Consider the following 57,671-nt stretch of genomic DNA (forward strand, 5'->3'; position numbering starts at 1 on the left):
TAAGTTAACCGAAAATTTATAATTTCTTCATATTTGCGGGTGTAGTTTAGTGGTAAAACAAGAGCCTTCCAAGCTCTGGTCGAGGGTTCGATTCCCTTCACCCGCTCCAAATCTCATTTTATATTCTCATAATAATTTGTTATCAACGCAGTGTTTCGTTTCTTAGATAAACGAAGCATTGCGTTTTTTAATGTTTGTAAATGAGTATTATATGCGAGAATAGAAATAAGGAATACTATTAGAGGATGTTCAAAAAGTCCGGTAAAGATAGCAGTCGCATTTCTTCGTTACGTCGCCACTTCGGTACTCATGTAGTTCCATCTATGCTTCGTATCCTCGTGGCTTCCGTGCCTCGAACTGCTAGGCTCTCTTTAGCCTCCTTTTTGAACACGTACTACTACCAAGTGAATTGCTAACCATCAGTAGGTGACTACTTGTTAGATGAGGTATATGTATTCATCGTAGAAGGAGGCAAAGCATGGATTTTGAACAATTAAAACAAGATATAATTGCATATAGTAAAACGATTGGAATAGATAAAATAGGTTTTGCGAGTGCTTCCCCATTTGAAGAATTAAAACAACGCTTAATTCAGCAACAGCAATTAAATTATCAATCCGGTTTTGAAGAATCGGATATTGAGAAAAGAACAAATCCGCAGCTATTATTGCCAGGTGCAAAATCTATTATTGCGATTGCATTAGCGTACCCGTCAAAGTTAAAAAATGCACCGCTCAGTAAGCGCGGAGAACGCCGTGGTATTTTTTGCCGTGCTTCTTGGGGACAAGATTACCATCTTGTTTTACGGGATCGGTTACAAAAATTAGAAGATTATTTAATCGAAAAATTACCTGATATAGAAGTGAAATCAATGGTTGATACGGGAGAATTAAGTGATCGAGCTGTTTCAGAACGAGCTGGTATTGGGTGGAGTGCAAAGAACTGTGCTATTATTACGCCGGAATTTGGTTCTTACGTGTATTTAGGTGAAATGATTACCAATGTTCCCTTTCCGCCGGATCAGCCAATTGAAGACCAATGTGGCAGCTGTACAAAATGCATTGATATTTGTCCGACAGGTGCACTTATACAAGGAGGACAATTAGACTCAAAAAAATGTATTGCCTTTTTAACACAAACAAAAGGTTTTCTTCCAGAAGAATATCGAGAGAAAATTGGAAATCGGATTTATGGTTGTGATACGTGCCAAACGGTTTGTCCGAAGAATAAAGGAAAAGATTTTCATAACCATCCAGAGATGGAACCGGATCCAGAGCTTGTTAAACCACTTTTAACACCACTTTTAACGATTAGTAATCGTGATTTTAAAGAGAAATACGGAATTATGTCTGGGTCATGGCGAGGAAAAAAGCCCCTCCAACGAAATGCGATTTTGGCTCTTGCTCATTTCAAGGAGACAGCAGCGATTCCAGATTTAGTTGGTGTTATGAAAGATGATCCTCGTCCTGTAATTCGTGGAACAGCAGCATGGGCGTTAGGGAAAATCGGCGGCGAAGGTGTTCAAGAAGCAATTGAAAAAGCGATGGTACGTGAGAAGGATGAAGAGGTCCTTCATGAAATGCACCGAGGAATCGAATTGTTAGCCGAGAAAAAATAGCAGATTATGTCTCTTTTCTTCATATTGTAATAGGGGAGGGAGACGCTATGTTTGTAAAACAAAAGCTTAAAGAACAGATGCAACAATTTTTATCGTATATAACAGGTAAACGTATCAATGAGAATGAGGTTCCCGCGGATTTATTGCAAGTACTCCAGCGGAAAAAGAACTTGTTTCAAAATCGTGAAGCTGAAATTGTAAAGGCAACTGCAGATGTCTCTTTTATTAGACAGCTGAACAGTAAGCAATATCAAGAAGTCGATTATCAAGTTCATTTAAAATATTTAATTCGTCACCATGAATTATTTTATGTTGAAGAAGAGAAATTGGAAAGACGCATTCGCATGAAAGATGGGCGTATTGTAGAAGATAAAGCAATTAAACATCAGGTAGAAGAAGTGCAAAGTGAAACACTGGAGCGAGAGGTAACGAAAGGACAATATGCCTCGTATCATTATAATCGCTTAGAAGCAGTCAAATATGCAGAACGCTGGTGGGATGAGCGTAATCCGGCGTATCGCAATTTCCCTGATAATTGTACAAATTTTGTTTCACAGTGTCTTCATGAGGGTGAAACGCCAATGACTGGATATCCTAACATTCGAAAAGGATGGTGGCAAAGGCAGAATCAGTGGAGCTGGAGCTGGGCAGTTGCCCACTCATTTTATTGGTATTTATCAGGAGCTACAACAGGACTACGCGCTAAACAGGTAGAAAAACCAGAGGATCTTATACTTGGCGATGTGATTGCTTATGATTTTGAGGATGATGGGCGATGGAATCATACGACGATTGTTGTGGCAAAAGATGCGAATGATATGCCACTTGTGAATGCACATTCAGCTGACAGTCGCCGGCGCTATTGGAACTATGAAGATTCCAGTAAATATACGCCGCAAATGAAATACAAATTTTTTCATATTATTAATGGGTAGAGATTTTTCACTCAAATGGTATAATACGTAGTAGAGAAAAGATTGAGGTGAATATCGTGGGAGTACATGTTGTTTTATATCAACCAGAAATTCCAGCAAATACAGGAAATATTGCACGTACTTGTGCAGCAACTGGAACAGAGTTACATTTAATTCGACCGCTTGGATTTTCAACCGATGATAAAATGCTAAAACGTGCGGGTCTAGACTATTGGGAACACGTGAAAATTACGTATTATGATTCGATTGAAGAGTTTTATGAAAAAAATAAAGACGGTGAATTCTTCTATTTAACAAAGTATGGTGAAAAAGCACATACAGCGTTTAATTATAGTAATGCTGAGAAAGATTATTATTTTGTATTTGGAAGAGAAACAAACGGATTGCCTGCAAACGTAATTGAAGAGAACTTTGATCATTGCTTACGTATCCCAATGACAGATAAAGTGCGTTCTTTAAATTTATCAAATACTGCAGCGATTTTAATCTATGAAGCATTCCGTCAACAAAATTACCCAGGTTTAGATTTACAAATTGTGTACTAAAAGCCGTCATTTGACGGCTTTTTTTATAAAAATCAATAATTTTTGAATAGATATAATCATACATTTCTCCGTATCTGATATAGAAAGAATTTATTTTGCCCTACGCTAACGGACAGCATGGGAGAGTGGAGGTGCACCAATCAGACTTTTACTGGTAAGTTTATTCTCCACCTATTCTTTACTGACTGTCTAACTTTGAGGTGGGGTATTACTGCCCGCCAATAGCGGGATAAAAAACAAAAAAAGTGATGGGCATATGCTCATCACTTTTTGTTTGTACCTGGTTTATCGTTATATCCTGATGTGAAAATTGCAGTGAGAAATGTGAGTGAGACACCCAAAATTAATAATAATTTCATACCAATCCCCCCTTTTTAAATTCAAGCTTAGTTAGCCGGACGGTTGAATCTTATGTAGATTCTGCAGAGGTAAATAAGAGATCAAATCAGTAGAGTGGATAAGAATTTATCCATCATTTACATTATACCGAATTTTCTTTTAATTTTGGAATAAAATTTATAGCGTTTGTGAGTGATTTCATTTTGATTCACAAGAATGTTTAAGGACATCCTCGCATACCTTTTATAATAATCCGATTGAACAAGGAGATGGGGGAGGAGCTATAATGGATATTTTAAAGAAGATTGAGCAGCATCGAGAAGCAGAAGAACGTTTACAATGGGAAGGTACGTTTGCTGAGTATTTGGAGCTTGTAAAAGAAAGACCATGGGTGGCACAAACAGCACACTCTCGTATTTATAATATGATCAAAGATGCTGGAATTGAAGAAGTAGAAGGTAGAAGAAAATATAACTTTTTTAGCAATCAATTATTTGGACTAGAAGATGCATTAGAGCGCCTTGTTGAAGAATATTTTCATCCGTCTGCCAAACGTTTAGATGTTAGAAAGCGGATTTTATTATTAATGGGTCCAGTTAGCGGTGGGAAATCGACGTTAGTTACTATATTAAAACGAGGTCTAGAGACGTATTCGCGTACAGATCGCGGAGCCATTTTTGCTATAAAAGGGTGCCCGATGCATGAAGATCCTCTTCATTTAATACCACATCATTTACGGAATGATTTTTATGATGAATACAATGTAAGAATTGAAGGGAACTTGTCACCATTAAATGTGATGCGTTTAGAAAAAGAATATGGTGGAAGAATTGAAGATGTTATTGTAGAGCGTATCTTCTTCTCAGAAGATCGTCGGACGGGAATTGGTACATTTAGTCCGTCTGATCCGAAGTCACAAGATATTGCTGATTTAACAGGTAGTATTGATTTTTCAACGATTGCAGAATATGGTTCAGAATCTGATCCACGTGCGTATCGTTTTGATGGAGAATTAAATAAAGCAAATCGTGGCATGATGGAATTTCAAGAGATGTTAAAGTGTGATGAGAAGTTTTTATGGCATTTATTATCTCTTACGCAGGAAGGAAATTTTAAAGCAGGGCGATTTGCACTTATTTCAGCAGATGAGTTGATTGTGGCTCATACAAATGAAACAGAATATCGTTCTTTTATTTCGAATAAGAAAAATGAAGCTTTGCATTCGCGAATTATCGTGATGCCAGTGCCATATAATTTACGTGCTAGTGAAGAAGAGCATATTTATGAAAAGATGATTCAAGAAAGTGATGTTTCCAATGTGCATATTGCACCGCATACACTTCGCGTTGCAGCAATGTTTACGATTTTAACACGTTTAAAAGATTCAAAACGTCCAGACATCGATTTACTTAAGAAGATGCGTTTGTATGATGGAGAGATGGTAGAAGGCTATAATACGATTGACGTAGAAGAACTGCAGCGTGAATATCAAGATGAAGGTATGCATGGTATTGATCCGCGTTACGTAATCAATCGTATTTCTTCAACTATTATTCGAAAAGAAGTGCCATCTATTAACGCGCTTGATGTATTACGCTCTTTAAAGGATGGTTTAGATCAACATGCATCTATTAGTAATGAAGATCGAGAGCGTTATATGAATTTCATTTCACTCGCACGGAAAGAATACGATGAAATTGCGAAAAAAGAAGTACAAAAAGCGTTCGTGTATTCATATGAAGAATCGGCTAAGACGCTTATGGATAATTATTTAGATAACGTTGAAGCGTATTGTAATAAATCGAAATTACGCGATCTGTTAACAGGAGAAGAAATGAGTCCAGATGAAAAACTCATGCGCTCCATTGAAGAACAAATTGGTATTTCAGAAAATGCAAAGAAGGCTTTCCGTGAAGAAATCTTAATCCGTATTTCTGCGTATGCTCGTAAAGGAAAACGTTTTGACTATAACTCACACGAACGTCTTCGTGAAGCGATTCAGAAAAAACTATTTGCTGATTTAAAAGACATTGTGAAGATTACAACATCAACAAAAACACCAGATGAAAATCAACTGAAGAAAATTAATGAAGTGGTGGCGTGCTTAATCAATGATCATGGCTATAATTCTACATCAGCAAACGAATTGCTACGTTATGTAGGGAGCTTACTGAATCGATAGTTTGATAATAAAACGCTGTCTCTTTTTAAAACGAGGCAGCGTTTTTGTATCTATATAAATACAAATTAAAAAAACGAGATAAAACCCTTCTTTTTAGGTGGGAGAGCATTCGGCCATGCATAGAAGCGGTCAGATCCTTTTCCTGCCCAGACATAGTGAAAACAAAGAGAGAAAACGAGTGCAGGTCACCTTTTGTTATCCATAGCCGTGGCTTATACGTCGAAAAATCAAAATGGATTTATATAGCATGATGTACATTGCTCGAAACTTTACTTTATCCTGCTGAACGAGTAGTAATATTCTCGCTGATCAGTATATAGGCTTGTCCAAACATAATAAATTAAGATGCAATTCCATGAATTTATTGTCAATTATTTTTCTAATGTGCATATGATAGAGTAACCAACCATTCATACAGAAAAAAGTCAACACAATACAATATGTTGCAGAACGAAAAAGTGTGCAACAATGCATTGTGTTTCTTTCGTATCAGCTGAAGAATTTTGATTTCCATATCTTCGCTGAGAGTATTCTGAGTGACAGGTAAAACTGTTATTCGTACACTTATGATTCAATGAAACAAGTAAGTTCTAATGAACAGTTATTTTTCATCTATTTTTGTTGTATGATCATAACCTCAAAGTCGGATAGTATTGTCTGTTAAAACGGAATAAAGAAAAATACAGTAAGGAGGGAAAGGGATGGGCGAAGAAAACCAAAATAATTATACAGTGTCACAGGAAAACTGGTCCCTCCATCGCAAAGGACATGACGATCAACAACGCCATCAAGAAAAGGTACAAGAAGCGATTAAAAGCAATTTACCAGACCTTGTGACAGAAGAAAGTATTGTTATGTCTAATGGTAAGGATGTTGTAAAAATACCAATTCGTTCTTTAGATGAGTATAAAATTAGGTATAACTATGATAAGAACAAACATGTTGGTCAAGGAACTGGAGATAGTAAAGTGGGCGATGTAGTCGCAAGAGATGGATCAGGTGGCCAAAAGCAGAAGGGACCAGGAAAAGGGCAAGGGGCAGGAGATGCAGCTGGGGAAGATTATTATGAAGCAGAAGTGTCTATTTTAGAATTGGAGCAAGCATTTTTCAAAGAGTTAAAGCTTCCTAACTTAAAGCAGAAAGAGATGGATGAAAATCGCATTGAACATATTGAATTTAACGACATTAGAAAAACGGGTCTATGGGGAAATATTGATAAAAAACGGACGATGATATCAGCCTATAAACGAAATGCGATGAGTGGAAAGCCATCTTTCCATCCGATTCATCGGGAAGATTTGAAATTCCGAACATGGAATGAAGTGTTAAAACCAGAATCGAAAGCGGTTGTATTAGCAATGATGGATACGAGTGGATCGATGGGAATTTGGGAGAAATATATGGCACGCAGCTTCTTCTTTTGGATGACGCGCTTTTTGCGCACAAAGTATGAAACGGTAGATATTGAATTCATTGCTCATCATACCGAAGCGAAGGTTGTTACGGAAGAAGAGTTCTTCTCAAAAGGAGAGAGTGGCGGCACGATATGTTCTTCCGTTTATAGAAAAGCACTTGAGCTCATTAATGGAAAGTATTCGCCGGAACGTTATAATATCTATCCATTCCACTTTTCAGATGGAGATAATTTAACATCGGATAACGCTCGTTGTGTGAAGCTTGTGCAAGAATTAATGAAAGTATCCAGTATGTTTGGATATGGAGAAGTGAACCAGTACAATCGTTCACCATCTACCCTTTTTTCTGTTTATAAAAACATTGAGGATGAGAAGTTTAGATATTATATATTGAAGAATAAGAAGGATGTTTTTAACTGTTTAAAAGTTTTTTTCTTAAAAGTAAATTAAATAGAGGAAAGATTTAATCTTTCTTCTATTTAAGAATTTTATAACGCTCCCAAAACAAATAATTTGTACATTTTCACATGAAGATGTCAATTTTCTCGTTTTGGGGTACTTGCTTTTATTAGCTTGATAGCGATGGGGTAGCACCACATACCAAAGAATAAACCGAAAAGAGCTAAAATAAAAAGACGTGATTGCTCACGTCCTTAGTATGTCATGATAAAATTAGATTGATACTAATGTATATCTTGTTGTCAAAATCAACTATGTGCTTAGGTGAGGTTCGGTGAACCGTACCATACCCCGGCCCCCCTCTACCCTCAAAAACAGCATCAATTCGCATTTAGATCCTCTCTTAATTTGCCAAGCCACAATTTCATTGATATATAAATCTAAAACCGGTAACAAATCGATTTTCATCTGTTTGGAAATTTTACAGACTTTTACTACTACTTCTTCTGCTAAGGCATGTTTCAAAAATAACTTTAATAATGAGATTAGAATTTTCCTCTTTTAATGCAACAAATGCAGTCATTTCCTGTTCGGTGCTTTCAAAATCACTATTCTTTACATCGGCTGCCTACCTTTTGTGGGAGCTTTGTCCGCGCAGACTAATGATTTAAACGTCAATCATGAAATGCCACACGGATAAACTTCGCTTTTTGACAGGGATTACCATTATTATCAATTACCCAGAGCATGTAATAACCCGGAGGTGCCACATTGCCGTGAGGTGGGGCTGTCACTTGTATCTTGTTTCCACCTTTTTTGTTAATTAGGACCCCAACGTATCGCTGATCATTGTTCGTGGAGTGAGTAACCGAACCGTTGCGGATAAGAGCCACACGCTGGATGTTGGTCGCTGGTTGATCGAGAGCGATTTCGAATGGTTCGTTGTAGTGTACGACTCTAGGAACTTGAGTAATCTGGACTCGGTTAGACACGCTTATGTAATCCGGCTCGTAAAGTTCAATTTTCTTGACGCCGACCTTGTCGGGATTTCCAGTATCAGCGTCTTTGTTGCCGCCAGCTACCCAAACCTTACCGTTTGGCAGCAGTAGAGCGGTTGAGTGATAATTGCGCGTATACTTTGCTTCTTGCTCTAATTCCACCGACCATGAATCGGATCCAGTGTAAGTGCCGGCGTTCCAGTTGATGCCCGGATTATATATTTCGGTTCTAAGTACACCTTGTTCAGGTTTTACTATGTTCACGCCACCCACGAGGCACACTTCGCCATTGGGGAGAATCACAGCGTTACTGTATACGCGTGTAAGCGTGCTGACCCCGGCAGGACGTGTTGAGGTAGGTTCCCATTGCGGCGTCGCAACATTAAGGCCAAGATCGATTTTAATAGATGTGGTGTCACCACAGAAGAGTACTCGCGGGCGGTAGTCCTCCTCCGGAAGCAAGGGAAGCAGTACAGCTGGCCTGCTCCAGTCCAGATATCCAGCAAAACTGGGTTCAGGGATCTTGTGACCCTCATAATTACCGGTATCAGGGTTGTAGCGTGTACTGTAATACGTCCCTTCTCCTTCTCCCACGTGGGACTCAAAGTCTCTTGGCATAGGAGTGGCGAAGAAAATCATTCCGTCAGGTAAAAGAAATGCACGAGGATAAAACAGGTGTCGCACATTATTTTCACCGGATTCTAAGATGGGATTCGCCATCCGTTTAGGCAGGTTGGTCCACATATTGCTTTCTAGATTGTAGCGCTCAGGCAATGTGTTGCGGTGGCGGAAGTCCTTTTGCTCGGGGTGTCCAAAAAAAGCGATGATATCACCATTTCCAAGGGTTACAAGACCGGGATACCAACGGCCGCCACTAGATTCTTCGTTAGGCTGGTCAGGATTTTTGTTCATCCGGTCCGCTTCAACCCATTTGCGGTTCCGTGCGTTATACAGCCAGCATCGACGATGACCTGGAAAGTCATGCTCGTGATGGTGATGGTCATCTGGATCTGGCCATTTGGAAGTGCCACCGGCAATCAGGAGACTACCGTCAGACGCGAAAGCATGATGGCAACAGAATACATCTGAGTCAGGTGAATCTACATTTATTGAAAGAATCGAGTGTGTCTTCACATCATAGATTCGGGTTTTCTTAAACTTATCCCCGCCAGCAGACTCCTGCTGTTCAATCCAATGCTCGTCACCGCCAAGCAGTAGCACTTCTCCATCTTCGCCAGTAGGCAATAGCGCAGCATGCACTGCAAGGATTTGAGAATCAACGATGTTTTTGTTCCAAGGCATATTATGCTCCCCCTTACTTGCATTAATATTTGGGGTGTGTGGCTGGTAGTTACAGCTCGCACGAGTCTGGCTCATCCCCTATCTTAAGTATTGTTTTGCAGTTAGGATAATATACCAATTTAAGGTGAGTATATCTATTGTGCTCAATATGTTGTACCACCCCTAAACAAAGGCAGCATCAGAAAAACGCACTTTTAACACATATTAGAATACAAACCATTGCGGAAACCGGCCACTCCAGCAATGTTCTCTTAGGCTTATTCCTAAATTTTGGTTCCATTATTCCAGCGGACAATTTTACTATCGGGAAAATCTAGTGTTTTAGGAAAATCTTTTGTTGGTACTTTAGAAGATTACCACCGACAATGTCGGTTTCAATTTTACCGTAATCTAAATTGGCCGCTGGTACTATTACTCCCTAAACCCTTCCCTAAATTCCTAACGCATTATTCTGTTAAAAAGGGTATATTCTTACCTTTTAATGGAAAACATTATATTGCATTAGTAATAATTTAAAGGAGGTTAAAGATATGGCTAAAATGAAAATTGAGGTTTCTTTAGAGGTTGTAGTTGATGAAACGGTCAGTAAGGAGGATATTTCCAATACCTTGGAGAAAGCGCTTGAACCTTTAAAGTGTAAGGTAGATAGTTTTTCAGACGTGGTAGTGCGAACTGTGTCTCATGCTGATGGTGGTCCAATAGGTACCGGTTATGCAAGTAGATTGTGGTCGAAGGCTACTTGCCAGTAGGATAATTTAAAAAAAATTTAATAGGATAAACTATATGTAATTAAGCTTAAGAAAGTAAGTTAGTCTGGAAAACATAACAAGTCAAAAAAATTAAATGTATATGAAGAATTGTAGGTGAGGATAAAAAATGAATAACAATTCGGTTTTGTCTATGGCTAGTCATCGTCTTCTTTCTCTCGAGGGAGATGATGTGGCAATACTAGCTGATCGAAGTACTGGTTGGTGCATTGTAAATACAATGGAATACGACACTATTAGTAAGTATCTAAGTGAAAGTAAACAGACTCTTGAAGGAACAGACATAAAAAGCCAGAAAATTATAAAATCATTATGGGAAGCGGGTGTCCTTTATGCGGATGGGAAACCCCATCCTGATACAGTACTTGTTCAGAACCCGTATCCTAATGCACTTTTATTAAAATTAACAGGTGCATGCAATTTTGAATGTTCTTATTGCTATGACTATGACGCAAAGAGATTTAAAGCACGTTTAAATTTCGAGCGAATTAAAGAGATTATTTCTTTTCTTTTATCAAAACAGTCTAGTTTATCTATTGCTTTTCATGGGGGGGAACCGTTATTACGTTTTGATTTAATAAAGGAAGTTGTTAATTTTGCAATTCGAGAAGCTGGTTCTGTTTCACGGATAGGTTTTTCAATACAGACCAATGGTTCCCTTTTTAATGAAGAAGTTGTTTCATTTCTAGATAAGTATAATTTCTCTGTTGGGATATCCCTTGATGGTGCTAATGAAGAAAGTAATGCGCTTCGAGTTGTAAACAGAGGTCGGACCCCATGGAAATCAGTACAAGAATTATTGAAACGGTACCCAACTTTTGTTAAAGAACGCTGTGGCTTTTTAGCAGTAGCTTCCCGTACTTCTGCTAGACATATACCCGATTTTGCTCTTTGGTTACAGGATAAGGGAGTAGGTGGGTTATCTATCAGTTTTCTAGATCTTGTAGGGAGAGGTGAAACTCTCTATGATGAGATGCTCACCCCGAATGAAGCAGTTGATCTTTACAAAGAATTATTTCGCATGATTCGTCAGCGGCAAATTGAGAAGCTAGCAATTAAGAGTATAATTGGACGTATGAACAATCTTTTTACTTTCCAACCGCGTGATTTTTGTTACAAAGGTGCATGTGGAGCATCCGGTGATTTCTTAGTGGTTGATGCGGAGGGTTCTCTTCGCTCATGTGACTGTATTTACGATTCTTTTTTTGTATTAGGTAGTAGTAAATCACAAGTACCAGAAAACTCAAAACATCCAGCACGATTAGCTGTATCGAAACGAAACGAATGGCTTCGTGAAAATAGCTCTAATTGCTCAACTTGTGCTGTATTTGGCTTATGTGGAGGAACCTGTGTCGCAAAAGCTATTTCAAATCACAAAACTCCACAATCCGTAGATCCAGTGGAATGTGCTTTATCTCTTTACCTTTATCCCGAATTATTACAAGAATTTGCCACAGGAAACAATATGCCTCTATTTGATTATTATAATATTCATAGACATAGTACAAAGGAATGGAGAGCTAGCTAATGACCTTCACTGATGAAGAAATTTTAGTTGCTTCTTTATCTTCCAAATTGAAAAATCCAATAGCTGTTAGGGAAGAATGTACACAATTTGTTGAGCGGTATGAGACTATAGCTAAAAAAGCAAACTGGGCATATCAACACTTTCTCCGGCGAACAGGAAGTCGTTCTGCTTTTCTCAATTATTTCCAAACTGATTTTCTTCAAGCATGGTGTGATTTCTTTAAATATGCTGCTATGGCTAACTTGAATCAAAAGATTGAAATACCGATTACGGATTATCGACAGAAGCTTATACTTACTTGGCACTTTCCAGAATATCCGCTGTTAGTACCGGGAGTTTGTACCAACAACACTTTACTAGTTACTGCTCAAAAACCTAATTGGATGGTGTCAGCAGCAGGTCTTGAGAATCTTTATTTATTTCGCTCTGGCTCAACAGGAATCAGTCTAATACGTGCTTTTAAAGAACGACGTCCGATTGCAGCAATGCTTGATTATTGTTATGATGAAAGTTCACACATTACAGCCAATTTTTTATCTTACCCGGCTCGAACTCCCGTAGGCTTGTTTACTTTAGCAGAGAAATTCAATTACCAAATCGAACTGTTATCATTTCGTGATACTGAATGTATGGTTATTGACTCTTTTTGGGCTAATCAAGGAACGATTTTGGATAACGTAATTCGTGTTAATCAAGTAATTGAAAAAGAAATTCTTACCGATCCAGCAAGATGGTTGTTATGGCCTTCAGTTGATCGACGTTGGATCGGAACAGATTATGAATCATAAGGGGTATATCCGGGATTCGGCCGAAATACTTGTAAAAATGGGTCACAGTATGGATATAAATTCCATTTTGTGACCCTGTCTAATTTATACCGGGATCTCTCCCTTTATCGGCTGAGGCACATTTATTTTGACAGCATAACCCTTGTTAATCGCAATTTTGGGTTGAAAATGGATTTTTCACCTGGATTCCTAAACGAAAACCGCTAATTTAATACACAAAGCAAATTTCCACCTAAAAAAGGAATTCCTATAGCTAATGATTAACTTTTCTATTCTTCTTAGAAATTGAAGTTTAACATTCCTAAAAACACTCTAATTCGATATCCAACCCTCTTAAAGTTACACAGAGTCAATGATTTTGCGTAGATAACTTATAAAAACGATGCATTTGAAAGTGATTACTTTAAGTTATTATTGGGAATAGTATCAATTAGTACCATTTTTGGAAAGTTAATCTTCCTTTTTTACTCCTCCATAGGCCTTAGGAGTTATCAGTTATATAAATTAGAGTATATCAGTGGGAAGCAGAAATAGGAAAAATGTATGTATTAAAAATTCAAATTGATTAGAAGGTGTAATCCATGCAGGAAAAAGAATCTCATTCTGAAAAATCATCATTACTAGAAATCGGCCCACATGAAGCTTCTAAAATCGTTAAGAAGTATGCGGAGAACCAAAAGATCCAGATAAAACTTACCGAAGAACAAATGAAAGTAATCATTGATCAGTGGAAGGACGCAGATCCGCTAATGCCTGCTGAAATCAGCTTTTACGTAGGGGCTCGTCCTATGGCTAATCTCAAGGTAGCTGCTTATTACTACGCTGGGGATACATGTTGCAGTATTGAATGATAAAAATTGTAGGTGTAGAATATGGAAAATAAATATACGAATCCAATTTGTATTCGTCGATCTCGTTGTTTGATTGCATTTTGGGAGGGCAGTTCCCTTGTAGTGGAGAACTACTTGACCAACAAGCAGACTACCATCGCACCACTGATTGTACAACTACTCCAAGAAATTGATGACTACCACCCTAAAACTTCTGTATTGGAGCGATTTGGAGAAATCCCTGTTGCCAATGAGATTATCGAAGAATTGCTTAAACAGGACGTGCTTATCATTCAAGGATCAGCGTTGGATACAAAAGAGCGTTTGATTGAAGAAAAGTGGAAGTGGAATCAGGACGTACGATATTTCCATTACTCAACCCAGCATGTGGTGTATGAGGATAACTTTGAAATTCAGCGTACAAGTTTGGCTCGCCTTGCACGCGAGATACCTCCGCCAGATGCATTCAAAGACTACGGTCGCTCCGATGTCAAGCTTTTAGGATCCTTTGATGAACCCTCAGGAGAGTTCTGGAATGTGCTTCGTTCACGTCGGACCAAAAGATCATTCGCTCAACAAGAGATATCATTATCCGATCTTTCCAACATACTCTTATGGACGTGGGGGCGAACACATTTAATCACAGATCATGAAGTCGGCCCCTATATTCTTAGGACTAGTCCTTCAGGAGGGGCTCGCCACCCTATAGAGGTGTATCCTATAATCCTGCGCGTCAATGGTGTTACGCCGGGAATATACCATTACTCCGTAAAAAGACATGAATTAGAATGTCTAAGAACGGGCATGTTTACGGATCTTGCTGTTCGTCTATGCTCCAACCAGGAATGGGTACGTGACGCAGCGGTAGTCTTTTTTATGACAGCTGTTGTTAATAGAACCATGTGGAAATACAAACAGACTAATGCCTATCGTGTTATTCAATTAGACGCTGGACATTTAGGTCAGACATTTCATCTAGTTTGCACTAGCCTAGGTCTAGCACCCTTCACCACAGCCGCTACCCAAGATATTGCGATTGAACAAGAGCTTGGTATTGACGGAGTGTCTGAGATTCCTATTTACACGGCGGTAACAGGTGTACCTGCCAATGGACTCTCAAGAAGTAGCAAAGAAGACTGAACGATGCGGTCATACTATCATTTCTTACGCCGTTCTCCTAGGAAAACTCCTTCGGGCAGCGGTTATGAGAAACATTATATAATCCCGTTCAGAGCAGAATTTTATAAAGCACACTTCATATTTTCCTGTTGCTCTTTTTCACAAATTGGTTGAACATCTTTCTCCTGTTTTTTATCAATAGTTTATAGCGTTTGATTGCTTGTTCACCTAAATAAACAGTTATTTATAGAGATTATGATCACATTTATTAAGAGTTATGTTCTTTAACAAATAACGATTTACTTACACACTTAGATATTATTTTGTAATCTATCTTCTTTGTATAAATCGGAATAAAAAGGCAACCATAATAAATGGAAACTATTATAATAACCATAAAAGAGGTGTTTAAAGTGTCTGAGGAAAAAATAGAAAATTGTGAGCGATCTAATATAGAAGAACGATTCTTCAAAAGACGTGATGAACTGATCGAAAAATTAGGAACACTCGATAAAAATGTTGTAGCTAATTTTTGTATGTCAACTATCAATAAAATTGATGACACGGGACGATTTTCTGACTCTTGGCATAACAGTTGGAACAAAGACGGTGACTTTACCGATACTTGGGGAAAAGGTACGCTACCTATATAAATATGTTGTAGCTAATTTCTCTATGTCAATTGTCGATAAAAATGGCTTGGAATTATTTAGTACTCTTTGCATAACAGTTGGGGAAAGTGCTCTGACTTTACCGATGTTTGGGGAAAACCAATACCACGGATAAAGTTAGGGCATACCAAAATTCCCCTAAATGAATCCGTATATACCCTTAATATCAAGAAATTAACTTGATATTATAGTATGAAAGGAAATTAACATGACTATTAAATTAATTGTTCTCCAACCCACTTCCTTATGTAACCTGAATTGTCAATATTGTTACGTACCTGGCAGAAAGGATTCAACAAGAATGAGTGAGCAAACATTAGAAAATGTCATTGCTAAGGTGCTGAGAAGTTCAATAGTTGATGAAAATGTCGAGTTTCTTTGGCACGCTGGAGAACCTTTGACTGTAGGCATAGACTTCTATAAAAAAGTTATGACCTATATCCAAAAACATAATAACCAGGATCGCCGAATTCGTAATAGATTGCAAACCAATGGTACACTTCTAACACCAGATTGGTGTGAATTTTTGTTAGAAAATGATTTTCAGATTGGGATTAGTATTGACGGCCCAGCAATGTTACATAACCGGAATCGTATTGATTGGTCTGGAAAAGGAAGTCACCACTTGGTTATGAGAGGGTTAAAACTCTTAAAAGAATATGGGCTATCTTTTGGAGGTCTCTGTGTTCTTACTCGAGAAAGCCTTAATTACCCTAGAGAAATTTTTAACTTTTTTTACTCCAATGGTTTTCAATCGGTTGGGTTTAACGTAGAAGAGATAGAAAATGCTAATAAATCTTCTTCATTAAAGGATTATGAGGAACATAGTATAATTGTTGAGAAATATCGTTCCTTTATGTCAGAGCTCTTCGACTTATGGAAAACCCATAAAAATGAAATTGAATTCCGCGAATTCAGAAACATGCTAACAAGAATAGAAAAAAAACTATCAAATAAAAATTATTATTCCGTTCCTGACGAAATTAAAAGCCTAGGGATCATAACAATACAAAAGAATGGTGATATTACGACAAACTCTCCAGAGTTTGCAGGAGGTTTGAATACAGAATTTAATAACTTTGTTGTTGGTAATATTAATGCGCAATATGAGTTAGATACAGTAGTGAATAGTAATATATATAATCGTATGCAGCATGAGATTAATTTGGGAGTTAAGAACTGTGCTAGTTCATGCTTATATTTTGACCTATGTGGGGGGGGATCGCCGTCAAATAAATATTTTGAGAATGGTTCTCTATCTAGTACCGAGACTATCAGATGCATACTCCATCACCAAACGCTTACTTCAATCGTGATTGAAAAACTCTTAAACGCATAACATATTTAAATTTTGTAAAACAAACGAATAATATTTGTCGGAACATAAAAATAAGAAAGCTTTGGTTCTGTTGCAAAGTTTTTTTACACATAGAGACATGGGAAGATTGTGGTCAAATTTTATGAAACCGTTAATAAATTCTGTAATTCGTTATACGCCGAAAAGACGGAGTCTGATTGAAGACTTCGTCTTTGTTTGTATATGGCATGAAGCGTTTCTATCCCTTTTATCGTACGTGAGGCATGACGAAGACTTTGAAATCCTAAGGAACGAGCGAAACGGCGCTTCACGTGTCGATGATCTTGCTCAATGAGATTATTGAGATATTTTGTTGTACGATGAAAGGTATTTTTGTAAAAGTCTATCCTCTGTAATTTTTTAAATGCGCAAATTAAAGAAGGAGCCTTATCTGTAGTCAGAACCGTTGGTTCTCCATAAGTTCGAACCAGTCTTTTCATAAAAGCATATGCCGCTTGTGTATCTCTCTTTTTACGCAGTTGAATATCAAGCGTTTGCCCCTCTTTGTCAATGGCACGATATAAATAACACCATTTTCCTTTGACTTTAATATAGGTTTCATCCAAACGCCAAGATAACTGTACCGTTTTGTTTTTCTTTTTCCAAATTTGATACATCAGATTGCCATATTCATGTACCCAGCGCATAATCGTTGTGGGATGAACTGAAATACCACGTTCCTTCAGAATTTCAGACACATCACGATAGCTAAGAGAAAAACGACAATAGTAGCCAACGGCTACTAAAATGATATCTTTCTTAAACTGTTTTCCTTTAAAATATCTCATATTGTCGTGCTCCTACTCATTTTTTCTAAAATGTAACGTGGTTTAGAGAACTTTGCAACAGAACCGTATTGGGCACAAAAAATAGTTATAGGCGTCTAAAAATGCTACGCACAAATATTTTTTAATATATGGATATAAAGAACTATAAAAAGGTTACCTAATAACGTTATTTATTTGTCTGTTCTAGGTGAATTTCATAATTTCCTATTATGAATAATATTTTGTGGTAAGCTTCTCAAATCAAGAAGAAATGAATATCTCTTAAAGGAAGTTTAAAAAAATCAAAATAATATACGAATGACTTATAGAGAAAATATATCGAATTATATTCTAGTGTATAATTTTATTAAAAATTCATCTTTTCTTTTCCACTCTATTTTTCGTAAATAAGTCACTTTTTCAATCACTGATTTGAGAAGGCGATTTTTCTTTTCTGTATCATTTGTTGCGTAATAAGCCTCTAAAACATTTTTGATTTTCGGAACAAATTCATGTATATGTTTTTCTTTTTCTAATATATTTTCAATTTCACGCCTAAGCTCCTTAATTTCTTCTTGTGTTGTTTTCAAGCGCACCGCAATAGATTTCTGCCGTTCTAAGAAAGTGCCAACATCGTATATCCCTTTCTCTAGAAGGTCATGGAGATTGCTTTTTTGTTTTTGCAAATCATTAATTTGCTGTTTTTTCTTTTCTAAAGCTTTTTGCTGGAGCTGAATATTATTTTTTGTTTTCTTTTTCTGTACCATGTTCTCTTGTATCTCAAAGCTTTCGATAATTTGTTTTAAGCCATCAAGTATGCGCTGTTCAACAAGTGTCAAGGATGCCCCTTTTTGAATTCCTTTACAGGATGGTTGTACGCAACGAACTTGAGGATTTGGACGATCTTTCCGTGGTTGATAAAGCATGGAGTGACCGCATAGTTCACATAATAAGATGCCTGCCAATGGATTAGAAAGTTTTTTTGTTTTGATTGTTGGTGGTCTCCAGCGTTTACTATGTGCCATGTTGGCTTTTTGAAATAGTTCTTCCGATACAAGTGGAGGATGAGCATGATTGTGTCGTTGCCATCTTTCTTTTGGTACCTTTTTACGAATGTATTTTCCATTTTGTTTTGTATAACGTATTTTCCCCCAAATAATGTGACCAAGATATACTTCATTTTTGATAATAGATGAGATAGTTGAAGGATTCCAATACTCACCTTCAGGTGGAGAAATTCCTAGTCTATCTAGTTCTTGTGCAATTGCCTGTCTTCCCATTCCATCAGCCATAGATTCAAAAATTTTAGGTATCACCCAGCTTTTTTCAGGATTAGGATAAAGTTTTAAATTATCATCTCGTAAGTACCCATAAGGTGGAACACGAGAGATAGATTTTCCTTCTTTTGCTGAAGCCCTTCTACCACGTTGCATACGTTTCACAATTGTTTTTAATTCTTCTCGAGCAATTAAAGATTTTATACTGAAGGTTAACTCTTGATTTTCATCATTTGGGTTAATGACTTCTGTTGGTGTAATAATGAATGTTTCTGAATAGCGGAATACACGATAAATCGTTCCTTGATCTACCATATCGCCGCGGCCAAGGCGGTCTAAATCCATCACCAATACTGCATCAGCAATGCCAGTTTCCACTTCACGAAGAAGTTTTTGCATCATAGGTCTTTCAGAGATATATTCACCCGAAACCACTTCTTCAAAAATATCAATTATATTATGATGCTCTTTATGAGCGAGTTCTAATAACTGAGTGCGATGACGTTCAAGCGTATCGTAATGTTGCCCGTGCTCCAGCGCCTTTTTTTCTTCTTCAAGATCTTTTCGACTTTTACGTAAATAGATGAAGACATCGAGTTCTTGTGGACGGTACATTTGTTTCACCTACCAGCTTGTCTAGTATTATTGTTATGAATATGTAAGGATAGCTTGTCTTATGAAAATGATAGTTCGTCTTTTTACCTGCATTGCATATATATAGTGCAAGGAGGGATATGATGAAGGAATTTCAGTTTGGTAATACAAAAGTCATTATCCATTCGCCACTTGCATCGATGGAAAAAGAGGAACAAAAAAAATGGTTTCAACAAGAATGGGAAAAGAGAAATCCAGTGTTAAAGTCTATAGTTGAAGCCGCAGTAAGTTGTCAAGAAGATGAAAAGTAAAAAGAGCATTCTCTTTTCTTAAGAGATATGCTCTTCTTTTTTTATTAAATTATTCACTGACATAAATAATTATTTTTCATTGTGAATAGCTTCTTTAGTTCTGTAAATAATAATCTTGATCATTGTTATGTGAAGTAGGTGATGCTTGAGATAAATTAATTCCTCTTTCTAAAGTTTCTAATAAGTAATACCCGAGTGCGTCATCTTGCTGGATCAAGTTATGTAGTAAAGTGCTTGCACGGGTGATTCTATATTTGGTTTCATCTTGTATTAATGAGAAGTTATCCATTGTAATGAGTTGAAGTTCATCTTGCAGCTTTTGTAGTAAGGAAAGCTGAATGGTATCTGTTTTTCCGGTTTCAAGATTACTTAAATAAGCTGGTGATACACCAAGTTGTTTTGCAAAGGTGTTTAGTCCAATGCCTTTTTGAGTACGAAGTGTACGAATGTGTTTACCAAGTTCATGTATCATAAATTTAACCTCCAAGGATTTATTGAAAGGAATAATTAGAATGAAGAAGCAAAAGAAAATTACAATTACATCAGTAAGTTACGTTCACGATCCAACATCAGCTCAAAAATGGTTTGAAGCGTATATTGAGATTGTTGAAAAAGAATTAGCCAAAGCAATTAAAAAGGACTAGCTACTAATTTTGATACATACAGTGTAAATAGAACATCACGAGAGGAGGTCCTGAATTGAAGACAGTTGCATATTATAGAAGTTCCATTGATTCACAAGAAAACTCAATCGAAATGCAACAAAATTCAGTTCTTACTCGCTCCATTGATATGGCATTGATTATCGATGAAGAATATATTGATGAAGCGGTATCAGCCCGAAAAGTCAGTTTAAAAAAGCGTCCAGCCCTACAAAAATTACTACAAGATATCAACAATAACGATGTCGGAACCTTATTCTTATTTAAGCGAGATCGACTAGCTCGAAATGTGATGGAGTATTATGAAATTTATCAAATACTAAGAAACAAGAAAATAAATGTTATTTTAACTGCACCGAATGAGCCGCCAGTGTACTACACACCAATTGGTGAATATCTTGAATTAATTTTGGCGGGTATGGCCCAACGTGAAGGCGAACAAATTATTGAACGTTTAAAGCAAACATTAAAGTCAAATTTCCAAAGTGGTAAAAACCCAGGACGTCTTCCGTATGGTTTCAAATGGAATAAAGAAACGAAAGAAATTGAATTGGTTGATGAACAAGTACAAATTGTTAAAAGGATTTATCAAGAACTTGTATCGGGAAAATATGAATCCTTGAAAGAACTTTGTAGTGTATTAGGCTTGAAGGAAAACGGTAAGTCTTGGACTTCGGCTGATATAAGAAAAATTGCATTAAACCCGACATATATTGGATTGCGTACTATGAATATTTTTGGTGAAGATGTTACTAGTAAATATGAAAGACTTTCCATTATTGATAAGAATACATGGGAAAAAGTATGTAGTATTGTCACCGTTTTATCTCCCCAAAAGACTCATCAAGATTATGTATTCGAACAAGTGTTATTTCCATTGCAAGACTTACTAATTTGTTCGAAATGTAATGAATCATTACAAAAAATAAAGGCTAGAAGAAAAGAAAATTTAAAATATAAATGTTTAAATCATTCTTCAGTTTACGTTTTTAAGAGTACAATCGAACCATTAGTCTTTGAACGCTGCAAAGAATATTTTCATAGCCTACTCACTTTTCATTTTCATGAATTATTTGATCGATATGAACAGAATGCTAAGAAGCAAGTAAAACAGAAAATACAAACCATTGAAGAGAAAATGCAGCTTATGAATGAAAAGTTAATTACAAAAGTAGATACGTGGTATCACGAAACTGATGCACCTTATAAGGAACAGAAAGAAATCGAAATTATGGCGCTGTATGATGAGCTGGCAAAATATAAAAAACAAAAAGAACAGGTAATACAGGAATTAAGTGATGTAAAGCAATTACGTGAAAAGATAAGTAATTATCAATCCTCTATTTCGTTGTCCTATGACGAGATAAAGGAGAATCGACAGTTAGGTTCCTTTTTTCAAGATTTAATACAACAAGTTAAAACCGACGGAAAGAACTGCGAAATTGTTTTTAAACACCCATTCTTACGTACTCAAGAGGTGTTAACATCATGAAGCTTTCTCATATATTACAACCAAATATGAAGGCTGCTTTTTATGGCCGTCATTCTACGGATAAACAAGATATGGATATGCAATTGAATTCCGTTATGGAAGTGATTCGCAAATATGATTGCATTCATACTCATTCTTTTCTTGATAAGGCTGTTTCCGCTCGTAAAAATAAAATTACAAGTAGGAAAGAACTTGAAAATATGTTCGAAGCGGCAAAAAGAAAAGAATTTGATTTTGTCATTGTTTATAAAAGTGATCGTTTGGCCAGAGATCCTCTTGAGCATCAAACGATACGTATTGTCATGAAGACACTAGATATTCCCATCATTATTAGTTCAACCGAAAGTGTGTACAATACTGATACTGACTTGATTGTGCAACTTATGGAAGATGGTTTTACTAAATATGAAGTTGACACCATTATCGCCAGAACACGATCAGGTCTAGAAAACAAAGCAAAACAAGGGAAATGGCTTGGTGGTAAGCCGCCATTTGGTTACACATATGATAAGAATAGTGAGCAATTTATTGAACACACCGAAGAGCTTTGCTATGTAAAAGAAATCTTCAATTTATATGTAAATGGTCATGGGTTTCAGTATATTGCTAATACACTCCCTAACGGTTCCCGCCGCGGAAAAGATTGGGGAAAAGAGAATGTAAAGACGATTGTGCTTAATCCTTTTTATTGTGGTTTATTATCATGGCGCCGACAAACAGATGGAAAGCAAAATGCAAGGGATATTTGGATTGAAGCACCAAACCACTATGTGAAGCCAATCATTTCACGAACGACATGGGAATCATGTTGGCGTATTTATTCAGAAAAACGTAATGGCAACATGGTTCCTAAACATTACAAAACAAGTTTTTTGCTACAAGGGTTGCTTTCTTGTGAAAAGTGCCAGGAACTAATGAAAACAAAGAATCAACAGACAGTAAGTTCTACAAATAAACAGTATGGAGGGAAAATTTATTTTTGCACTAACTGCAAATTAAGAATAGATGCAGACCTCCTTCATGATAAAGTAGTGAATCAAACACTTACTGATGTGAAAATAAGTGGATTTCACAATGTATATCATGCGATAGAACAAAAAATTCAGTATGAGATACAAGAATTGAATAACAATATTCAAAAGCATCAGCGTCTCTTCGAAAACTACACCATCAAACTTCACAATATTACAGAAGAGCTCAAACAGCGTATGAAAAATAACGATGATAAACGTTTTTTGAAGTCCTTAGCGATTTATCGCTTGGATGTACAGCGAAAGCTAGATGGAGTCACACAACAAATCAATGACTTTAAACAGCAAATCACCCTCAAAGAAAAAGTCGAGAAAAGCAAAGAAACATGGTTACATACTTTGAATGAAGTATTTCAAGATGATGTCAAGATTCAAGAAATAAGCGATATGGATAAAAGACGATTTTTATTACCTCTCATTCAATCTGTATCCATTAAAGAAAATAAAAAGCGTAACGAATATGATATTTCATTACAGTTACGAACCGATTTTTCAAAGCGTGATGTAAAAAATCAAATTAGCTTGATTTTGTAAAACAGTTATCACATTGGTGGCTGTTTTTTTGTTATTGATGTATCGGTATTTGGGTTGAACTGTAGATGAAAATTCTTTTGCTACTCGGTGATTAGGAAGGAGTGGTATACCACTCCTTCCTAATCACCGAGTTTGATGCTCTTGAGATAGAGCTTATCACTTAAGGATAAAGGGTTTGTCTTTGTTTATTATTATGGACAGTGATTTGGAGAAATAAACATGCTCGGTGATTAGGGGATTTTTGCAAAAAGAATGATATAAAATCTCGGTTTTTAAGGGGCAGTAATATAACGAATGTTTTAAAGTTAAGCAGATGGACGCAGATATCATATCAACGGAAAGTAACTTGAAATTTGGTGTACTTAAAGAAATATTATTTAGTTGTTAAGTGACAAAAAAGTTGTTTAATTTACAAAAAAGTTGTTAAAAAATGCGGGTCATTCTATTCCACAATCGGGCCAGATTGTTGAACAGCACCTGTATTGAAAATTGGATATTTGTGTTTGAAATACAGAAGAGATTGTGAAGGTTTGCACTTAAACTAACGGGCAGGTTAGCTGTACAAGTTATAAATTTAATGGTTTAAAGTTATAGAGCATTTCTTTGAATGAGGAATGCTTTTTATTTTTGCTTAAAACAAAAACTTACAATAAAAATGTTATTCAAATTAATAAAAAATTATTGTGAAACGATAAAATATATATTAAAATCAAAATCAGAATAAATAAGTGAGGTGCTTTTTATGGAAAAAGTAACAACGTTGTTTTTAAAAATAGCTGTTATTCTTTTAGGAGTCCCAGTTCTTGCTCTGTGCATCTTTTTGGTGCCAGAGATGGCGAATCTTGCAGCAAAATTGCTTCCACAGTTTGCTTTTATAAAATATCTCGTTTTCATCGCTTTTGATGCATCGGCTATACCTTTTTACTTTGCTTTGTATCAGGCTTTCAAACTCTTATGCTATATTGACAAAAATAAAGCTTTCTCCGATTTATCTGTAAAAGCTTTAAAGAAAATCAAATACTGTGCCATCACAATCAGTATTTTGCATGTGCTAGTTTGGCCGCTCTTCTATATCTTTGCGGAAGTAGACGACGCACCAGGAGTTATCTTTGTCGGATTGGTTGTTCCTTTTGCTTCGATGGTTATCGCAGTCTTTGCGGCTGTTCTCCAAAAACTTTTACAAGATGCAATTAATATCAAATCAGAAAATGATTTAACGGTCTGAGGTGAATAACAATGGCAATTATAATTAATATTGATGTGATGTTAGCAAAAAGGAAAATGAGCGTAACAGAACTTTCGGAGAAGGTTGGAATAACAATGGCGAACCTTTCTATATTGAAAAATGGAAAGGCAAAAGCGATTCGATTATCCACTTTAGAGGCAATTTGTAAGGCTTTAGAATGTCAGCCTGGAGATATTTTAGAATACCAAAGTGACGAAGACAGTTAAACATTGTGGAGGAAACTTAATATAACAATTATTAGGGGAGGTATAACTATGGACATTAACAATTTGATTATTGAAAATATTGTTAACCCTCATGAGCTGGAGAGAATGTATAGAAAAGACTCGAAAGCTTTTAAAAAGTCATTCTCACACGCATGGGAACAAAATCCTGATTCTCAGGTTCTTGGTGTTTGGTATGAAAGATTGCATTTCAAGGAGACGGCAAATACAGAAAAAACTTCCTTGCTTCAAAAAGGTTTCTTATTCATGGGCATTTTAGCCATTCTGGCCGGGATAAGCACCAGGATCATTTTCCATTTTGTCGAACAGGAAGCAATTGCTCCAATTAACCTGGCTTTTGGTATAATTCCCTTTATTGCTGCCTATTTTGTTTACAATAATACTCCGAAAAAAAGTGTTATTTATTCCCTTGCAGCGTTGTTCCTAATTTCCGGGTTTTATCTTAATATGCTGCCATTAAATTATAAAGACAGTATTATCCTTGCTTATTTACACCTTCCCATATTCTTATGGGTATTGGTAGGGCTTGCATTTACAGGAAATGAATATTCAAAAGGCAGTACAAGATTAGCCTATATTAAATTTAATTTGGAATATTGTATTCTCTACGCCAGCATGGCAGTTAGCGGAATGGTACTAGCAGCATTAACCATGCAGTTATTTAGCTTTGTTGACTTGGATATAGAAGACTTCTATTTTAGTAATGTCGTTTTATTTGGTGCTGCCGCTCTCGCTATTGTGGCTGCATACCTGGTATCAATGAATCTTAAACTTGCTAAGAATATTACACCATATATAGCTAAAATTTTTAGTCCTCTTGTCCTGGTCACATTGTTGATCTATCTTATAACGGTTATATGGGTCGGAAAAAATCCATTCTTGGACCGCAATTTCCTGATAGCCTTTAACGGAATACTCCTTGGTGTATTGGCCGTTACCATATTTTCCATTATCGAGAGCGACTCAGACGAGAAAAAGAACATTTCAGATTATATAAATTTTGCCTTAATTGTTCTTGCGCTTATCATTGACAGTGTGGCTTTGTCAGCCATCGTGTTCAGACTTTCTTCTTATGGGATTACGCCTAATAGACTTGCTGTTTTAGGAGTAAACATACTTATCTGGGCAAATCTAATTTGGATTATGCTCTCCTATATGCGTTTTCTACAAAACAAATCCGGACCTTCAACTATCCAAGATGCCGTTACTAATTATTTGCCGGTCTACGGACTTTGGGCAGCTTTCGTTACATTTACTTTTCCTATAATTTTTAATTAGAAAGGCTCTGTTAATGTAACGAAAAGTTAATCTTCTATAACGTATAAAATCCTTAGAGTCGATATTATGCAGCTTTTTATACAGAGTTGCATAGTTTTGGCTTATTTTCATTACTAAAGTTAAAAAGAGGGTATTCAAACTAGAAGACATAATATATTGTTGCAACTGGATTCTTTAAAATATGTCCAGTTTCATGTGCCCAACGAAAAAGGACTACATGAAACATATTTGATAAGCTAAACTTGCAGGTTTTAAGTTTGAGTTTGATTTAGATTAAATGTGAAAAGATGTACTTACACTAAAGGGGGCGTTAGTTGAAGAAGAATTAAGTAATATTCTTAGTTATTCAATTAAAGGGCGCTATTGTTGAATAAAACTTAGATTTTCAAACGACTTTATTGTTATATTTTTTAGTGTAGTGAAGTATCTTACATCAGGATTAAATAACTATATTTTTAACCCCGTCCTAAATTTAGAACGGGGTTATGCTTGTTTGAACTTTTAAAATTAAATAACTTTATTGTCATTTTACATTAGTTTAGGTCTCGAAGTGGAAAAGTTTGAATTGAAAAAGCAGTTGTGGAGTGACAATAAAGTTATTACATTTACAATAAAGTCATTTGAAAAATAATAAAGTTGTTTAAAAAGATGGTGTAAAATTGGAGTTTCACACCATCTTTGTGCTTTCTCGGTATAATAAAAGAAAGAATATATAAATACTCTCTTTCATTTTAATAGGGAGTATTTATATATATTTCAAAGGAGATGTGTTTATGAAAGTAGTAAAATTTTATAGTGCAACAGATTTAGCTGCTGGTCATTATTTATCAAAAGCAGAAGATTTAATATTAGACTTTAAAGAAGATCAAGAACATACGATTAATAATATTTTAGAACTGTATAATTGTACACTTTACATTGAAAATAAAATATTTTTTACTCAATGGTCAGATGAACATAAAGAAAAGTTAAAAGGAATTTGTAAAGGTATAAAAGGCTATATCGCCCGTTATTTTTCAAGTATTGATAAAGTAAATATTGAGTTATTAGTTGAAATGTTACATTGGCAATATAAAGAGGACTTTTTAAAACTTTTTGCACAGTATCATTTGAAAGATCGAATAGATGAAAATACTTTTGCTACTCTACTGTCAAAAAAATTATTTTCAATCACTCAAGTATGTCAACAGCCTCAACTTGTTGAGAATTACGGAACGGTGGTAAAACACTGTTTATTAGGAAGCCCATCTAATGTAGAGTTATTATTTGATAAATATGTTGTCGATTCTAAAACAAATAAAAAACAGTTGGATTTACCTAAATCGTTAACAAAAGATGAAGTGAATGTGTTGATAAGTAATTATATTGATTCTCCAGAAGCGAATACTAACTATTTACAACTAATTATTAATAATCATAATTCAAAAGCGTTTTCTGTAACAGATGAACATAGATGGAAGGCTAAAAAAAGAAAGGAAGGTATTGAGGACGAACTGTTTAAAAATAGTGTAGGTGTATCTTTTACGTATAAGTTTGTGTTGCAAAAAGATGCACCTAAGTTAGTAGAACATAAATTAGACGGTACAGAACTCGAGAAAGTGTATGATCAAACCTATTTAGAACAGGAGTTAGATTTTGAAACGATTTTAAATAATTTTATTTGGTTATTTGAGTTTATTGATAGCAATGGAAGAATTAATTTTGTAAGTAATACATCTAATAGAACATCATTTCTAGATCTTATTCAATTAAAATCTAAGAGAGACTACTCTGTTAATGAAGATTTCAAACATAGTGAAACATTAACGGATATTTCAATGGCATTATATTATCCATTGTTAGAAAAGCAAAATGTTAGATTAGAAGAGATACTCGAATGGTTTTTTAAAGTGTATCTTAAAGAAGATTTTTCCGTGTCAGAATACGTTTTTACTGCTCCTTCTGAGGGGTCATCCTATAAGGAAAAATGTAGAGATATTTTGCCGGAAATAGAATATGTATTACAACAATTTAAAAGCTATGTTGATTATGAGTTGATTAATCACGAAATGTTATCATTATCATCTAGTGGGATAACATTTAGCCAAGTGCCTAGCTTAATAAAAAATAAATATATATATGCGAAGGATATTTTAAATCCCGTTTTTCATCTTTTATTTTCAGACCAAACGCTTCTTGGATATTTAGAAAATCCAGAGAAAGATAGTAAAACATTTTTTGATTTGTTGGTAAAGCATAAAGTGAATATAGATGAATTTAAAGACTACCAAAGAACAGAACTGCAATATCTTATAGATAATGATTATATATCTATTATTGATGGATTTTTAAGATGGAAAAATCCTTTAAGAATAAAAATTCTTTATGAACTTTACCATTATAATGTAATTAGCATGTATAGATTGCAGGATGTACTACAAGCAGAGGTAAAGTTAATGTATCAAGAAAATAAAGTTGAATTCGAATCAACTTTATTTTCGAAGTCAGAACAAGATATGTTTGATTACTATTTGAACAACAGTAGGTTTCAAAATGGTCCTCAATTACGAAATAAATATGCACACGGTAGATTAGGAAATGCGATTAATAGTAATGAAGATATAAACTATAAAAATTACTTACTGATTTTGAAATTGTTGATTGCGATTGTAATAAAGATAAATGAAGATTTTTGTCTTTATGAAATTGTTAATAAAAAAGAAGAATTAAATGAATAAAAAAGGGGACGATGTTATATTATTCGTTCTCCGAAATTTAAACAACTTTAATATTCTTAAAAAAATCGTAAAGTGAAAGAAAAGCTAACATAACTTGAAATTTTAAACATCTTTAGTAACCATCTATTAGCGTAACAGATAAATGGTTACTGTATTTCTAAGAGTATAATTAAACGACTTTATTAACTCTAAACAGCAGTTTATTGATCGACAGCTTTTAAAAACGAGAAATGAGATAGCTCATGGAGAGTATAAAAATTTAGTTGATAAAGGTAATGATGATGAGGCAAAAAAGGATTTTGAAGAATTATACCATACAATTTTAGAACTTATGGATGAATTTAAAGAACAGATAATTGATGCTGGGTTGAAGAAGACTTATTTGAAGGTTAGCTCATAGCCTTACTTTATCATGGGTACATCCTCGCTAACTAAACCAGTACAATCGTCACAGTACGCTAATGTCAGCCTACAAGAATATTAAAGATGAGAATTTCCGCTATTATATATTAAAACAAAAGGCCGATGTATTTCATGCGATGAAGAGCTTTTTTAGAGAAGAATCGGATGAGAAAATGGCATAATCCCTTTTAAAGAGGTTTTTGTTATGATAATGGAAGAAGGAAATTCATCATATTGTTTTTTGTAGGGATAAGTAGAATGAAATAGTAGATACAATACTTCATGATTTCTCTGATCTATATAAATCCGTTTTGATTTTTCGACATATAAGCCGCGGCTATGGATAACAAAAGGTGACCTGCACTCGTTTTCTCTCTTTGTTTTCAATGTGTCTGGGCAGGAAAAGGATTTGACCGCTTCTATGCATGGCCGGATGCTCTTTCCCACCTAAAAAGAGGGGTTTTATGTCGGTTTTTTAATTTGTATTTATATAGGATGGAAAGATTCTTTTGTAATAGCGTATAAAGATGAGAAAAATCTTGTTTACATTACTATGTAATAGAATAATTGTAAAAGAAAGCAGGTATCGAGTAAAAGAAATGCTCGATACCTGCTCTCTTGTTTGTAGAAATATTTATCCCGCTATTTGCGGACAGTAATACCCACTAATTAAAGTTTCACTTTATAGTTTTAAAGAATTGATTTTACTGATATTGTTGTCAAATAACTTTCTTTACTTTTTGCGGAACTGACTTTGTTTGAGCGGCAACATCTTCTTGGCGCAATTCTTTAAAGAGTGAAGTTACCATTAAGACAACAACAATAGAGAATGGCAAGGCTGCAATAATCGCTGCAATTTGCAAGGCGTTTAAACCACCTGCTTGTAATAAAATTGCTGCAATGGCTGCGATTATTAATCCCCAAATGAGCTTTAAGCTGTTTTTAGGAGATAAGTTACCGTTACTTGTCTGCATAGCAACAACAAATGTTGCAGAGTCGGCAGAGGTAACAAAGAATGTTGCTACTAAAATTAAACCAATAACTGTTAAGAATGTTGAGAATGGTAAATGTGAAATGACAGCGAATAGACCAATCTCTGTACCATTTTTCGCAATTTCATCAGCAATTCCGAGTGATTGGAACATTTCCATATGAATGGCTGTACCGCCAAACACTGCAAACCAAAATGTACAGATCAATGTTGGAATTAATACCGCCCCGAAAATAAATTCCCGAATCGTACGTCCACGGGAAATACGAGCAATAAATGTGCCAACGAATGGTGACCAAGAGATCCACCATCCCCAATAGAAAATCGTCCAATTTTCAATCCATGAAGAGGATTCTTTACTAAAGGCACCTAAGTTTAATCCCATGCTCGGCAGTGCTTCGATGTAAGAGCCTAATGTAGATATGAAATATTTCATAATAAAAACAGTTGGTCCAAAAATTAAAAAGGAGATGAGTAAAATTCCAGCGAGGGAGAAATTTAAGTTACTCAAATATTTAATCCCACGATCCAATCCCGTTTGAGCACTTGTTAAATACAGTACGGTAAAAATAGCAATAAGTACGAGCTGTGTACCAATTGTGTTACTGACGGAAGGGAATAGATAACTTAATCCGCCAGCGATTTGCTGAGCACCAATTCCTACGGATGGTACAATACCAAATACGGTTGCTAAAACAGCTAAAATATCAACTGTTTTTCCGATAGAGGAGTTTTTCGATCGATTAAATAAGGGAGTAACAGTAGCACCAATTGTACTACCTTTTTGTTTTCGAAACGTGAAATAGGCGATAGTTAAAGCAACCATTGCATAAAGTGACCAAGGGAACAATCCCCAGTGGAAGAATGAATATTGCATGGCAAGTTTTGCACTTTGCTCTGTTCCAGGTTCCCCTGTGAGAGGTGAATTAAAATGTGATATTGGTTCAGCAATACCATAAAAGAGAAGCCCAATTCCCATTCCAGCTCCAAATAACATTGCGAGCCATGAGAGGTAACTATATTTGGGTTTTTCGTCATCTTTTCCGAGACGAATCGATCCATACTTTGAAAATGCTAAATAAGTAGCTAAAACAACCATGGTGGTCATAAGTAGAGAGTAGAACCAACCAAACTTATTGAGGATAAATGAGTTTATGGATGAGGTAACACTTTGTAAATCATAGCCTTGTATCCACTTTGCTGGGATTACGCCCCATATAATGAACAGGGTTGTCAGCAAAATAGAGATATAAAATACACTGTTCTTTTTTTTGATCATCAAATTCCACCTTTTATTTAATAAAGTTAAAAGTTATATTAACCATAACAATTATCTGTTTAAATGTCAAAAAATTCATTTTTATATGAGGGAGATATCTCTATTATAAATGAACATCAAATTGGGATGGCGTGGGTGCTTCATCATGAATCAGATATGCAAAATTACGTTGCGTATGGACAAACTGATGGAAACATGATTAAAGGTAAATATATAGCGAAACCAGGGAAGTATTATTTATATGTATATAAAGTAAAACTTTAATCAGTGGGAGTTTTCTTCATCTCCCACTGATTATTAGTTGAACCAATCGGGCTTTTACGGGCAGTTTATCCCCCACCTATCTTCTTTGGTTTCCTTAGAATCTTGAGGTGGGGGTATTACTGCCCGTTAATGCGGGATAAATTTGATAATGGAAATAGAGCATATTCGATACGAGTAAAATAATTACATTTCCAATGTATATATAACTTTACTTTTTATGTAAAAAAGTATATTATATAGATATACAATATAACGGTTATTTTTTAGGAGGAGCCTGTCACCATAGGCTCCTCCTGTTCTTTTTTAAGGAGCCTATCATATCAGTTTTTTTAAAAAAATAACTGAAAATTAGGAAATATAATTATTGAAAGAGGTGAGGCATACATATAGAAAAGAGGGCTCTAATGATGAAAGGGGGATAAGGAATGATCTTATTTGGTTATCCACTTGAAACAATTTATTTATATGGATTTATCATAAGCGCTGTGCTTACCGTTATTTATATCTTTTTTGGTGATATATTCGAATCAATATTTAGTTTTTCAAGCGGTCCTACATCTATTTTTACGATACTGCTTAGCTTTTTAGCAATGCTTTGCGGTTTTAGTTATATAGGAGAATATTTATTCTCTTGGAATAGTATCGTTATTTTTATTCTTTCTTTTTGCATATCTTTTATTGGGGTTTTTACGATGAAGATATTAATCTTAAAGCCGATTGCAGAGTCCGAACAAAATACAGTGCAGCGCATGGATGATTTTATTGGCTGCCGAGGTGAAGTAATTATTACGATACCGAAAGAAGGCTTTGGTGAAGTATTAGTTTCTTCACAATTTGGAAGTAATGCGATACCAGCAAAGACAATCGGAAAGAAAGATATTTTACAAGGAACACAAGTTATAATCGAGGAAGTTCAAGATGGTGTTTTGTTTGTACAAAACATCGCTTATTCTTTAAAAAAACCCAAATTATAAGGGGGAATTTAAATGGTTCCATTAATTATCGGTGGTGTCTTACTCGCAATCTTGCTTTTACTTATTTTAGTGTTTATTACAAAATATCGCACAGTTGGTCCAGATGAAGCATTGATTGTTACGGGGAACTGGCTTGGTGGTGGAAAAAATCTTGTGACAACAGAGGATGGAAAGAAGATTAAAATTATTCGCGGCGGTGGTACATTTGTTGTACCAATTATGCAACGAGCAGAACCACTTAGTTTATTAAACTATAAATTAGAAGTGGGAACACGTGATACGTATACGAAGCAAGGTGTACCTGTTACGGTAAATGGTGTTTCAATTATTAAAGTTGGTTCTACAATTGAAGAAGTATCAACAGCAGCTGAGCAATACTTAGGAAAAGAGACAGAAGAATTAAAAGTAGAAGCGAAAGAGGTATTAGAAGGTCATTTACGTGCCATTTTATCTTCGATGACAGTGGAAGATGCCTATAGTAATAGAGAACAATTTGCTCAAAAGGTACATGAAGTGGCTTCGACAGATTTGAAAAAGATGGGCCTTCGCATCGTTTCCTTTACGATTAAAGAAATTATGGACAAAAATGGTTACTTAGATGCGCTTGGTCAGCCGCAGATCGCAACAGTTAAGCGTGATGCTACAATTGCGAACGCAGAACGTGAAAAAGAAGCACGCATTGAAACAGCACGTGCGGAAAAAGAAGCGAAAGAAGCTGAATATCAACGCGATGCACAAATTGCAGAAGCAGAGAAACATAAAGAATTAAAAGTCCAATCTTATAAGAGAGAGCAAGAACAAGCACGTGCGGATGCAGATCTCTCGTATGAGCTGCAACAAGCGAAAGCACAACAAGGTGTTACAGAAGAACAAATGCGCGTTAAAATTATTGAACGTGAAAAGCAAATTGAATTAGAAGAAAAAGAAATTGCACGTCGTGAAAAGCAATACGATGCAGAAGTGAAGAAAAAAGCAGATGCAGATCGATATGCAGTTGAGCAATCAGCGGAAGCAGAGAAAGTAAAACAAATTAAAAAGGCAGACGCAGAGCAATATAAAATTGAAGCGGAAGCAAAAGCACGTGCGGAAGAAGTTCGTGTAGAAGGTTTAGCAAGAGCTGAAATTGAAAAAGCACAAGGTCAAGCGAAAGCAGAAGTTGAAAAGGCGCAAGGGACAGCTCAAGCAGACGTTATTAGATTAAAAGGTTTAGCAGAAGCAGAAGCGAAACAAAAAATTGCCGAAGCATTCGAATTATACGGTCAAGCGGCAATTATGGATATGGTCCTTAAAATGCTTCCAAGCTATGCAAAAGAAATTGCAAGCCCACTTAGCAACATTGATAAAATCACTGTTGTCGATACAGGTGGCGGTGGTAAAAACAGCGGTGCTGGGAAAGTAGCAGGCTATGCAACTGATTTAATGGCAACGATGCAAGAAACATTGAAAGCTTCTTCTGGTATTGATCTAAAAGAGTTACTGGAGGGCTTTGCTGGAAAAGGTGCCGTGCAGCAGGCTGTGAATGACAAACCTGTTGTGCAAGTGGTAGAAGAAAAGGATAATAGTGAAAAATAATAAAAGGAGGCCCCTAGCATTAGGGGCTCTTTTACATATTTACAGAAATAATAGGCGTTTTTTTAGAAGTATGATTCATTTCTTCTAATCTGTCTAACACTCTTCTTTTCTTATAGAGCATTTTACCTACCTCCGCGATTTCTTCAATTGTTTTTCGGTTTAAGTAAGCGCCAAAAATCATTCCAGCAACAGGAATGATTTGAAATAGTTTTTTCCAGCCGTAATTGTCGCGATAAACAGTAAATACTTCGCGCCATGATTTAATTTGTGACATACTGTCATCGTGATCGGAACGAGCATCAAAATGTCTTAATTCATGAAGAATCGTTTGTTTTCCTACAATATCAGATGAAGAGAATTGTAAGCACTTTACGATGAAAAGTCGTTCTTGAACATCTTCAGGATTATAGCCATAACAAATTGCGATTTCTTGTAACACATTTAGTGACATGCTTAAAACTGCAGGGATATCAATTGCTAGTGTGAAGATGCCACCAAATCCAGTTGTAGCTCCTTGTGCAGTTGCAACTGATTTTCTGTTTTTAATAATTTTATCGACGATTGTATCCATCTCACTTAAAGGAAACTTTTGAACATCTTCTAGTGAAACGGCATTTTCAAATTTCTTTAAAGTTGTTTCTGGACGAATTAAATATTTGCTTCCAGAGTTGAGATATTGAATGAGTTCATCTAGTAAAACATTAATTTTTTTATGTATAAACTTTGGAGTTAACTTATCAAGAATAGCAAACGGGATTTTCCCCCATTTTTCAAAGAACCAAAGGTCTTCTTGGTCTTTCTCCCATTTTTCAATGTTTGCGATTTCTTCTAATAAAAGCTGTTTTGGCTCCATCTTCTCCCTACTTTCCTATAACCATTTCTTTCTATTTTACTGGATATTTTTTGAATAACAAACAAAATAATGCATCTATAGTTAGAGAGTGGATGCTTTATTTAAGGTTAAGGGGAAATAAGGGACCAAAAAAATGATGAAATATATCAATTTAAGTTCACTATGAAGTGAAACAATACATAATTGGTATCTATATAAATACAAATTAAAAAACCGACATAAAACCCTTCTTTTTAGGTGAGAGAGAGCATCCGGCCATGCATAGAAGCGGTCAGATCCTTTTCCTGCCCAGACATAGTGAAAACAAAGAGAGAAAACGGGTGCAGGTCACCTTTTGTTATTCATAGCCGCGGCTATATGTCGAAAAATCAAAATGGATTTATATAGGATATCTTGTATAGGAAGTAGATATGCTAGTACAATAAAATAGATATATAAGTTATGTAGATATGGTTTATTTTTATATATCAGTATTTTCTGTGAAAAAATAAAATTGTAATTTGAAAGTGGTGGATTCAGTGAATCTATTGTTTGAAGCAATAAAGAATAAAAATCTTGAACAATTAATAAAAGCGATTCCAATGGTGGATATAGATGAACAAGATCAGTTTGGAAGAACGCTTTTGCATTATGCAATTATAAAAAGGGCTCCTATTGAAATATTTGAAAGATTAATAGCTTTTGGGGCGAACCCAAATATAACAGATCGCCTACACGAGTCAGTACTTACTAAAGCGATTAAGTTTAATAATAAGCAAGCTGTGCAATGTTTAATGGAAAATGGAGTAGAACTCAATCATCCGAATGGGATCAAATGTACACCTTGGTTTCAGGCAAGACATACTCCAGAATTAGCTGATTTATTATTAGAAACAAAAGGAGCTATCCGATTGAAACTAACGGAAAGTGAACAAGCCATTATTGAGGATTGTCTGTATGGAGAGACTGCTGAAACAAATGCTTATTTTTATAAATTAAATACTCCAGAATTACTACATGCTTTTGTTTTACATTTTAATTGGGATGATGATTTACAGCCGATGGAAATGGTATTACAACACGCTAATTGTCAGGAGATTACTGCTATTGAAATGTTTGAATTAGTAGATGGAGATTATTGGATGGGACAAAAAAATAGTAATGATGAGGAACGGCAGTATATAGCTTTTGTACAGCGTATTTTAAGTAGGTTTCCTAATATATTATAAGTTTTGAGAAGTGTTTATCCCGCATTAACGGGCAGTAATACCCTTCAGCGGAAGCAAAGAAGTTAGGTGGGGGATAAACTGCCCGTAAAAGCCCGATTGGTGAGGGCTAATAATCAGTGGGGGATGAAGAAAACCCCCACTGATTAAAGTTTCACTTTAGACGTAGTATAAAAAGTAATATGCAATAAAAGTTAGGGGAATGGTTTTGAAATTTAAAAAATTAAAGTTACAGCCAAGAATTGCGTTGTTTATCGGTATACTTATTCTCTTTGTTATCGTTCTAACAAGTTTTCTTTTTTACTATATATTATCTAAAACAGTGGAAGAGCAAACTGGTAAAAGGGCGTTACATGTTGCCAAAGCGGTCGCTACCATACCTGAAATTCATGAGGCGTTTCAGACAGAAAATCCATCTGTTATTATTCAGCCAATTGTTGAAAAAATACGAGTGGAAACAGATGCGGAATTTATCGTTGTAGGGAATACAGAGGGAATCCGTTATGCCCATCCTGTACGGGACAGAATTGGAGAAGAAATGGTTGGAGGCGATAACAAAGGGGTTTTAGAGGATGGAAAGTCGTATATTTCAAAGGCGACCGGGACGTTAGGTCCTTCTTTACGAGGGAAGGTGCCCATTCGTGATCAAGAAAATCATATTATCGGGGTCGTATCTGTCGGGTTTTCAATGGAGGATATTCATGACGTAGCGGAAGCATATGGAAATCGAGTGTTGTGGATTGCTGTAGTTGGATTAGTAATCGGAATACTTGGTTCTATGTATTTGGCACGGAGTATAAAAAAATTAATGTTTGGGCTGGAACCAGAGGAGATTTCATCCCTGTACGAGGAACGCAGTGCTGTCATTCAATCTGTCCGTGAAGGAATTATGGTAATAGATAAAGAGGGTTGCATTAGTTTAGTCAATCAAGCAGCTTATGAGATTCTTTCGTTAGAAAAAAAACAAAATATAATTGGGGATTCTGTTTTAAAAATTATCCCGAATACCTCTATATTAGAAGTGCTCCGAACGGGAGAAGAGCAATTAGACCGGCAATTGGATATAAAAGGGCAAGCTGTCATTGCAAATCGATTGCCTATTATAGTGGGGAATGTAGTAATTGGAGTTGTGTCTAGCTTTCGATTAAAGTCAGAAATGGATCAATTGACAGAAGAATTATCTCAAGCAAAACGATATACAGAGGCACTTCGAGCACAGGCACATGAGTATAACAATCTTTTGTATACGCTATCAGGGCTTATTCAATTAGAATCTTATGATGAAGCTATGGAGCTCATTCATAAAGAAACAGCAGTGTATCAAGAATTTGTTCAGTTTATTATGGAGCGTATACAAAACCCATGGTTAGGTGGAATCTTAATTGGATTTTATAACCGAGCGAGAGAGCTAAAAATTGATTTTATTTTAGATCGCGAGAGTAGTTTACAAAAGCTAGGTTCTCATATTGATAGTAATCACGTTGTTTCTATTTTAGGAAACCTAATTACGAATGCTTTTGAAGCGACGGAAAATAATCATGAAAATGAGAAAAGAGTAAGACTATTTGTAACAGATATAGGTGACGAGATTGTGATTGAAATTGAGGATTCAGGTTTAGGCGTTGATGATGCATTGATTGCATACATATTTAATCGGGGTTTTTCTACAAAAGAAGGAGAGAAACGAGGCTATGGATTAGCCAAAGTAAATGAGTTAGTTGAGGAGTTACATGGAAGTATTGCAATTGAAAAAGGGGACTTAGGCGGTGCATTATTTATCGTCGCATTGCCGAAAGAAAGTGGGGAATTGTAATGTCTGAGGGGATTGAAGTGTTAATTGTAGAAGATGATGTTCGCATCGCAGAAATTCATCGTCGTTTCACTGAAAAAGTAGGGGGCTTTAAAGTGATTGGCACTGCGACAACAGGAGAACAAGCAAAAGAATGGTTAGAGCTTGTATCGCCGCAGCTTGTTTTATTAGATGTGTATTTACCTGATATGCAAGGAACGGAACTCGTTACATATATTCGTCAAAATCTACATGACACAGATGTGATTATGATTACAGCTGCATCGGAAGTAGAAGTTGTCCATCACGCACTGCGCGGTGGAGTAGCGGATTACATTGTAAAGCCACTTATGTTTGATCGTTTTAAAAAGAGTTTAGAAAACTATCAAAAGAAAATAATGCAATTCAAACAAAATCAGCAATTGTCACCGGATCAAATTGAACATTTATGGTTTAAAGGACAGGCGGAAAATAGTCCAGGTGGTTATGCGCCAAAAGGAATTGATCCTTTGACATTAAATAAAATTATTAAGTATGTCTCTAAAGTAGGAGCGGAAGGAATTACAGCGGAAATGCTCAGCATAGAAGCAGGTGTAAGTCGATCAACTGCAAGGCGTTACTTAGAGCATTTAATTTCTGAAAAGAGAATTTATGCGGAGCTTATATATGGAAATGTGGGTAGACCAGAACGAAGGTATTTTCGAGTTTCTTCATAAAATATAAAAAGTAGAGATTTCTATAGTCTCTACTTTTATGCTGAAAAGAGAGAAGAACTTTTTGTTGCTTCGGATTTGTATCTAAGTCTTTGATCCATAAAGGTCTCAGGTAAGCCAGCAAGCCAGTGACACATAAAGAACCAAGCAACCAGCCGATGGATAATCCTGTTAAGGAGAGTATATAGCCAACTAGGCTCCCTAGAATGAGTAATAAAAGATTGGATAATAACATATTACGGCCTTCTTTCTGATTCATAATCACTGAAAAAACGAAACTCCTTTAAAAGAAGTTTCGTTAGATATAGTTCTTTCTCAAAAACTTATTGGAATGACACCTGTAATGATGGCAACAACTAACATGACCATTGTCGTACCAACTGCCCATAATAATGTAAAACGTTGATGTTCACCAAAATCAACTTTTGCCATACCAACTAATAAATACGTTGAAGCAACGAGTGGGCTTAATAAATGAACGGGTTGCCCGAGTAAGGAAGCACGCCCCATTTCAGCGGCACTAATTCCGTAAGTTGCAGCAGCCTTTGTTAGGATAGGTAATACCCCAAAGTAAAATGCATCATTAGACATAAAAAAGGTAAATGGCATGCTTATAATAGCAGTAATAATTGGTAATTGTGGTCCAAGTGCATCTGGAATAAGGGCGACTAAGCCATTAGCCATTGCATCGACCATTTTTGTTCCCGATAAAATTCCTGTGAAAACACCAGCTGCAAATACTAGAGAAACGACTGCAAGAACGTTTCCTGCATGAGAAGCAATCCGTTCTTTTTGTTCTTCTATGCTAGGGTAATTAATCATAACCGCAATTGCAAAAGCAACTGTAAATAAAACTGGAAGAGGCATAACCTCCATAATGAGACAAACGAGCAGTGTCAATGTTAATAAAAAGTTGATCCATAATAACTTTGGACGCTTGTAGCTGTATTCTTCCACCGTTGCTGCTTGTTCTGCCATAATTGCTTTTTCTTTTTGTGTATATTGTATATCAACAATTCCTAAGCGTTTTCTCTCTTTTTTTCCAAGGAAGTAAGCAACAAAAATTACCCATATTGCTCCGCCAATCATCGCGGGAATAAGTGGTGTAAATACTTGTGAGGCATCAAGACCAAGTGAACTCATTACTCTAGCGGTTGGTCCGCCCCATGGTGTAATATTGGTAATTCCTGCCCCTAACATAACGACTCCAGCTAAAATAAGTGGATTCATTCCAAGGCGCTTATAGAGTGGGTACATCGCAGATATTGTAATCATATAAGTTGTCGTACCGTCACCATCTAAAGAAACAATAATAGTAAGAATTGCAGTACCAACGACAATTTTTAGCGGATCGCCTTTTACAGCATTTAAGATTTTTGCAATAATCGGGTCAAATAAACCGCTATCAATCATAATGCCGAAATATAAAATTGCGAACATAAGCATAATACCAGTTGGTGCTAAATTTTTAATTCCTTCTAGCATCATCGGTCCTAAATCAGCGTAAAAACCCCCAATTAACGCAAATACAATTGGAATCAATATTAAAGCAACTAATGCTGACATGCGTTTCGTCATAATTAAAAACATAAACACAAATACCATTATAAACCCCAGTGTAGCTAACATATAATCTCCCCCTCATAAATGATTGCGCTTTCAAAAAAAAGTTAAATTTTCAGAAAACTAAATCATTAAAGTAATCATAAAGGATGAAATACATGTGGTAAATAATTAGGGAAATAAAGTTATTAAAAGCATAATTTTTATTTTGTTCATATTGTTTATGGTTTCTTATTTCGAATTTTTAAAAAGATAAATCATTGTTTATAAGAGTGGTAGAATAGATGGGAAAATGGAGAAGCGTGAAGTAAGGAGTAGATATTTTAGATGAAAGCAATCATTGAAGAGATTTATAGTCCATGTACGGGTAAAGTGGAAGAAGTGTTAGTTGATGAATCATCTTACGTATATGAATGGGAGAAATTAGTTGTAGTTCGAAAGAATGATGGAACTTTAGAAAAAGTAGCGGTAGGCATTAGCGGTCATATACGGTCTGTAAATATAGAGGTTGGACAGGAAGTCGATGTAAATACAATGCTATGTAGTTTAGAAGATGATCGTGTTATTACAGGCTGCGAATAAAAAAGTGTGTAGATGTAGCTACACACTTTTTTTATTGCTTGTTAAAGCAGAATAAATTTGTAATCGTTCATTTTTGTTATCGCTTTTGATAATATAAGCATAAGATATATTAGGAGAGAAGGGTTATACATGAAAGAAAATAAAATGGAGTTATTACTTCATCCAATCCGATTTCAATTAATTCAAGAATTCATGGGTGGTGAGAAGCTAACCGCAAAACATCTTGCAGAAAAATTGCCTCATATTCCACAGGCGACATTATATCGGCATTTAGATAAATTAATGAGTTCGCAAATTTTATTAGTTGTAGAGGAAACACAAATTCGTGGCACGATTGAAAAATTGTACGCTTTAAATGGAAGCATGGCTCGCATGTCACAAAATGATATAAAGGATTTGACGAAAGAAGAGCATATGCAATATTTTATGATGTTTATTACTGGGCTTACAGCTAAGTTTAAAGACTATTTACAGCAAGATGAAATTGATTTTGAAAAAGATGGAACGGGATATACACAGGCGAACTTGTATATGAGCGATGAGGAGTTTTTAGCGTTCGTTAAGGAACTTAACGAGATTTTTATAAAGGCATATGAACGTAAGCCATCACCAGAAAGAAAACGCAGAACGATTTCAACGATTATCATTCCTGAAAAAGGATGAAGGGAGAATAAAAATGGGGAAAGAATTGTTTGTGACGATTGAAAGTGCTTTTTCGCTTCAAGGAACATTAACAATTCCCGAACATTACGCTGCAACGTATCCAGCAATTTTATTAATCAGTGGTACTGGAAAAGGAGATCGTGACGGAAATACACGTGGTTTCCAATTAAACTTATATAAAGAATTAGCGGAGTATTTTACATGTTTAGGGTTTGCCGTGCTTCGTTATGATAAGCGAGGGACTCATAAAAGCAAGGGTGATTACTATAAAGCAGGAGTAACAGAGTTTATTGATGATGCTGTTGCGTGTGTCAGATTTTTAAAGGAGCATCCTTATATAGATCCAAAACGAATTATTATTGCTGGACATAGTGAAGGAGCTTTACTTGCACCAGCTGTATCTGTAAGAGAATCGGTTGCTGGATTATTGCTGCTTGCTGGCGCAGCAGGACCATCAAAAGACTTAGTTCCAAGACAGATAGAGATGGCGGCCTCAGAATTAGAAACAGCTTCAGGATTTATAGGTTGGTTATCTAAAGTATGTAAGCTTCCGCATCGTATGAAACAGAAAAATGAAGCGCTTATGAACAAAGTACAGTATTCACAGGAGCCTGTTATACGAATAAAAGGTGCAAAAGTGAATGCAAAATGGTTACGAGAACAGTTACAATATAATGTAGTTACGTATTTAGAGCAAGTATCTTGTTCTGTTTTAGCGATTACTGGAGACAACGATATACAAGTGCCACCTGAACATGCTAAACTAATTGCCGCATACGTAAAAGGCGAAGCTGAATGGCACATTATCCCAAACATGAACCATATCTTGAGAAAGTATGAACGTAAGCATACAATGATTCGATTAATGAAGGAATATAAGAGGCTTATGGATAAATCTATTGAAGAAGAGGTGTTACATGTGATGAGGGAATGGTTAGAAAAACATTATCTTTCATAGGAGCTGTAGTTGTGAGAAAAAGTAAAATGTTATTGTTTATGTTACTAGGACTTTTTGTTGTGATGGCAGCGTGCGAAGAGCAAGAGGAAGCTAAACCAAAAACAAAACCAGTTCAAGTAAAGCACGAAAAGAAGAAAGAAGAGAAAAAGGGCGAAAATTTGATGGATAAGCAATTACTGCTTTCTGCAACCCTTGGTGATACAGAAACAGTTTTGAAATTGCTTAAAGACGGGGCAAACATAAATGTAATAGGGGAACAAGGAGAAACGCCAATAATGGCAGCAACGTATCATAATCATATGGAGACAGTAAAAGCACTGATTGAAGCTGATGCAGATATTCAATTACAGGATAAAAATAAAGATAATCCGTTTCTTTATGCGAGTGCAGAAGGCTATTTAGAAATTGTTAAACTAACAATTGAAGCGGGGACGAATACAAAAGAAACAAATCGCTATGGTACAGCACTCATTCCAGCAGCTGAGAGAGGTCATGTCGAAGTTGTAAGAGAATTATTAACTCGTACAGATATCGATGTGAATTATATAAATGATCTTGGTTGGACAGCTTTACTAGAAGCAATTGTCCTTGGGAATGGCAGCGAGAATCATAAGCAAATTATTCAATTACTTATTGAAAACGGGGCGGATGTAAACATGCCAGATCGTGAAGGTGTTACGCCACTTCAGCATGCAGAAAAAAGAGGATTTAAAGAAATGGCAACGATGCTAAGGACAGCAGGAGCGAATGAAATAACAAAACAGCCTACAGCGTAATGTAAGCTGCTAGAAAAGAGAGATAAGGGATCAAAATAATGATGAAACCTTATCTCTTTTCATATGTTCATATAATTCATACTGATATTTCCTCGATTCATCATTAATTCATTATTAATTCATTATTAATTCATCATTAATTCACCTCTATTACTACTTAATTCCTGTTTACGAAAACTTGAGCCACTGCAACTACAATTTTTATCATTTTTATGTTTAGCATAAAGAAACAAGAAAGATGTAACTATTGGATGAGATAACGCGAAAATGAAAGCGTTATCTCAAATGTGTTACTTATAATATGTAAAATTTACTATGGTAATAATTAACATATAGTTAACACCTCGTTTACAAAACGTCAAAACTAACTTAATAAATAAGTACTATAGTAAAGGTAACAAAATAACTTGGGTAGAGAACATTTGAGAACACCCGCTTACATAAAAAGATCTGTTTACATTTCTTAAATGGGCTCTAGTTTGTAGAGTGAAAATTAGGAGGAGATCGTTCTATGTAAATTGGTGTTTTTTGTTTTGCCTACATGTATTGACATTATGTAAAAAGTTGGTGGGAAACAATGTTTAAGGAACCTTATATCGCGATGATAAAAGATTGGAACAAGTATAAATCATATCGAAATTTACCTAAAACAGTCTTTCTTATGACGGGTTCGATGCTTGAATTACCAGAGCATGTATATGAATTGCAGAAGAATGGACATGATGTATTTCTGCATTGTGATTTTATACAAGGATTGAATACGAACACAGAGGAAGCGTTGTTATATATTCATGAGGTAATTGGTGCTCAAGGCATTATTTCAACGAAAGGTTCCACCATTAGAAATGCAAATAAAGTTGGGTTACAGACAATTCAACGTATTTTTATTGTGGATACGTTATCGCTTACGAAATCAATTGAAAATTGTAAAGGGACGCGGCCAAGTGCGGTAGAAATCATGCCAGGAATTATGCCTTCGATTATTAGGAAGCTAGCAGAGGAATTAGATTTTCCTATTATTGCGGGTGGCTTGATTCAAACGAAAGAAGAAGCAAAGGTTGCCATTAAAGCGGGAGCGAGTGCGATTTCGACAAGTCATTGTCAAGTGTGGGCATAGGAACAAAAGAGGAGTGCAAACTAATGATTGAATTAAGAGACGTTTCAAAGGTTTATAAAAATGCAAAGGAAATAGCAGTTGAAGGTGTTTCGGTACAGATTAACAAAGGAGAGTTCTTTGTTCTAGTTGGGCCTTCTGGCTGCGGGAAAAGTACATTGTTACGAATGATTGCAGGCTTAGAGGAAATTAGCTCTGGCGAGTTACATATTAATGAAAAGGTTGCTAATGAGTTAGAGCCTAAAGATCGTAATTTATCAATGGTGTTTCAAAATTATGCGTTATATCCACATCTGTCTGTAGAAGAAAATATTCTTTTTGGACTGAAAATAAGAAAGATTCCGAAAGAAGAGCGGCAAAAACGATTAATGGAAGCAGTTGAAATGGTTGGACTTACGGAATATGTAAAATCGAAGCCGGGACAATTATCAGGTGGTCAGCGGCAACGTGTTGCACTAGCTCGTGCGATTGTAAGCCAAGCTCCAATTTGTTTAATGGACGAGCCACTCTCCAACTTGGATGCGAAGCTGCGTGCACAAATGCGCATTGAAATTCGAGAAATTCAGCAGCGCTTAGGTATTACAATGGTTTATGTAACACATGATCAAATTGAAGCAATGACGATGGGTGATCGCATTATGGTGTTAAACAAGGGGAGTATACAACAAGTAGGAACACCACTTGATATATACAATTATCCCGCAAATGAATTTGTTGCAGGTTTTATCGGTTCACCTTCTATGAATATTGGAGATGGGAAAATAGATAAAGAAGCAGGCGTATTGCACGTTGATGGATTACAAATTCCAATGTCTCCAGGACAGCTGCAACAGTTACCAGAGCCAAAAGTACGTTTAGGAATTCGTCCTGAACATATTCTATTAGCTGAGGATGGACAAGAAGTTACACTTCAATCTGTAGAAGTATTAGGAAATGAATCGATTTTAAATTTCGTAGTAAATGAGAAAACATGGAGTGCAAAAGTAATTGGACAGCTTATTTTGAAAAAAGGTGACAAAGTAAAATTACAATTTCCCAAAGAGAAACTATGTTTCTTTCACAACGATACAAATGAAAGGATTCGATTAATAGCGGAAGAAGAGTTGAAGGTGGTGGCAAAATAATGATTGAGGTAGGAAAATTACCAGTTCAAACTGATGTCCCAAGAAAGAGGGCGCTATGGAACCGGACGAGAGATTTACGAACAGGCCTATTATTTTTAGCACCATCTATTTTGTTATTTGCAATCTTTCTTTTTTATCCATTGTTTCGAACCATTTACTATAGCTTCTATTTAACAGATGTGCATGGAGAGGCTAATTTGTTTGTCGGGCTTGAAAACTATCAATATTTATTGTCTGATCCAGCCTTTTATAAAAGTGTAAAATCCACTTTATTATTTGTCTTGTATACAGTACCAACTAGTATTTTATTTGCGCTGTTTCTTGCATTAATTGCAAATGAGAAAGTAAAAGGGATCGGAGTATTTCGCGTGTTATTTTCTTCGACAATGGGAATTTCAGTAGCGGCAAGTGCAGTGATTTGGCTATTTTTATTCCATCCTAGTGTTGGTTTATTTAATAACATACTAAGTTCTATGAATCTTCCTGCAATTGCATGGTTAACAAGTCCAGATTGGGCGCTATTTTCTGTATCGATTACAACGGTTTGGGTGAACACAGGATTCGCATTTTTGGTTATATTAGGCGGTTTACAAAATATTGATACATCTTTATATGAAAGTGCATCTATTGATGGTGCTAGCTATTTGTATAAGCTTCATCAAGTTACATTACCGATGTTATCTCCAACACTATTTTTTATTATCACAGTTACCTTAATAAGTGCATTTCAAAGCTTTGGACAAATTGATATTTTAACGCATGGTGGACCGAATGATGCAACAAATTTAATCGTGTACTCCATCTATAAAGAAGCTTTTGCAAATCATCAATTTGGTACAGCAAGTGCACAAGCAATGGTGCTATTTATTTTCATTTTCGTTGCTACTTTACTTCAATTTAAGTTTGCAGAGAGAAAGGTGCATTATAAATGATTATGAAAACGTGGAAACAACAACTCCTTCTCTATACGCTGCTTATTATAAGTGCGGCACTGGTCTTTTTTCCAGTTTTGTATGCGTTCTTGTTAGGGTTTATGACGCCGGAAGATATTCAAATGCGGCGGGTATTCCCGACACAATTTACGTTTGATAACTTCGTACATATTTTTAATAAAGTACCACTGTTTTCTTATTTATATAATAGCTTTATCGTTTCAACGGTTGTGATGGTTGGTCAGCTTGTTGTATCCAGTTTAGCTGCTTATGCATTTGTCTTTTTACATTTTAAAGGAAGAAATTTCATTTTCTTTCTGTTTATTTCAACTATGCTTATCCCATGGGAAGCAACGATGGTACCAAACTTTTTAACGGTGCAACAGTTCGGATGGATTAATACATTTACGGGAATGACTGTTCCATTTTTTGCAACGGCATTTGGGATTTTCTTGTTACGGCAACATTTTATGACGCTTCCAAATGAGTTGAAAGAAGCTGCTTTTATCGAAGGAATTGGGCATACGAAGTTTTTATTCCGTGTCGTCGTGCCATATTGTAAAACGAGTTTTATTACATTAGGTGTATATAGCTTTTTATCGACATGGAATATGTATTTATGGCCATTGCTTATTACAAATGATGAAAGAATTAGGACTGTACAAATTGGTGTGAAACAGCTCCAATCACAGGAAGTTGCGACAGATTGGGGCAGTGTGATGGCGGGTGTTACTGTAATTGTCATTCCGACGTTAATTTTACTGTTTTTAGGACAAAAACAGCTGCAACAAGGGTTAACAAAAGGCGCGATTAAATAGGTAGGTAATATGTTTTATTATATAAATGAAAAGGTGGGATTAAGATGAGATTTTGGAAAAAAGGTGCCGCTGTTATGATGGCAGCGACTATGGCTTTATCGGCTGCAGCTTGTTCAAGTAGCAAAACAGAAGGAAAATCTGAAGCAAAAAAAAAAATAACTTCGGTAGAAAAGAATGGGGATAAAACGGTGATCCGTTTTTGGCATGCGATGGGTGGAAAAACACAGGGTGTGTTAGACGGAATTGTTGCGGACTATAATAAGTCACAGAATAAGTATGAGATAAAAGCTGAATTTCAAGGATCTTATGAAGAATCTTTAACGAAATTTAAAAATATAACAGCATCGAAAGAATCACCGGCGCTTGTTCAATCTAGTGAAATTACGACAAAATATATGATTGATAGTAAAAAAATTACGCCGATTGATAGTTGGATAAAAAAAGATAAATATGATACATCAAAATTAGAAAAAGCGATTACAAACTATTACTCGGTTGATGGGAAAATGTATTCCATGCCATTTAATTCATCTACTCCGGTATTAATTTATAATAAAGACGCCTTTACAAAAGCTGGTTTAGATCCAGAAAAAGCTCCGAAAACATATGCCGAGTTAAAAGAGGCAGCGAAAAAGTTAACGGTTAAAGAAGGCGAAAGTGTAAAACAATATGGTTTTTCAATGCTGAATTACGGATGGTTCTTTGAAGAATTGTTAGCAACACAAGGTGGTTTATATGTGGATAAAGAAAACGGGCGTAAAGATGCAGCAACGAAAGCTGTATTCAATGGAAAAGAAGGACAAAAAGTATTTGGTTTACTAGATGAGATGAACAAGGCTGGTACACTTGGTAAATATGGAGCAAGTTGGGACGATGTTCGTGCGGCTTTCCAATCTGGACAAGTTGCGATGTATTTAGACTCTTCAGCCGGTGTTCGTGACGTAATTAATGCATCTAAATTTAATGTTGGTGTTGCTTACATTCCATACCCAGAGGATGTAAAACAAAACGGAGTTGTCGTTGGCGGAGCGTCATTATGGATGACAAATATGGTTGCTGAAGAAACGCAACAAGGTGCTTGGGACTTTATGAAATATTTGACGAAACCAGATGTACAAGCAAAATGGCATACGGAAACAGGTTACTTTTCAATCAATCCAGATGCCTATAAAGAGCCTTTAGTGAAAGAGCAGTATGAAAAGTACCCACAGTTAAAAGTAACTGTAGATCAGTTACAAGCAACAAAACCGTCTGTCGCAACACAAGGTGCACTTATTAGTGTATTACCTGAATCCCGCGATGCAGTTGTAAAAGCGTTAGAAGCCATGTATGAAGGGAAAAGTAGTAAAGAAGCGCTAGATGAAGCTGCCAAAGCAACGGATCGTGCCATTAGTATTTCGAATCGCACAAGTCAAAAATAAAGTGAAACTTCGATTAGTGGGGGGGAATACTGCCCATTAATGCGGAATAAATAAAAACCGTATCCTTATACAGGGTACGGTTTTTGTATTAGGGAGATAAGGGATCAAAAGAATGAGGAAACCTTATCTCTTTTTATGTGATTGTATGGTTCATAAGGATTTTTCCTCGTTTCATTATTGATTTAACTCCATTGCTACTTGTTTTCCATTTACGAAAACCTCTATCACTGCTACGACAACTTCCATCATTTTTTTCATCTCTCATCTCTCCCTTGTTTGTTGTTTTATTTCTTACTTTTAGTATAGATGAGAGAGCATAGAGTAACTATCGAAGTAGGTGACAGAGAGATTACAGTGTTGTAAGAATAAACTGCCCGCAAATAGCGGGATAAATGGAGATTGCGGAACTATATAAATACAAATAAAAAAAACGACATAAAACTCTTCTTTTTAGGTGGTAGAGAGCATCCGTTCATGCATAGAGGCGGTCAGTTCCTTTTCCTGCCCAGACACAGTGAAAACAAAGAGAGAAAACGAGTGCAAGTCACCTTTTGTTATCCATAGTCGCGGCTTATATGTCGAAAAATCAAAATGGATATATATAGTAGATAAGGCACTAATTTTCATATGCAACAAAAAAACAGAAAAGCTGCAAGTAATGATAGAGAAATTTATAGGATAATGGCATAAAATAAGTAAGGTAGATTTCAAATATAGTACAGAAGAAATAAGGGAGACAATGAAGGGATGAGGAAAAGAAAAGAACTGCTAAGTTTATGGAAAACGATTACATTTCTCGTATGCACCGTTGTCGCACTTTCTTTGCTTGTAACAGATATATTGATTAGTCATAATGTTGAGCGTACGACAGAAGAAAGCCAAGCAGAAAAAGCAAAAACGATTGCTCGTATTGTAGCAAATTCACCGCTTGTGATTGAAGCTTTAACGGGAAGACAAGATGTTTCTGAAATTCAAGCATATACGAATCAACTTTTAGAAAATACAGATGTTCAATTTATTGTGGTGATGGATATGAATGGAATTCGAAAATCTCATCCTAATCCTCAAAAAATCGGTCACCATTTTGTTGGGGGAGATGAAGGCGCAGCCTTGAAAGGAAAAGAACACGTATCAATGGCAGAAGGAACATTAGGGATTTCCATGCGCGTGTTTGTACCGATCTTTTCTGATACGAGAGAACAAATTGGTGTGGTTGCTGTTGGGATTTCAGCTGACAATGTGAAAGAGCGGATTAAGGAAAGCAGGCATATTATTTATGTTGGCGTTGGGATAGGGATTTTAGTTGGCATAATTGGAGCCATTCTATTAGCTAGACATATTAAGAAAATTTTATTTGGACTCGAACCTAGTGAAATTGCAAAGATTTTAGAAGAACGGAATACGATGCTACAATCTGTTAAAGAAGGAATTATTGCTGTCGATAAAGATGCAAGAGTTACTTTAATTAATAACGAAGCGAAGCGATTATTTAAGAAAAGCGGAATCGAAGAAGATTTTATTGGAAAAGATGTTGAAAAGTATATGCCTAACTCCTGTATAAAAGAAGTATTACAAACAGGGCAAGCACAATTACATGAAGAACAAAATCTTTATGGGATTACAATCGTTACGAATCGAGTTCCTTTATACGTTAAAGGAGAAATTGTTGGCGTAATTGCAACGTTTCGTGATAAAACAGAAATTAGGAAATTAGCAGAGCAGTTGACGGGTATTCGACTTTATGCAGAAGCGTTGCGGGCACAATCTCATGAATTTATGAATAAGATGCACGTCGTATTAGGACTGACACATATGAAACAGTATGAAGAATTAGAGAAATATATTAGCAGCATGGTGTCGGAGCATCAATATGAAATTGGTGGTGTGATGCGGAAAATAAAAAATCCTGTGTTTGCAGGGTTTATGCTCGGTAAACTTAGCTATGCGAGGGAAAAGGGCATACAGCTTATCGTAAGCGAAAATTCTTATTTACCAGAGCCAGATGATGAAAGTATCATTCATGAACTGATTACAATTGTCGGGAATTTAATCGATAATGCATTAGATGCGGTGATGAACTGTGAACGGAAGCAAGTACATGTTTCTATTCATTATCAGGATAAGTTAATTATTACAGTACAAGATACAGGAAATGGAATTCGAAAAGATGAAATCGACAAAGTATTCGTCAAAGGATATTCCACAAAAGGAGAAAATCGAGGTTATGGTTTATATCTTGTAAATGACAGTATAAAGCGAATAAAAGGAAACATACATGTTGATTCATTGTTAGGGAAGGGAACGACAATTACAATTGAGACACCATACAAAAGTAGGGATGAGATAGGAACATGATCAAAGTTTTGATTGTAGAAGATGATCCGATGGTAGCGATGTTAAATAAGCATTATTTAGAGCAAGTGGGAGGATTTGAACTTGTTCATGTAGCAAATTCTGTGAAAGAAGCAGTAGAAATACTAGAGAAATCGCCTATAGATTTCATACTGCTTGATATTTTTATGCCTGGTGATACAGGGTTTGAATTGTTAATGCATATTCGGAATCAGGAAAAAGAAATTGATGTTATGATGATTTCAGCTGTGCATGATATGGGGAGTATTAAAAAAGCACTGCAATATGGAGTTGTCGATTATTTAATTAAGCCATTTACATTTGAAAGATTTAAAGAAGCGCTAACTGTATATCGAGAGAAATTTACATTTATGAAAGCACAGCAGAACATTAACCAATCTGAACTAGATGCATTGATTTTACAAAAAGAAAAAGTAGAATCTCATGTAAATAAAGAACTTCCAAAAGGATTAACAAAACAAACATTGCAGTTGATTTGGAAGCAAATAGAATTGCTACGTGGACAAGCATTTACAACAGATGAAATGGCACAATTAGTTGGAATCTCAAGGGTATCTATTCGCAAATATGTATTGTTTTTAACTGAAATTGGGGCACTAGAAAATGAAATGGTCTATCAACATGTGGGAAGACCAGTAAGTAAACTGCGTTGCATCGATGAAAACAAAATACATTTGTATGTATAAGTGTATGTTCAAAAAGGAGGATAAAGAGAGCCGAGCAGTTCGAGGCACGGAAGCCAGGAGGATACGGAGTGTAGATGGAACTACATGAGTACCGGACTGGCGACGTAACGAAGAAATGCGACAGCTATCTTTACCGGACTTTTTGAAATTCCTGTATAAGCGGCTTATGTAAGCCGCTTATACTTTTTTTAATTACAAAAGTAGTTACAAAACTTACAAAACCTATTTTTAATATTGAAAGCGTTTTAATATTGTAAATAAGAATATAAGGGGGTGCCTGTATGGGGATTCAAAATAAAGTGGAAACGGTGTCATTTGTGGAAACGGCAGAGCCAAAACACGAATCTTTCGTTTCTAAAATCATGAATATTAAAATTGGTGTTATACCTTTACCATTATATCTCGTGTTAGCGGCTATTATTTATGGAGCATCTGTATATAATAAATTGCCTGCTGATATGATTGGTGGATTTGCAGTCATTATGATTATGGGGATTTTCCTAGGGGATATTGGAATGAGAATCCCAATTTTAAAAAATATTGGCGGACCAGCAATTCTCTCATTATTTATTCCGTCATTACTGGTGTTCTTTAATTGGATGAACCCAGCTTCAATGGAAGCAGCAACGATGTTAATGAAAAAATCGAACTTTTTATATTTATATATTTCTTGTTTAGTAGTAGGAAGTATTTTAGGAATGAACCGTAAAGTGTTGGTACAAGGATTTATTCGGATGTTTATCCCGTTAGTTGTAGGGACACTGGCTTCAATTGCGGTTGGATTATTAGTCGGATCATTATTTGGATTTGAAATGAAGCGTACATTCTTCTTTATCATTGTACCAATTGTGAGCGGTGGTATAGGAGAAGGGATTTTACCACTTTCATTAGCTTATAGTGACATTCTAAATGAATCATCAGCAACATTTGTATCCCAGCTCATTCCTGCAGCAATTATTGGGAATATGTTTGCCATTGTCAGTGCAGGATATATGAAACGTTTAGGCGAAAAAAGACCGGAACTTAGCGGTAATGGTGTATTAGTAAAAACAGATAATCAAGCAGAATTATTAAAAGAACAAAATACAGAAAAACCGATCGATTTCTCATTAATGGGAGCAGGTTTGTTAATTGCATGTACATTCTTTATCTTTGGTGGATTTGCTTCTAAATTTATTGGCATTCCAGGAGCAATTATTATGATCTTTTCGGCAGCACTTGTGAAGTACTTTAAATTAATGCCAGCAAAAATGGAACAGGGAGCATTTCATTTATATAAATTTATTTCCAAAAACTTAACGTGGCCATTAATGGTTGGTTTAGGATTGTTATACATTCCATTAAAAGATGTAGCAGCTGTTCTTTCAGTTGGATATGTTGTTGTGTGTGCATCAGTTGTACTTACAATGATAACGTCTGGTTATCTTGTTGGTAAGGTGATGAAAATGTACCCAGTTGAATCTGCCATTGTAACAGGATGTCATAGCGGATTGGGTGGCACAGGCGATGTTGCAATTTTATCAGCTTCAAACCGTATGGAGTTGATGCCATTTGCACAAATTTCAACTCGTTTAGGGGGTGCAGCAATGGTTGTAACAGCGACAATTTTATTAAAAATGTTTTCGTAATGTACTAGACAAGCTAGCTATGTTTTGACATAGCTAGCTTGTCAAATTAGGGGGAGTTTATTGATATGTTAGAAAGTCAAATTAATGAGCGATCATTATTACTTCATAAAGAATTAGTAGGGAAAATTGAAATTACCAGTAAAGTAGAGGTTAACACAGCGGACGATTTAAGTTTGACGTATACACCGGGGGTAGCTGAATCTTGTAAGGCAATTGCGGCAGATGAAGAAACAGCTTATGACTATACAGCACGCGGTAATATGGTCGCGGTTGTTTCAGACGGAACGGCAGTACTTGGGTTAGGTGATATTGGACCGAAAGCAGCTATGCCGGTTATGGAAGGGAAATGTATTTTATTTAAAAAGTTTGCGAATGTAGATGCATTCCCGCTTTGTCTTGGAACGAAAGATGTAGATGAAATCGTTACCATTGTGAAAAATTTAGAGCCGACATTTGCAGGAATTAATTTAGAAGATATTGCGGCACCACGCTGTTTTGAAATTGAAAAGCGATTAAAAGAAGAAACAAATATTCCGGTGTTTCATGATGATCAACATGGAACAGCAATCGTTGTATTGGCAGCGGTTATTAACGCTTTAAAAGTTGTTAACAAGCAGATGGATAAAGTGAAATTTGTCATTAATGGTGCCGGTTCTGCAGGAATTGCAATTGGAAAATTGTTATTAAAAGCTGGTGCACAGCATATTACGTTAGTGAGTCTAGAAGGAATTGTTTGTGAAGGGGAAGCATGGATGAATTCAGCCCAAATTGAGATTGCAAAAGGAACAAACCGTGAATGTATGCGTGGAACGTTAAAAGAAGCAATTGATGGTGCGGATGTGTTTATTGGAGTATCTGCTCCGAATGTATTAACAAAAGAGCTTGTGAAGACAATGAATGAAGCATCAATCGTGTTTGCGATGGCAAATCCAGTTCCAGAGATATACCCAGAGGATGCACTACAAGCTGGAGCAGCGGTCGTCGGAACAGGTCGTTCTGATTACCCAAACCAAGTGAACAATGTGCTAGCATTCCCAGGTATATTTCGAGGTGCATTAGATGTACGAGCAACGGATGTCACGGAGGAAATGAAATTAGCTGCAGCATATGGAATCGCTAACATCATTACGGATGAAGAACGAAACGCAAATTATGTGATTCCAAATCCACTAGACAAGAGTGTCGTACCAAGCGTGGCAGCTGCAGTAGCAAAAGCCGCGATTGAATCAGGAGTGGCACAAATAACAAAGTTGCCAAGTTATTCTATAGAAAAATAATAAAAAGCAATGTCTTTTTTTGAAAAGACACTACTTTGGGGAGAGATAAGGGATCAAAACAATGATGAAACCTTATCTCTTTTTGTCTTCCTTTTTAAACAAGTACTATAAGGAAAAAATTACAGATTGTCACCTTTCTCTACATTTATAACGATTTGTTCATAAAATTTCTCACCAATATATACATTTAAGAGCCATAAGCCTGGGGATGGGAGTGACATGAGTATAGGAATTTCTTTTGTAGTTGAATCAATCATAGTGGGAGCAGTCCAAGTTCGTTCGGAGGTTTCATTTTGAAAGATTACAGGAGTAGGTGCTGTAGATCCTTGTTTCAGAGCGATGACGGATAATTTGCCAGATGGCATCATTGGATCGAGGAAGAACCACATTTGTTTATTTGGTTCATTCGCAATCCAAGTACCATCTGCAATCGCAACTTTTCCTTCTACAAAGGAAGGACTTTCTTGCCAATTGACATCTTTTAAGACACTAAGGTGAAAGAAGGTGGGAGCATTATTTTGAGGTTTTACTGTTTCAATGGTTTCCTTTACTGGTGATTTGGTTTCTTGTTGTAGTGTAGTACAGCCAGCGATGAGACAGGAGAAAAGTAGAATAATTCCGATTTTTTTCATCTTGCCACGCTCCTACTTTTAGTTGTTATTTCATTATATTTGCTAGGAGACAAGACAATTCCTTTAATCAATGAAAGAGGCCATAATAAACTTATGGCCTCTTTCATTGATTAAATTTGTTCAGTTGTGAATGTAGTTTGCGTTTCTTTCTCAGGCATTGTTAAGAAAATTACAGAGATGACAATACATACACCACCTAATAGCTGGTACGCCCCGAAAGATTCGTTTAGCCAAGTGATTGAAACGATAGCCGCTATAAGCGGTTCAATACTCGATAGAATACTTGTCTCTGTTGCTGATAAATATTTCAGACTGCCGATATAAAGAAGGAAGGACAGTGTTCCGCTTATAATAATAAGAATCAGCATAGAGGACGTATAGAATGTAAGCGTTTGCGAAAGGTGTTCCCATTCGAAGGATCGATTACAAATAAGAAGCGCGATTCCCCCAATTAACATGCCCCAGCCAATAATGAGAGTCGTGCCCCACTGTTTAATAAGTGAAGCAGGATGAAGTGTATAAAAAGCAAGGCCAATTGCGGTTGAAATTCCAAAGATAATAGCTTCTTTAGATAAAACAATATTTTCGATGGAACCATTTGTAATGATAAAATATGTGCCTGTCAGTGCTGCTACGATGGCTAGTACTTGCATGGTAGAAGGTAATTTTTTATGTTGCACTGCAACATAAATTGTAATGAGAACCGGACCTAGAAATTGAAACAGGGTAGCGGTAACGGCATTACTAATATGAACGGTTTCAATAAAGACATATTGTGCTCCCAGCATGCCAAGAATAGCGAAAATGACAAGTTGCATCCAGTGGCGTGGGTGCTGCCATATACGAAATATGTTTTGTTTTTTTGCCATTAAGAAACATAAAATAAAGACGCCAGCTAGTAATAAGCGGATTGTTAAAAAGTTGATAGAGGATAACTCGGTATGTTGAAAGAGCCACTGGATCATTGGACCTGATAATCCCCATAAAGTAGCTCCTGTAATAATCATAATGAGACCAAGTCTTCTGTTATTGTTCATTATTATGATGTTCCTTTCTGTAATTGATTTTTTAAGATTTACATGATAAAAGGTATTATATAGAATTTCTGGCACTGTAAAAAGTATCAGTTTTTCATTTTATAAAGGGGTCAGATAGTATGTTAGAATTAACACCAAATTTGAGTGTGGAGAAAAAGTCTCCCTTATATGTACAGTTATATGAGTATATAAAGACAGAAATAAAAAATGGAGAAATCCCTCCCTTTACAAAGCTTCCTGCAAAAAGAAAGTTAGCTGCATATTTACAGGTAAGTAAAAATACAGTAGAAGCAGCTTATGAACAACTCCTTGCAGAGGGTTATATTGAATCTATTTCAAGAAGGGGATATTTTGTGTGTGAAATTGAACAAATGATGCGCGCAATGGAGAAAGAAGAGTCTGTAAGGGAAATCCCGTATAGAAAACAGGAATATAAATTTGATTTTACGCAAACTGGTGTAGATGCAAATTCATTTCCGTTTTCTATATACCGAAAAATTACAAATGAGGTATGGCAACTAGAAAATAAAGAGTTGTTATTTCTTGGTCATCCACAAGGGGAAGTAAGTTTTCGTGAAGAGATTGCAACATATTTATATGAGTCAAGAGGTGTACGTTGTTCAGCGAGCCAAATTGTAATAGGAGCTGGAACACAGTTGTTAATAAGAATTCTGTTTCAGTTGCTGAAAGGAAGTTGCTTTGCAGTTGAAAATCCAGGGTATCACCGCAAACTGGTTGCCTTTGAGCAAGGGGAAGAAAATGTTCATATGCTTTCGCTCGATGAGGATGGTATTTGTATTCCATATTTAGAAGACAGTGGTGCAGATGTCGTGTTTGTAACCCCATCTCATCAATTTCCATGTGGAATGATTATGCCAATTACAAGGCGTATGCAGCTGCTTCATTGGGCACGGCAAAGGAATGGACGATATATTATAGAAGATGACTATGATAGTGAATTTCGTTACTCTGGAAAACCAATACCAGCATTACAAGGACTGGATACAGAAGGAATCGTGATTTATATGGGGACTCTTTCAAAAGCACTGCTTCCATCACTCAGGATGAGTTACATGGTGCTTCCGAAACAATTGATCGAACTGTATCAGAAGCAATATC

At 35.9% G+C, this 57,671-nt stretch carries 49 protein-coding genes, 1 tRNA gene and 2 pseudogenes (1 of these 52 only partly in view); 43 read left to right on the top strand and 9 right to left on the bottom strand.

Annotated features, from left to right (window positions below):
* Positions 1–35 precede the first annotated feature (35 nt).
* From QRE67_RS03040 to yhbH, 6 genes are all read left to right on the top strand, one after another.
* Positions 36–109 (top strand) — tRNA-Gly (locus QRE67_RS03040).
* 369 nt (positions 110–478) lie between these two features.
* The gene (queG, locus tag QRE67_RS03045) at positions 479–1,618 is read left to right on the top strand and encodes a tRNA epoxyqueuosine(34) reductase QueG (RefSeq protein ID WP_286123477.1); all 1,140 of its coding nucleotides are present in this window, start codon (positions 479–481) and stop codon (positions 1,616–1,618) included.
* Positions 1,619–1,665: 47 nt separating this feature from the next.
* A complete protein-coding gene (locus QRE67_RS03050; protein ID WP_286123478.1) occupies positions 1,666–2,553 on the top strand; it encodes an amidase domain-containing protein in 888 nt (295 codons plus the stop codon).
* Between the two features lie 56 nt (positions 2,554–2,609).
* Positions 2,610–3,098: a tRNA (uridine(34)/cytosine(34)/5-carboxymethylaminomethyluridine(34)-2'-O)-methyltransferase TrmL gene (trmL, locus tag QRE67_RS03055; protein WP_286123479.1), complete on the top strand. Its 489-nt coding sequence runs from the start codon at positions 2,610–2,612 to the stop codon at positions 3,096–3,098.
* Between the two features lie 625 nt (positions 3,099–3,723).
* Positions 3,724–5,619, top strand: coding sequence for a PrkA family serine protein kinase (locus tag QRE67_RS03060; RefSeq protein WP_286123480.1), 1,896 nt, complete (start codon positions 3,724–3,726; stop codon positions 5,617–5,619).
* Between the two features lie 701 nt (positions 5,620–6,320).
* On the top strand, positions 6,321–7,484 hold the full coding sequence (gene yhbH / locus QRE67_RS03065) for a sporulation protein YhbH (RefSeq protein WP_286123482.1): 1,164 nt from the start codon (positions 6,321–6,323) through the stop codon (positions 7,482–7,484).
* Positions 7,485–8,107: 623 nt separating this feature from the next.
* Here the strand turns inward: yhbH and QRE67_RS03070 are convergent.
* A complete protein-coding gene (locus QRE67_RS03070) occupies positions 8,108–9,733 on the bottom strand; it encodes a galactose oxidase early set domain-containing protein (RefSeq protein WP_286123483.1) in 1,626 nt (541 codons plus the stop codon).
* Between the two features lie 530 nt (positions 9,734–10,263).
* Here QRE67_RS03070 and QRE67_RS03075 point away from each other — a divergent pair.
* The 7 genes from QRE67_RS03075 (at position 10,264) to grrM (ending at position 16,775) form a co-directional block, all read left to right on the top strand.
* Complete coding sequence (locus QRE67_RS03075) at positions 10,264–10,482, top strand: hypothetical protein (protein ID WP_286123484.1); 219 nt, start codon at positions 10,264–10,266, stop codon at positions 10,480–10,482.
* Between the two features lie 127 nt (positions 10,483–10,609).
* Positions 10,610–12,028: a radical SAM/SPASM domain-containing protein gene (locus tag QRE67_RS03080; protein ID WP_286123485.1), complete on the top strand. Its 1,419-nt coding sequence runs from the start codon at positions 10,610–10,612 to the stop codon at positions 12,026–12,028.
* Positions 12,028–12,816, top strand: a complete 789-nt coding sequence (locus tag QRE67_RS03085; protein ID WP_286123486.1) for a lysophospholipid acyltransferase family protein — start codon at positions 12,028–12,030, stop codon at positions 12,814–12,816. The genes QRE67_RS03080 and QRE67_RS03085 overlap by 1 nt, the downstream gene beginning before the upstream one ends.
* 581 nt (positions 12,817–13,397) lie before the next feature.
* The gene (locus QRE67_RS03090) at positions 13,398–13,667 is read left to right on the top strand and encodes a hypothetical protein (protein WP_286123487.1); all 270 of its coding nucleotides are present in this window, start codon (positions 13,398–13,400) and stop codon (positions 13,665–13,667) included.
* Positions 13,668–13,688: 21 nt separating this feature from the next.
* Positions 13,689–14,786 (top strand): SagB/ThcOx family dehydrogenase, encoded by a 1,098-nt coding sequence (locus QRE67_RS03095; protein ID WP_286123488.1) that lies wholly within the window; start codon positions 13,689–13,691, stop codon positions 14,784–14,786.
* Between the two features lie 392 nt (positions 14,787–15,178).
* On the top strand, positions 15,179–15,418 hold the full coding sequence (locus tag QRE67_RS03100) for a hypothetical protein (RefSeq protein WP_286123489.1): 240 nt from the start codon (positions 15,179–15,181) through the stop codon (positions 15,416–15,418).
* 226 nt (positions 15,419–15,644) lie between these two features.
* Positions 15,645–16,775 carry a cyclophane-forming radical SAM/SPASM peptide maturase GrrM/OscB gene (gene grrM / locus QRE67_RS03105; protein ID WP_286123490.1) on the top strand — a complete coding sequence of 377 codons (1,131 nt, stop codon included), beginning with the start codon at positions 15,645–15,647 and terminating at the stop codon, positions 16,773–16,775.
* A 119-nt stretch (positions 16,776–16,894) separates the two neighbouring features.
* Here grrM and QRE67_RS03110 read toward each other — a convergent pair whose 3' ends face one another.
* Together QRE67_RS03110 and QRE67_RS03115 are read right to left on the bottom strand one after the other, a co-directional pair.
* Entirely contained in the window at positions 16,895–17,581 is a 687-nt protein-coding gene (locus tag QRE67_RS03110; RefSeq protein WP_286123491.1) for an IS6 family transposase, read from the bottom strand.
* 323 nt (positions 17,582–17,904) lie between these two features.
* Positions 17,905–19,452: a recombinase family protein gene (locus QRE67_RS03115; RefSeq protein WP_286123492.1), complete on the bottom strand. Its 1,548-nt coding sequence runs from the start codon at positions 19,450–19,452 to the stop codon at positions 17,905–17,907.
* A gap of 122 nt (positions 19,453–19,574) precedes the next feature.
* On the opposite strand from QRE67_RS03115, the gene QRE67_RS03120 reads away from it, so the two are divergent.
* A complete protein-coding gene (locus tag QRE67_RS03120; protein WP_180230687.1) occupies positions 19,575–19,742 on the top strand; it encodes a hypothetical protein in 168 nt (55 codons plus the stop codon).
* A gap of 94 nt (positions 19,743–19,836) precedes the next feature.
* Here QRE67_RS03120 and QRE67_RS03125 read toward each other — a convergent pair whose 3' ends face one another.
* The gene (locus tag QRE67_RS03125; protein WP_286123493.1) at positions 19,837–20,214 is read right to left on the bottom strand and encodes a helix-turn-helix domain-containing protein; all 378 of its coding nucleotides are present in this window, start codon (positions 20,212–20,214) and stop codon (positions 19,837–19,839) included.
* A 40-nt stretch (positions 20,215–20,254) separates the two neighbouring features.
* Here QRE67_RS03125 and QRE67_RS03130 point away from each other — a divergent pair, with 40 nt between their 5' ends.
* The 9 genes and pseudogenes from QRE67_RS03130 to QRE67_RS03165 all read left to right on the top strand — a co-directional run.
* The gene (locus QRE67_RS03130; protein WP_286123494.1) at positions 20,255–20,386 is read left to right on the top strand and encodes a hypothetical protein; all 132 of its coding nucleotides are present in this window, start codon (positions 20,255–20,257) and stop codon (positions 20,384–20,386) included.
* 55 nt (positions 20,387–20,441) lie between these two features.
* A complete protein-coding gene (locus tag QRE67_RS03135; RefSeq protein WP_286123495.1) occupies positions 20,442–21,896 on the top strand; it encodes a recombinase family protein in 1,455 nt (484 codons plus the stop codon).
* Positions 21,893–23,461, top strand: coding sequence for a recombinase family protein (locus tag QRE67_RS03140; RefSeq protein ID WP_286123496.1), 1,569 nt, complete (start codon positions 21,893–21,895; stop codon positions 23,459–23,461). The genes QRE67_RS03135 and QRE67_RS03140 overlap by 4 nt, the downstream gene beginning before the upstream one ends.
* A gap of 742 nt (positions 23,462–24,203) precedes the next feature.
* Positions 24,204–24,686, top strand: a complete 483-nt coding sequence (locus QRE67_RS03145; protein ID WP_098125440.1) for a DUF2975 domain-containing protein — start codon at positions 24,204–24,206, stop codon at positions 24,684–24,686.
* 11 nt (positions 24,687–24,697) lie between these two features.
* Entirely contained in the window at positions 24,698–24,913 is a 216-nt protein-coding gene (locus tag QRE67_RS03150; RefSeq protein WP_286123497.1) for a helix-turn-helix domain-containing protein, read from the top strand.
* Positions 24,914–24,961: 48 nt separating this feature from the next.
* Positions 24,962–26,209, top strand: coding sequence for a DUF4153 domain-containing protein (locus QRE67_RS03155; protein WP_286123498.1), 1,248 nt, complete (start codon positions 24,962–24,964; stop codon positions 26,207–26,209).
* Positions 26,210–26,982: 773 nt separating this feature from the next.
* Positions 26,983–28,926 (top strand): hypothetical protein, encoded by a 1,944-nt coding sequence (locus QRE67_RS03160; RefSeq protein ID WP_286123499.1) that lies wholly within the window; start codon positions 26,983–26,985, stop codon positions 28,924–28,926.
* Positions 28,927–29,107: 181 nt separating this feature from the next.
* Positions 29,108–29,326 carry an MAE_28990/MAE_18760 family HEPN-like nuclease gene (locus tag QRE67_RS28560; RefSeq protein ID WP_353507064.1) on the top strand — a complete coding sequence of 73 codons (219 nt, stop codon included), beginning with the start codon at positions 29,108–29,110 and terminating at the stop codon, positions 29,324–29,326.
* A gap of 31 nt (positions 29,327–29,357) precedes the next feature.
* Positions 29,358–29,510 (top strand): annotated as a pseudogene (locus tag QRE67_RS03165) (sporulation protein YhbH); the annotation flags it as partial.
* Positions 29,511–30,047: 537 nt separating this feature from the next.
* On the opposite strand, the gene opuD reads toward QRE67_RS03165, so the two are convergent.
* Entirely contained in the window at positions 30,048–31,598 is a 1,551-nt protein-coding gene (gene opuD, locus QRE67_RS03170) for a glycine betaine transporter OpuD (RefSeq protein ID WP_286123500.1), read from the bottom strand.
* A gap of 93 nt (positions 31,599–31,691) precedes the next feature.
* Here opuD and QRE67_RS03175 point away from each other — a divergent pair.
* From QRE67_RS03175 to floT, 3 genes and pseudogenes are all read left to right on the top strand, one after another.
* Positions 31,692–31,862 (top strand): annotated as a pseudogene (locus QRE67_RS03175) (pre-peptidase C-terminal domain-containing protein); the annotation flags it as partial.
* A 425-nt stretch (positions 31,863–32,287) separates the two neighbouring features.
* Positions 32,288–32,836, top strand: coding sequence for an NfeD family membrane protein (locus QRE67_RS03180; RefSeq protein ID WP_286123501.1), 549 nt, complete (start codon positions 32,288–32,290; stop codon positions 32,834–32,836).
* Between the two features lie 12 nt (positions 32,837–32,848).
* Positions 32,849–34,408, top strand: coding sequence for a flotillin lipid rafts scaffold protein FloT (gene floT / locus QRE67_RS03185; protein ID WP_286123502.1), 1,560 nt, complete (start codon positions 32,849–32,851; stop codon positions 34,406–34,408).
* 31 nt (positions 34,409–34,439) lie between these two features.
* Here floT and QRE67_RS03190 read toward each other — a convergent pair whose 3' ends face one another.
* Positions 34,440–35,261, bottom strand: a complete 822-nt coding sequence (locus QRE67_RS03190; RefSeq protein ID WP_286123503.1) for an EcsC family protein — start codon at positions 35,259–35,261, stop codon at positions 34,440–34,442.
* A 518-nt stretch (positions 35,262–35,779) separates the two neighbouring features.
* Between QRE67_RS03190 and QRE67_RS03195 the strand changes: the two genes are divergently transcribed.
* The 3 genes from QRE67_RS03195 (at position 35,780) to QRE67_RS03205 (ending at position 38,971) form a co-directional block, all read left to right on the top strand.
* Entirely contained in the window at positions 35,780–36,469 is a 690-nt protein-coding gene (locus QRE67_RS03195; protein ID WP_286123504.1) for a DUF4274 domain-containing protein, read from the top strand.
* A 205-nt stretch (positions 36,470–36,674) separates the two neighbouring features.
* Entirely contained in the window at positions 36,675–38,279 is a 1,605-nt protein-coding gene (locus QRE67_RS03200) for an ATP-binding protein (protein WP_483298662.1), read from the top strand.
* Positions 38,279–38,971: a response regulator gene (locus tag QRE67_RS03205; RefSeq protein WP_286123506.1), complete on the top strand. Its 693-nt coding sequence runs from the start codon at positions 38,279–38,281 to the stop codon at positions 38,969–38,971. The genes QRE67_RS03200 and QRE67_RS03205 overlap by 1 nt, the downstream gene beginning before the upstream one ends.
* A 312-nt stretch (positions 38,972–39,283) precedes the next feature.
* Here QRE67_RS03205 and QRE67_RS03210 read toward each other — a convergent pair whose 3' ends face one another.
* Positions 39,284–40,597: a CitMHS family transporter gene (locus QRE67_RS03210; RefSeq protein WP_286123507.1), complete on the bottom strand. Its 1,314-nt coding sequence runs from the start codon at positions 40,595–40,597 to the stop codon at positions 39,284–39,286.
* A gap of 261 nt (positions 40,598–40,858) precedes the next feature.
* On the opposite strand from QRE67_RS03210, the gene QRE67_RS03215 reads away from it, so the two are divergent.
* The 13 genes from QRE67_RS03215 to QRE67_RS03275 all read left to right on the top strand — a co-directional run bounded on the left by QRE67_RS03215 (position 40,859) and on the right by QRE67_RS03275 (position 54,883).
* Positions 40,859–41,113 carry a hypothetical protein gene (locus QRE67_RS03215; RefSeq protein ID WP_286123508.1) on the top strand — a complete coding sequence of 85 codons (255 nt, stop codon included), beginning with the start codon at positions 40,859–40,861 and terminating at the stop codon, positions 41,111–41,113.
* A 129-nt stretch (positions 41,114–41,242) separates the two neighbouring features.
* Positions 41,243–41,776: a helix-turn-helix domain-containing protein gene (locus QRE67_RS03220; protein ID WP_286123509.1), complete on the top strand. Its 534-nt coding sequence runs from the start codon at positions 41,243–41,245 to the stop codon at positions 41,774–41,776.
* Between the two features lie 13 nt (positions 41,777–41,789).
* Positions 41,790–42,734 carry an alpha/beta hydrolase family protein gene (locus QRE67_RS03225; protein WP_286123510.1) on the top strand — a complete coding sequence of 315 codons (945 nt, stop codon included), beginning with the start codon at positions 41,790–41,792 and terminating at the stop codon, positions 42,732–42,734.
* Positions 42,707–43,510, top strand: a complete 804-nt coding sequence (locus QRE67_RS03230) for an ankyrin repeat domain-containing protein (protein ID WP_286123511.1) — start codon at positions 42,707–42,709, stop codon at positions 43,508–43,510. Before QRE67_RS03225 ends, QRE67_RS03230 begins: the two co-directional genes overlap by 28 nt.
* A gap of 577 nt (positions 43,511–44,087) precedes the next feature.
* Positions 44,088–44,627 (top strand): glycerol-3-phosphate responsive antiterminator, encoded by a 540-nt coding sequence (locus QRE67_RS03235; protein WP_286123512.1) that lies wholly within the window; start codon positions 44,088–44,090, stop codon positions 44,625–44,627.
* A 23-nt stretch (positions 44,628–44,650) separates the two neighbouring features.
* Complete coding sequence (locus QRE67_RS03240) at positions 44,651–45,748, top strand: ABC transporter ATP-binding protein (RefSeq protein ID WP_286123513.1); 1,098 nt, start codon at positions 44,651–44,653, stop codon at positions 45,746–45,748.
* The gene (locus QRE67_RS03245; protein ID WP_286123514.1) at positions 45,748–46,680 is read left to right on the top strand and encodes a carbohydrate ABC transporter permease; all 933 of its coding nucleotides are present in this window, start codon (positions 45,748–45,750) and stop codon (positions 46,678–46,680) included. Before QRE67_RS03240 ends, QRE67_RS03245 begins: the two co-directional genes overlap by 1 nt.
* A complete protein-coding gene (locus QRE67_RS03250; RefSeq protein WP_286123515.1) occupies positions 46,677–47,498 on the top strand; it encodes a carbohydrate ABC transporter permease in 822 nt (273 codons plus the stop codon). The genes QRE67_RS03245 and QRE67_RS03250 overlap by 4 nt, the downstream gene beginning before the upstream one ends.
* Positions 47,499–47,542: 44 nt before the next feature.
* Positions 47,543–48,919 carry an ABC transporter substrate-binding protein gene (locus QRE67_RS03255; RefSeq protein ID WP_286123516.1) on the top strand — a complete coding sequence of 459 codons (1,377 nt, stop codon included), beginning with the start codon at positions 47,543–47,545 and terminating at the stop codon, positions 48,917–48,919.
* Between the two features lie 747 nt (positions 48,920–49,666).
* Positions 49,667–51,274, top strand: a complete 1,608-nt coding sequence (locus QRE67_RS03260; protein WP_286123517.1) for a sensor histidine kinase — start codon at positions 49,667–49,669, stop codon at positions 51,272–51,274.
* Complete coding sequence (locus tag QRE67_RS03265) at positions 51,271–51,978, top strand: response regulator (RefSeq protein WP_286123518.1); 708 nt, start codon at positions 51,271–51,273, stop codon at positions 51,976–51,978. Before QRE67_RS03260 ends, QRE67_RS03265 begins: the two co-directional genes overlap by 4 nt.
* Positions 51,979–52,259: 281 nt before the next feature.
* Positions 52,260–53,606 (top strand): 2-hydroxycarboxylate transporter family protein, encoded by a 1,347-nt coding sequence (locus QRE67_RS03270; protein ID WP_286123519.1) that lies wholly within the window; start codon positions 52,260–52,262, stop codon positions 53,604–53,606.
* 65 nt (positions 53,607–53,671) lie between these two features.
* Complete coding sequence (locus QRE67_RS03275; protein WP_286123520.1) at positions 53,672–54,883, top strand: NAD(P)-dependent malic enzyme; 1,212 nt, start codon at positions 53,672–53,674, stop codon at positions 54,881–54,883.
* A gap of 119 nt (positions 54,884–55,002) precedes the next feature.
* On the opposite strand, the gene QRE67_RS03280 is transcribed toward QRE67_RS03275, so the two are convergent.
* Together QRE67_RS03280 and QRE67_RS03285 are read right to left on the bottom strand one after the other, a co-directional pair.
* The gene (locus QRE67_RS03280) at positions 55,003–55,515 is read right to left on the bottom strand and encodes a DUF4871 domain-containing protein (RefSeq protein WP_286123521.1); all 513 of its coding nucleotides are present in this window, start codon (positions 55,513–55,515) and stop codon (positions 55,003–55,005) included.
* Positions 55,516–55,625: 110 nt separating this feature from the next.
* Positions 55,626–56,552 carry a DMT family transporter gene (locus QRE67_RS03285; protein WP_286123522.1) on the bottom strand — a complete coding sequence of 309 codons (927 nt, stop codon included), beginning with the start codon at positions 56,550–56,552 and terminating at the stop codon, positions 55,626–55,628.
* Positions 56,553–56,671: 119 nt separating this feature from the next.
* Between QRE67_RS03285 and pdxR the strand changes: the two genes are divergently transcribed.
* On the top strand, positions 56,672–57,671 hold the 5' portion of the coding sequence (gene pdxR, locus QRE67_RS03290) for a MocR-like pyridoxine biosynthesis transcription factor PdxR (RefSeq protein ID WP_286123523.1). The gene runs 398 nt beyond the window's last position; 1,000 of the gene's 1,398 nt are visible here — the first part of the coding sequence; it begins with the start codon at positions 56,672–56,674; its stop codon lies off the right edge, out of view.

The organism is Bacillus sp. DX3.1 (genome assembly GCF_030292155.1).
Taxonomy (GTDB): domain Bacteria; phylum Bacillota; class Bacilli; order Bacillales; family Bacillaceae_G; genus Bacillus_A.

Bases quoted from the DNA above. Each gene is read 5' to 3' on its own strand.
- QRE67_RS03160 (WP_286123499.1), top strand. From the start codon at position 26,983: ATGAAAGTAGTAAAATTTTATAGTGCAACAGATTTAGCTGCTGGTCAT.
- QRE67_RS03110 (WP_286123491.1), bottom strand. From the start codon at position 17,581: ATGAGATATTTTAAAGGAAAACAGTTTAAGAAAGATATCATTTTAGTA.
- QRE67_RS03250 (WP_286123515.1), top strand. From the start codon at position 46,677: ATGATTATGAAAACGTGGAAACAACAACTCCTTCTCTATACGCTGCTT.
- QRE67_RS03075 (WP_286123484.1), top strand. From the start codon at position 10,264: ATGGCTAAAATGAAAATTGAGGTTTCTTTAGAGGTTGTAGTTGATGAA.
- QRE67_RS03125 (WP_286123493.1), bottom strand. From the start codon at position 20,214: ATGATACATGAACTTGGTAAACACATTCGTACACTTCGTACTCAAAAA.
- QRE67_RS03275 (WP_286123520.1), top strand. From the start codon at position 53,672: ATGTTAGAAAGTCAAATTAATGAGCGATCATTATTACTTCATAAAGAA.
- QRE67_RS03085 (WP_286123486.1), top strand. From the start codon at position 12,028: ATGACCTTCACTGATGAAGAAATTTTAGTTGCTTCTTTATCTTCCAAA.
- queG (WP_286123477.1), top strand. From the start codon at position 479: ATGGATTTTGAACAATTAAAACAAGATATAATTGCATATAGTAAAACG.
- QRE67_RS03180 (WP_286123501.1), top strand. From the start codon at position 32,288: ATGATCTTATTTGGTTATCCACTTGAAACAATTTATTTATATGGATTT.
- QRE67_RS03150 (WP_286123497.1), top strand. From the start codon at position 24,698: ATGGCAATTATAATTAATATTGATGTGATGTTAGCAAAAAGGAAAATG.
- QRE67_RS03245 (WP_286123514.1), top strand. From the start codon at position 45,748: ATGATTGAGGTAGGAAAATTACCAGTTCAAACTGATGTCCCAAGAAAG.
- QRE67_RS03280 (WP_286123521.1), bottom strand. From the start codon at position 55,515: ATGAAAAAAATCGGAATTATTCTACTTTTCTCCTGTCTCATCGCTGGC.
- QRE67_RS03090 (WP_286123487.1), top strand. From the start codon at position 13,398: ATGCAGGAAAAAGAATCTCATTCTGAAAAATCATCATTACTAGAAATC.
- QRE67_RS03115 (WP_286123492.1), bottom strand. From the start codon at position 19,452: ATGTACCGTCCACAAGAACTCGATGTCTTCATCTATTTACGTAAAAGT.
- QRE67_RS03080 (WP_286123485.1), top strand. From the start codon at position 10,610: ATGAATAACAATTCGGTTTTGTCTATGGCTAGTCATCGTCTTCTTTCT.
- QRE67_RS03190 (WP_286123503.1), bottom strand. From the start codon at position 35,261: ATGGAGCCAAAACAGCTTTTATTAGAAGAAATCGCAAACATTGAAAAA.
- QRE67_RS03140 (WP_286123496.1), top strand. From the start codon at position 21,893: ATGAAGCTTTCTCATATATTACAACCAAATATGAAGGCTGCTTTTTAT.
- QRE67_RS03205 (WP_286123506.1), top strand. From the start codon at position 38,279: ATGTCTGAGGGGATTGAAGTGTTAATTGTAGAAGATGATGTTCGCATC.
- QRE67_RS03230 (WP_286123511.1), top strand. From the start codon at position 42,707: ATGGTTAGAAAAACATTATCTTTCATAGGAGCTGTAGTTGTGAGAAAA.
- QRE67_RS03220 (WP_286123509.1), top strand. From the start codon at position 41,243: ATGAAAGAAAATAAAATGGAGTTATTACTTCATCCAATCCGATTTCAA.
- QRE67_RS03145 (WP_098125440.1), top strand. From the start codon at position 24,204: ATGGAAAAAGTAACAACGTTGTTTTTAAAAATAGCTGTTATTCTTTTA.
- QRE67_RS03060 (WP_286123480.1), top strand. From the start codon at position 3,724: ATGGATATTTTAAAGAAGATTGAGCAGCATCGAGAAGCAGAAGAACGT.
- opuD (WP_286123500.1), bottom strand. From the start codon at position 31,598: ATGATCAAAAAAAAGAACAGTGTATTTTATATCTCTATTTTGCTGACA.
- QRE67_RS03235 (WP_286123512.1), top strand. From the start codon at position 44,088: ATGTTTAAGGAACCTTATATCGCGATGATAAAAGATTGGAACAAGTAT.
- QRE67_RS03120 (WP_180230687.1), top strand. From the start codon at position 19,575: ATGAAGGAATTTCAGTTTGGTAATACAAAAGTCATTATCCATTCGCCA.
- QRE67_RS03210 (WP_286123507.1), bottom strand. From the start codon at position 40,597: ATGTTAGCTACACTGGGGTTTATAATGGTATTTGTGTTTATGTTTTTA.
- grrM (WP_286123490.1), top strand. From the start codon at position 15,645: ATGACTATTAAATTAATTGTTCTCCAACCCACTTCCTTATGTAACCTG.
- QRE67_RS03095 (WP_286123488.1), top strand. From the start codon at position 13,689: ATGGAAAATAAATATACGAATCCAATTTGTATTCGTCGATCTCGTTGT.
- QRE67_RS03255 (WP_286123516.1), top strand. From the start codon at position 47,543: ATGAGATTTTGGAAAAAAGGTGCCGCTGTTATGATGGCAGCGACTATG.
- floT (WP_286123502.1), top strand. From the start codon at position 32,849: ATGGTTCCATTAATTATCGGTGGTGTCTTACTCGCAATCTTGCTTTTA.
- QRE67_RS03265 (WP_286123518.1), top strand. From the start codon at position 51,271: ATGATCAAAGTTTTGATTGTAGAAGATGATCCGATGGTAGCGATGTTA.
- QRE67_RS03215 (WP_286123508.1), top strand. From the start codon at position 40,859: ATGAAAGCAATCATTGAAGAGATTTATAGTCCATGTACGGGTAAAGTG.
- QRE67_RS03050 (WP_286123478.1), top strand. From the start codon at position 1,666: ATGTTTGTAAAACAAAAGCTTAAAGAACAGATGCAACAATTTTTATCG.
- QRE67_RS03260 (WP_286123517.1), top strand. From the start codon at position 49,667: ATGAGGAAAAGAAAAGAACTGCTAAGTTTATGGAAAACGATTACATTT.
- QRE67_RS03270 (WP_286123519.1), top strand. From the start codon at position 52,260: ATGGGGATTCAAAATAAAGTGGAAACGGTGTCATTTGTGGAAACGGCA.
- yhbH (WP_286123482.1), top strand. From the start codon at position 6,321: ATGGGCGAAGAAAACCAAAATAATTATACAGTGTCACAGGAAAACTGG.
- QRE67_RS03285 (WP_286123522.1), bottom strand. From the start codon at position 56,552: ATGAACAATAACAGAAGACTTGGTCTCATTATGATTATTACAGGAGCT.
- QRE67_RS03155 (WP_286123498.1), top strand. From the start codon at position 24,962: ATGGACATTAACAATTTGATTATTGAAAATATTGTTAACCCTCATGAG.
- QRE67_RS03225 (WP_286123510.1), top strand. From the start codon at position 41,790: ATGGGGAAAGAATTGTTTGTGACGATTGAAAGTGCTTTTTCGCTTCAA.
- QRE67_RS03070 (WP_286123483.1), bottom strand. From the start codon at position 9,733: ATGCCTTGGAACAAAAACATCGTTGATTCTCAAATCCTTGCAGTGCAT.
- QRE67_RS03130 (WP_286123494.1), top strand. From the start codon at position 20,255: ATGAAGAAGCAAAAGAAAATTACAATTACATCAGTAAGTTACGTTCAC.
- QRE67_RS03240 (WP_286123513.1), top strand. From the start codon at position 44,651: ATGATTGAATTAAGAGACGTTTCAAAGGTTTATAAAAATGCAAAGGAA.